Annotated in this window: 32 protein-coding genes and 1 tRNA gene; 17 read left to right on the plus strand and 16 right to left on the minus strand. The window is 72.6% G+C overall.

Annotated elements, in window-relative coordinates:
- Positions 1 to 274: 274 nt before the first annotated feature.
- The 4 genes from AB0B76_RS53590 to AB0B76_RS53605 all read right to left on the minus strand — a co-directional run bounded on the left by AB0B76_RS53590 (position 275) and on the right by AB0B76_RS53605 (position 3,823).
- On the minus strand, positions 275 to 889 hold the full coding sequence (locus tag AB0B76_RS53590; protein WP_360392438.1) for a 50S ribosomal protein L25/general stress protein Ctc: 615 nt from the start codon (positions 887 to 889) through the stop codon (positions 275 to 277).
- 329 nt (positions 890 to 1,218) lie between these two features.
- The gene (locus tag AB0B76_RS53595) at positions 1,219 to 2,199 is read right to left on the minus strand and encodes a ribose-phosphate diphosphokinase (protein WP_360392441.1); all 981 of its coding nucleotides are present in this window, start codon (positions 2,197 to 2,199) and stop codon (positions 1,219 to 1,221) included.
- Positions 2,200 to 2,232: 33 nt separating this feature from the next.
- On the minus strand, positions 2,233 to 3,738 hold the full coding sequence (glmU, locus tag AB0B76_RS53600; protein WP_360392444.1) for a bifunctional UDP-N-acetylglucosamine diphosphorylase/glucosamine-1-phosphate N-acetyltransferase GlmU: 1,506 nt from the start codon (positions 3,736 to 3,738) through the stop codon (positions 2,233 to 2,235).
- A 10-nt stretch (positions 3,739 to 3,748) separates the two neighbouring features.
- Positions 3,749 to 3,823 (minus strand) — tRNA-Gln (locus tag AB0B76_RS53605).
- A 220-nt stretch (positions 3,824 to 4,043) separates the two neighbouring features.
- Here AB0B76_RS53605 and AB0B76_RS53610 point away from each other — a divergent pair.
- Positions 4,044 to 5,021, plus strand: a complete 978-nt coding sequence (locus AB0B76_RS53610) for an acyl-CoA desaturase (protein ID WP_360392446.1) — start codon at positions 4,044 to 4,046, stop codon at positions 5,019 to 5,021.
- Between the two features lie 77 nt (positions 5,022 to 5,098).
- The gene (locus AB0B76_RS53615) at positions 5,099 to 5,701 is read left to right on the plus strand and encodes a TetR/AcrR family transcriptional regulator (protein ID WP_360392449.1); all 603 of its coding nucleotides are present in this window, start codon (positions 5,099 to 5,101) and stop codon (positions 5,699 to 5,701) included.
- On the opposite strand, the gene AB0B76_RS53620 is transcribed toward AB0B76_RS53615, so the two are convergent.
- The 6 genes from AB0B76_RS53620 to AB0B76_RS53645 all read right to left on the minus strand — a co-directional run bounded on the left by AB0B76_RS53620 (position 5,682) and on the right by AB0B76_RS53645 (position 11,932).
- On the minus strand, positions 5,682 to 6,812 hold the full coding sequence (locus AB0B76_RS53620) for a CehA/McbA family metallohydrolase (protein WP_360392452.1): 1,131 nt from the start codon (positions 6,810 to 6,812) through the stop codon (positions 5,682 to 5,684). The two genes, AB0B76_RS53615 and AB0B76_RS53620, sit on opposite strands and share 20 nt — an antisense overlap.
- A gap of 76 nt (positions 6,813 to 6,888) precedes the next feature.
- Entirely contained in the window at positions 6,889 to 7,356 is a 468-nt protein-coding gene (locus AB0B76_RS53625) for a DUF4383 domain-containing protein (RefSeq protein ID WP_360392454.1), read from the minus strand.
- Between the two features lie 20 nt (positions 7,357 to 7,376).
- Positions 7,377 to 9,173, minus strand: coding sequence for an ABC-F family ATP-binding cassette domain-containing protein (locus AB0B76_RS53630; protein WP_360392514.1), 1,797 nt, complete (start codon positions 9,171 to 9,173; stop codon positions 7,377 to 7,379).
- A gap of 10 nt (positions 9,174 to 9,183) precedes the next feature.
- Positions 9,184 to 10,131 (minus strand): 4-(cytidine 5'-diphospho)-2-C-methyl-D-erythritol kinase, encoded by a 948-nt coding sequence (locus AB0B76_RS53635; protein ID WP_360392456.1) that lies wholly within the window; start codon positions 10,129 to 10,131, stop codon positions 9,184 to 9,186.
- A 9-nt stretch (positions 10,132 to 10,140) separates the two neighbouring features.
- Positions 10,141 to 10,992, minus strand: a complete 852-nt coding sequence (rsmA, locus tag AB0B76_RS53640) for a 16S rRNA (adenine(1518)-N(6)/adenine(1519)-N(6))-dimethyltransferase RsmA (RefSeq protein ID WP_360392458.1) — start codon at positions 10,990 to 10,992, stop codon at positions 10,141 to 10,143.
- 82 nt (positions 10,993 to 11,074) lie between these two features.
- Positions 11,075 to 11,932: a TatD family hydrolase gene (locus AB0B76_RS53645; RefSeq protein WP_360392461.1), complete on the minus strand. Its 858-nt coding sequence runs from the start codon at positions 11,930 to 11,932 to the stop codon at positions 11,075 to 11,077.
- An 81-nt stretch (positions 11,933 to 12,013) separates the two neighbouring features.
- On the opposite strand from AB0B76_RS53645, the gene AB0B76_RS53650 reads away from it, so the two are divergent.
- Positions 12,014 to 13,195, plus strand: coding sequence for a hypothetical protein (locus AB0B76_RS53650; RefSeq protein WP_360392463.1), 1,182 nt, complete (start codon positions 12,014 to 12,016; stop codon positions 13,193 to 13,195).
- Here the strand turns inward: AB0B76_RS53650 and metG are convergent, their stop codons facing one another.
- Entirely contained in the window at positions 13,196 to 14,959 is a 1,764-nt protein-coding gene (gene metG, locus AB0B76_RS53655; protein ID WP_360392466.1) for a methionine--tRNA ligase, read from the minus strand.
- A 106-nt stretch (positions 14,960 to 15,065) separates the two neighbouring features.
- On the opposite strand from metG, the gene AB0B76_RS53660 reads away from it, so the two are divergent.
- On the plus strand, positions 15,066 to 15,887 hold the full coding sequence (locus tag AB0B76_RS53660) for a hypothetical protein (protein ID WP_360392469.1): 822 nt from the start codon (positions 15,066 to 15,068) through the stop codon (positions 15,885 to 15,887).
- Between the two features lie 9 nt (positions 15,888 to 15,896).
- On the opposite strand, the gene rsmI is transcribed toward AB0B76_RS53660, so the two are convergent.
- Positions 15,897 to 16,733, minus strand: coding sequence for a 16S rRNA (cytidine(1402)-2'-O)-methyltransferase (rsmI, locus tag AB0B76_RS53665; protein WP_360392517.1), 837 nt, complete (start codon positions 16,731 to 16,733; stop codon positions 15,897 to 15,899).
- A gap of 29 nt (positions 16,734 to 16,762) precedes the next feature.
- On the opposite strand from rsmI, the gene AB0B76_RS53670 reads away from it, so the two are divergent.
- From AB0B76_RS53670 to AB0B76_RS53695, 6 genes are all read left to right on the plus strand, one after another.
- Positions 16,763 to 18,337 carry a phospholipid carrier-dependent glycosyltransferase gene (locus AB0B76_RS53670; RefSeq protein WP_360392472.1) on the plus strand — a complete coding sequence of 525 codons (1,575 nt, stop codon included), beginning with the start codon at positions 16,763 to 16,765 and terminating at the stop codon, positions 18,335 to 18,337.
- Positions 18,338 to 18,425: 88 nt separating this feature from the next.
- A complete protein-coding gene (locus AB0B76_RS53675) occupies positions 18,426 to 19,613 on the plus strand; it encodes a PP2C family protein-serine/threonine phosphatase (protein ID WP_360392474.1) in 1,188 nt (395 codons plus the stop codon).
- Positions 19,614 to 19,637: 24 nt separating this feature from the next.
- Positions 19,638 to 20,129: a MarR family transcriptional regulator gene (locus tag AB0B76_RS53680; RefSeq protein WP_360392476.1), complete on the plus strand. Its 492-nt coding sequence runs from the start codon at positions 19,638 to 19,640 to the stop codon at positions 20,127 to 20,129.
- A 782-nt stretch (positions 20,130 to 20,911) separates the two neighbouring features.
- The gene (locus AB0B76_RS53685; protein WP_360392479.1) at positions 20,912 to 23,584 is read left to right on the plus strand and encodes a LuxR C-terminal-related transcriptional regulator; all 2,673 of its coding nucleotides are present in this window, start codon (positions 20,912 to 20,914) and stop codon (positions 23,582 to 23,584) included.
- Positions 23,585 to 23,641: 57 nt separating this feature from the next.
- Complete coding sequence (locus AB0B76_RS53690; RefSeq protein ID WP_360392481.1) at positions 23,642 to 24,313, plus strand: PP2C family protein-serine/threonine phosphatase; 672 nt, start codon at positions 23,642 to 23,644, stop codon at positions 24,311 to 24,313.
- 420 nt (positions 24,314 to 24,733) lie between these two features.
- Positions 24,734 to 25,663 (plus strand): hypothetical protein, encoded by a 930-nt coding sequence (locus AB0B76_RS53695; RefSeq protein WP_360392483.1) that lies wholly within the window; start codon positions 24,734 to 24,736, stop codon positions 25,661 to 25,663.
- A gap of 174 nt (positions 25,664 to 25,837) precedes the next feature.
- On the opposite strand, the gene AB0B76_RS53700 is transcribed toward AB0B76_RS53695, so the two are convergent.
- Positions 25,838 to 28,549, minus strand: a complete 2,712-nt coding sequence (locus AB0B76_RS53700; protein ID WP_360392485.1) for a LuxR C-terminal-related transcriptional regulator — start codon at positions 28,547 to 28,549, stop codon at positions 25,838 to 25,840.
- Positions 28,550 to 28,580: 31 nt separating this feature from the next.
- Entirely contained in the window at positions 28,581 to 29,456 is an 876-nt protein-coding gene (locus AB0B76_RS53705) for a formylglycine-generating enzyme family protein (RefSeq protein ID WP_360392520.1), read from the minus strand.
- Between the two features lie 273 nt (positions 29,457 to 29,729).
- Here AB0B76_RS53705 and AB0B76_RS53710 point away from each other — a divergent pair, with 273 nt between their 5' ends.
- Positions 29,730 to 30,401, plus strand: a complete 672-nt coding sequence (locus AB0B76_RS53710) for a hypothetical protein (RefSeq protein WP_360392488.1) — start codon at positions 29,730 to 29,732, stop codon at positions 30,399 to 30,401.
- 59 nt (positions 30,402 to 30,460) lie between these two features.
- Here AB0B76_RS53710 and AB0B76_RS53715 read toward each other — a convergent pair whose 3' ends face one another.
- Positions 30,461 to 31,507 carry a cation diffusion facilitator family transporter gene (locus AB0B76_RS53715; protein WP_360392491.1) on the minus strand — a complete coding sequence of 349 codons (1,047 nt, stop codon included), beginning with the start codon at positions 31,505 to 31,507 and terminating at the stop codon, positions 30,461 to 30,463.
- Positions 31,508 to 31,930: 423 nt separating this feature from the next.
- Positions 31,931 to 32,572 (minus strand): hypothetical protein, encoded by a 642-nt coding sequence (locus AB0B76_RS53720; protein WP_360392494.1) that lies wholly within the window; start codon positions 32,570 to 32,572, stop codon positions 31,931 to 31,933.
- A 363-nt stretch (positions 32,573 to 32,935) separates the two neighbouring features.
- Between AB0B76_RS53720 and AB0B76_RS53725 the strand changes: the two genes are divergently transcribed.
- The 6 genes from AB0B76_RS53725 to AB0B76_RS53750 all read left to right on the plus strand — a co-directional run bounded on the left by AB0B76_RS53725 (position 32,936) and on the right by AB0B76_RS53750 (position 42,303).
- On the plus strand, positions 32,936 to 35,482 hold the full coding sequence (locus AB0B76_RS53725) for a LuxR C-terminal-related transcriptional regulator (protein ID WP_360392498.1): 2,547 nt from the start codon (positions 32,936 to 32,938) through the stop codon (positions 35,480 to 35,482).
- Between the two features lie 82 nt (positions 35,483 to 35,564).
- Positions 35,565 to 36,071, plus strand: coding sequence for a hypothetical protein (locus tag AB0B76_RS53730; RefSeq protein WP_360392501.1), 507 nt, complete (start codon positions 35,565 to 35,567; stop codon positions 36,069 to 36,071).
- Positions 36,068 to 36,907: a hypothetical protein gene (locus AB0B76_RS53735; protein WP_360392503.1), complete on the plus strand. Its 840-nt coding sequence runs from the start codon at positions 36,068 to 36,070 to the stop codon at positions 36,905 to 36,907. Before AB0B76_RS53730 ends, AB0B76_RS53735 begins: the two co-directional genes overlap by 4 nt.
- A 17-nt stretch (positions 36,908 to 36,924) precedes the next feature.
- Entirely contained in the window at positions 36,925 to 38,472 is a 1,548-nt protein-coding gene (locus tag AB0B76_RS53740; RefSeq protein ID WP_360392506.1) for a hypothetical protein, read from the plus strand.
- A gap of 24 nt (positions 38,473 to 38,496) precedes the next feature.
- Positions 38,497 to 40,239 (plus strand): NAD-binding protein, encoded by a 1,743-nt coding sequence (locus AB0B76_RS53745; RefSeq protein ID WP_360392508.1) that lies wholly within the window; start codon positions 38,497 to 38,499, stop codon positions 40,237 to 40,239.
- Between the two features lie 54 nt (positions 40,240 to 40,293).
- Complete coding sequence (locus AB0B76_RS53750; protein WP_360392511.1) at positions 40,294 to 42,303, plus strand: PKD domain-containing protein; 2,010 nt, start codon at positions 40,294 to 40,296, stop codon at positions 42,301 to 42,303.
- The last annotated feature ends 100 nt before the right edge of the window (positions 42,304 to 42,403 follow it).

The raw sequence follows: 42,403 nt of genomic DNA on the forward strand, positions 1-42,403 counted from the left end.
GCTTGCGGACGTGTCGGCGCTTGGGGCGAAGCGAAGCGGAGGGGCCGCTCGCCATAGGCACAGGGCTGGCGCCGACACCGGAGCTTGCGGAGGTGTCGGCGCTTGGGGCGAAGCGAAGCGGAGGGGCCGCTCGCCATAGGCACAGCGCTGGCGCCGACACCGGAGCTTGCGGAGGTGTCGGCGCTTGGGGCGAAGCGAAGCGGAGGGGCCGCTCGCCATAGGCACAGGGCTGGCGCCGACACCGGAGCTTGCGGAGGTGACGGCGCTGGGGCGATCAGGCCTCGGCGGCCGCGGGCGCCGGCTCGACCGGAGCCTCCTCGGCGGTCTCGGACACGATCGACTGGTCCTGCGCGGCCGAGACGATCGCGATGACGAGGTCGGGGTCCGCGGCGAGCTCGACGCCCGCCGGGAGCTTGACGTCGGCCGCCTTGACCTGGCTGCCGGCCGGGAGGCCCTCGATCGAGGCCTCCAGGTGCTCGGGCAGCTTGGTCGCGTCGGCCAGCACCGCGAGCGTGTTGCTCTCGGTCATGACCAGCGTGTCGCGGGCCGCCTCGCCGACGAGCTGGACGGGGATCTCGACTGTCACCTTCTCGCCGCGGCGGACCACCAGCAGGTCCACGTGCTCGAAGGTGTCCTTGATCGGGTCGCGCTGGATCGCCTTGGGCAGGGCCAGGGCGGTGCTGCCGTCGGAGATCTCGATGTTGAAGATCTGGTTCTTGCCGCCGTGGCGAATGGCCGCGGCGAACTCACGGGCGGGGAGGGCGATGTGGCGGGGCGCTTCGCCGTGGCCGTACAGCACGGCTGGCACCTTGCCGGCCCGGCGCGTGCGGCGGGCACCACCCTTGCCGAACTCCGTGCGGGGCTCGGCGCTGATCTTTACCTCGGACACGACAGAACTCCTGATGCGGTTGTGCGGCGGGCACCGGCCTGCGCGACCGGTAACAGTTGTCTATGTGCGGCGCTCGGGCGAGAGGCGCTTGGGGCACGGGCCCTGAGCACCGCGTCGATCACGGAGCCCGCTTGGCCGTCGTGCCGGTCACTGTGTGGCCGTCGGGGTTAGAACACCCGGCAGTCACACGGAGACCGCAACGCCTGGCCCGTAAGGAGCACCCTCGCCGTGGCAACCGGTCTAGCTTACCCGAGGCACGAACCGTCACTCACGGGGTGCCCCGTCTGATTGCGCAGATCACGCATGCGCGTGAGCCGAACGGCCGAAACTCAGGACAAACCACCGAAGAGGGTGGTGACGGAGCCGTCGTCGAACACCTCGCGGATCGCTCGGGCGAGCAGCGGGGCGATGGAGAGCTGGGTGATCTTTTCAACCTTACGGTCCGGAGGCAGGGGCAGGGTGTTCGTCACCACAACCTCGCTGATCTTGCTCGTGTCGAGCCGGGAGCAGGCCGGGTCGGACAGCACCGGGTGGGTCGCGGCGACCACGACCTCGGCGGCGCCCTCGTCGAAGAGGATGTCCGCGGCGCTGACGATGGTGCCGCCGGTGTCGATCATGTCGTCGACGATCAGGCAGACCCGGCCCTCGACCTCGCCGACCACGCGGTTGGCCACGACCTGGTTGGGCTTGCTGGGGTCGCGGGTCTTGTGGATGAACGCGAGCGGGCACCCGCCGAGCCGGTCGGTCCACCGCTCGGCCACGCGTACCCGGCCCGAGTCGGGCGCGACGACCGTGATCGGGCGGCCGGCGTACTTGGCCTCGATGTGGTCGGCCAGCGTGTTCATCGCGAACAGATGATCGACCGGGCCGTCGAAGAAGCCCTGGATCTGCGCGGTGTGCAGGTCGACGGTGAGGATCCGGTTGGCGCCGGCGGTCTTGAGCAGGTCCGCGATCAGGCGGGCCGAGATCGGCTCGCGGCCGCGGTGCTTCTTGTCCTGCCGCGCGTACGGGTAGAACGGCAGCACGACCGTGGTGCGCTTGGCCGAGCCGCGCTTGAGCGCGTCGACCATGATCAGCGTCTCCATCAGCCAGTCGTTGATCGGCGAGACCATCGACTGCACCACGAACGCGTCGGAACCGCGGACGGATTCGCGGTACCGGATGAAAATCTCACCGCTGGCGAAGTCGTAGGCGTCCATCGGGGTCGGGTCGACCCCGAGCACGGCGCCGATCTCCTCGGCCAGCGCGGGGAAGCCCCGGCCGGAGAAGAGCATGAGGTTCTTGCGGTTCTCCGAACTGATGCTGGCCATTGGGGTCGCCCGCTCCCGATCTCGTGGTTGCGCTCATTGTTCGTCGGGAAGACCCGTTTCAGCCACCTGACCGGCCCCGGCGTGGTTTTCTTCACGTGCTCGGGCGGCGCTGGCCGCGTCGGCGGCCGCGGTGCCCGCCCGCTTGCGCTCGACCCAGCCCTCGATGTTGCGCTGCTGGGCCCGGGAGACCCCGAGTGCGCCCGGCGGGACGTCCTTGATGATCACGCTACCGGCGGCCGTGTAGGCGCCGTCACCGACGGTCACGGGCGCGACGAACATGTTGTCGGCCCCGGTGCGGGCGTGGGCGCCGATGACCGAGCGCTGCTTGCGCACGCCGTCGTAGTTGACGAAGACCGAGGCGGCGCCGATGTTCGTGTGCTCGCCGATGGTGGCGTCGCCGACGTAGGTCAGGTGCGGCACCTTCGCGCCCTCGCCCAGCGTCGCGGCCTTGGTCTCCACGAACGTGCCGACCTTCGCCTTGCGCCCGAGCTCGGAGCCGGGGCGCAGGTAGGCGAACGGCCCGACGGAGGCCTGCGGCCCGATGTGCGAGGAGAGGGCGTGGGTGCGCACGACCGTGGCGCCGGGGCCCACGACCACGTCGATGAGCGACGAGTCCGGGCCGACGACCGCACCCTCCCCGATGCTTGTCGCGCCGCGCAGGTGGGTGTTGGGCTCGACGACCGCGTCGCGCTCCAGCGTCACCGTCACGTCGATCCAGGTGGTGGCCGGGTCGACGATGGCCACCCCGGCCCGCATCCAGTCGCCGTTGATCCGGTCGCGCATCAGCGCGCGCAGGCCGGCCAGCTCCGCACGGTCGTTGGCGCCGAGGGTCTCGGTCGCGTCCGGGGCCCGGTGGGCGACGATCGGGGCGCCGTCGGCGGCCAGCAGGCCGATGACGTCGGTGAGGTACTCCTCACCCTGGTCGTTGTTCGTGGAGAGCTTGCCGAGCATCGCGCGCAGCGCGGCGGCGTCGAAGACGTAGGCGCCGGAGTTGATCTCCCGGATCGCGCGCTGGGCCGGCGTCGCGTCGCGCTCCTCGACGATCGCCGCGAACTCCCCGCCCTTGTTGCGCACGATGCGCCCGAGCCCGGTGGGGTCGGGAACCTCGGCGGTGAGCACGGTGGCGGCGGCCTTGGTGCCCTCGTGGGTGTGCACGAGGGCGGCGAGGGTGTCGGCGCGCAGCAGCGGGATGTCGCCGTTGAGCACGACCACGGTGCCGGTCAGGTCGGGGTCGGCGTCCAGCGCGATGCGGACGGCGTGCCCGGTGCCGCGGCGCTCCTCCTGGGTGACCGACCGGGCCTGCGGCGCCACCTCGGCGAGGTGCTCGCGGACCTGGTCGCCCCCGTGGCCCACGACGACCGTCACGGTGCCGCTGTCCAGGAACGGCTCCGCCGCGGCCAGCACGTGCCCGAGCAGGGTGCGCCCGAGCAGGGGGTGCAGGACCTTGGGGATCGCCGACTTCATCCGCTTGCCCTCGCCGGCGGCCAGGATGATCACGTTTCTCACGGAGCGCTCCTCGACGGTGTCGGTGCGCCTCATCGTAGTCAGGTGGCTGGGGTGCCTGGATTCGAACCAGGACTGCAAGGCTCCAAAGGCCTGCGGGCTGCCGTTACCCCACACCCCATTCCGCCGCATGGGAAGCCTAACTTGCGCGTCGATCCCTTTTGCCCCAGGGGCGCCGCGTCAAGTTCAGCCGTTCGTGCCGGTCCCCGGCCGGACGAAGATCACAATGGAGTCGCCGGTAATCGGCTTGACACGAGCTTCGTATGGCCAACCTACGCCCCCGTAAGTTACGGTGACGTAGGCGTAGCCCGCCCGCCCGCCGAGTCCCCTTGAGAGGTGCCATGTCCGTATCGGTCCTTGATTCCACGTCCACCGAAGGCCCCGATCGCGGGGCGAAGCCGCTGACCGAGGGCAAGCAGCCGACCAGCATCATCATCGCGCTGTGGGCCTTCGTGGTGCTGCCGTTCGTGGCGCTGGTCGCCGCCGTCCCGGTCGCCTGGGGCTGGGGCCTGAGCTGGCTCGACGTCGTGATCGGCGTCGTCTTCTACGTCATCGGGGGACTGGGCATCGGGACCGGTTTCCACCGGTACCTCACCCACGGATCATTCAAGGCCAACCGCGGGCTGCGCATCGCGCTGACGATCGCCGGCAGCACCGCGATCGAGGGCAACCCGACGCAGTGGGTGGCCGACCACCGCCGCCACCACGCGTTCTCCGACCGCGAGGGCGACCCGCACTCGCCCTGGCGCTTCGGCGAGAGCTTCGGCGGCCTGGTCAAGGGCCTGTTCTACGCCCACGTGGGCTGGCTGTTCTTCCGCGAGCTGGCCAACCGCGACCGCTTCGCCCCCGACCTGATGGCCGACAAGGACATCCAGCGCGTCGACAAGGCGTTCCCGCTGATCGTCACCCTCTCGGCGACCCTGCCCGCGATCATCGCCGGCCTGGTCACCTGGTCGTGGCAGGGCGCGCTGTCGGCGTTCTTCTGGGCCGGCCTGATCCGCATCGGCCTGCTGCACCACGTGACCTGGTCGATCAACTCGATCTGCCACGTCTACGGCGAGCGGCCGTTCGAGACCCGCGACGGCGACCGGGCCAGCAACTTCTGGCCGCTGGCGATCCTGTCCTTCGGCGAGAGCTGGCACAACCTGCACCACGCCGACCCGACCAGCGCCCGCCACGGCGTCGACCGGGGCCAGATCGACATCAACGCGCGGCTGATCTGGATCTTCGAGAAGCTCGGGTGGGCGACGAACGTCCGCTGGCCCAAGCCCGACCGGCTGGACGCCAAGCGCGTCGCGGCTGGCACGATGAACGGGTGACCGAGCGCCCGGATGACACCACGCAACCGCGGCCGCCGGTGCCGCCGCCCGTCGTATCAGCCAAGTCACGGGTGCGGATGTCCTCCGCACAACGCCGTGAGCAGCTGATAGCGATCGGGCGGGCACTGTTCGCCGAGCGAGGCTTCGACGCCACCTCCATCGAGGAGGTGGCGTCGCGCGCAAAGGTCTCCAAGCCGGTGGTGTACGAGCACTTCGGCGGCAAGGAGGGCCTCTACGCGGTGGTCGTGGACCGCGAGGTGCGCTCGCTGCTGGACCGGATCACCAACGCGCTCACCGCCGGCCACCCGCACGAGCTGCTCGAGCAGGCGGCGCTGGCGCTGCTGGACTACATCGAGGCCGAGACCGACGGCTTCCGGGTGCTGGTGCGCGAGGCCCCGGTGATGTCCGGGAGCGGCAACTTCATGAGCGTGCTCAACGACGTGGCCCACCAGGCCGAGCACATCCTGGGCGCGGAGTTCAAGCGGCGCGGCTTCGACCCCAAGCTCGCCGAGCTGTACTCCCAGGCCCTGGTCGGCATGGTGGCGCTCACCGGCCGCTGGTGGCTGGAGGTGCGCAAGCCCAAGAAGGAAGTGGTGGCCGCGCACCTGGTCAACCTCGCCTGGAACGGGCTGTCCAACATGGAGGGCAAGCCGACCCTCGTCACCGGCGCGGGGAAATGAAGAACGGGCTCAGGTAGGCCACGGCGAGCCCGGCCGAGCGGTAGCCCGGCAGCGGCTCGGCCCGCGGGTCCGCCGGGCGGGCCGGGTCGGTGATCCGCAGAACCACCCAGTCGCCCTCCTCGATGGGCGTGCGCAGGCGCAGCGGGCCCGCCGAGACGCGGAAGTCGTGCTCCGAGACCACGGCCGGCACCGGCTCGCCCCGCTGCAGCACCTGCAGGCGCAGCGGGTGCCCGCGCCACTCGTCCGGCGCCGCGAAGTCCAGCTCGATCTCCCCGATCCGGCGGCGGTACCCCGAGAGCCCACCCATCGCCGTGCCGTCCAGCCGTGCGTCGACGCGCAGGCCGCGTTCCCGGGTGGCGAACATGCGCCGGCCCAGCATCGCCGCCCGTACCCCGTCGCGGCTGCGGCTGGGGGCCCACAGGCCGGTACGCCCGAGGCCCTCGTGGAAACCCCAGCCCTCGCGGTGCTCGTCGGTCACGCCGGCCAGCCCGACCCGCCAGCCCGCGTCCAGGCAGGCCACCAGCGGCGAGAGCTGCCCGGCAGCGCTTCCGGCATGCGCTCGGGCGGTCACACCCTCGAAGAGGTAGTCCTCGTCCCGGTTGAACATCTCGAGCGCGACCAGGCGCCGGGCCAGGCGTGGGTCGTACCGGAACAGCCCGAAGCGACCGGGCTCGCGGCCCGGGTGGTTGAAGCCGATGAGCTCGTCCCCGGCCGCGAGCCACTCGTAGAAGGCCGGGATGGCGGCGGTGTCCGGCGGCACGGGCTCGACCCAGCGGTCGCCGCCCCAGACGTTCATGTGCCCCAGCGAGGTGCTCGACCACTCGAACCCGCGCACCGCCACGAACGCGCCGGGCTCGTCGGCGGCGTCGGCGAGCTTGCCGAGCCGGATCCAGCCCTCGTCGTCGATTGTCTTGTCGGGCTCGCTGGGGCCGTACGCGTGGTCGGTGATCGCGGCGACGTCGAGGCCGGCGGCCCGCATGGAGGCGAACGCCTCCTCGGCCCGGCCGGCCCCGTCCGACAGTCGCGTGTGGTTGTGCAGGTCGGCGTGCAGCAGGAGCTCGCCCCCGGCGGGCGGCCGGTCACCCTCGGCGATCAGCAGCGCGTCCGTCATGCCTCCACCAGAGCACCGCGAGGGTACGGGGGCATGTGGGCGGTACGAACTCCGGGAAAACCCTGCTTCGAACGGGTCAGGCGGTGGCGCGGGCGTCGGCCCGGCGCTCCTCGTGGGCCGCGGCGACGGGGCCGACGCGGTCGTAGAGGCTCGCGGTGCCGGTGATGCCGGCCAGGATGAACGTGACGATCACGTTGATCATGGAGAAGGCGAACACGTTCGCCTCGGTCTGCAGGAGGGCGAGCGACCCCATGCCGACCACGGTCAGGACCACGCCCGCCAGCTGGTTGACCTGGTGGGCGAGGTTGCGGCCGACGATGTTCCCGCCGAGCACGACCACGCCCGCGATGATCGAGAGCAGGGAGAAGGCCGGGTTCGTGCGCAGGCCCAGCACCCACTCGGCCTCGTCACGCGTGAAGAAGTCCGAGCCGGACGTCTGGATGAAGCCGACCACGCCGAAGACCAGCATGTAGAGGCCCGCCACCGCGCACAGCAGCCGGTAGAGCGGCCGGAGGTGGTGGTTGACCGGGAAGTGTGAGGCCATGCGCCAATCCTAAGATGACCTCACCCGGCGATCTCGGCCAGGGCGAGCCATTGCTCCTCGAAATCGGCTTTCTCCTGCTGTACCGCGCGCAGCTGGGCGTCCAGCTCGGTGATCTTCGAGTAGTCGGTGGCGTTCTCGGCGAGCTGGCTGTGCAGCTGCGCCTCCTTCTGGCTGAGGCGGTCGATGCTGCGCTCGATCTTGGAGAGCTCCTTCTTCGCCGCCCGCTGGTCCTTCTCGCTCGCCCGCAGGTCCGACGCCCGCTCGGTGCTCGGCGCGCGGGTGACCGGCCCGGACCCGAAGCCCTCGGAGTCGGTCACGTGGGTCAGGTACTCGTCCACCCCGCCCGGCAGGTGGCGCAGCCGCCCGTCGCCGTGCATGCCGAAGACGACGTCGGCGACGCGCTCGACCAGGTACCGGTCGTGGCTGGCCACGATCAGCGTGCCCGGCCAGGTGTCCAGCAGGTCCTCGAGCGCGGCCAGGGTGTCGATGTCGAGGTCGTTGGTGGGCTCGTCGAGCAGCAGCACGTTGGGCTCGGTGGCCAGCAGCCGCAGCAGCTGCAGCCGGCGCCGCTCGCCGCCGGAGAGGTCGCCGACCGGGGTCCACACGCGGGCCCCGGTGAAGCCGAAGACCTCGGCCAGCTGCGACGCGGAGAGCTCGCGGTCGCCGAGCTTGACCCGCTTGGCGACCTCCTCGACCGCCTCCAGCAGCCGCAGGTCGTTGGGCAGCTCGCGCAGCTCCTGGGACAGGAACGCCGGGCGGACCGTGGTGCCGCGCACCACGCGGCCGCCGTCGGGCTCGCGGAGGCCCGCCAGCACGCGCAGCAGCGTGGTCTTGCCCGCGCCGTTGGCGCCGAGCACGGCGATCCGGTCGCCGGGCCCGACGATCCAGTCGGTGGGCCCGAGCAGGGTCCGCTCCCCCGCCTCGAGCCGCACGCCCTGCAGCTCGTACACCTGCTTGCCCAGCCGGGTCACGGCGAGGCGCTGCAGCGAGACGTTGTCGCGGGCCGGCGGGACGTCGGCGATGAGCGCGTTGGCGGCGTCGATGCGGAACTTGGGCTTGCTGGTGCGGGCCGGCGGGCCGCGGCGCAGCCAGGCGATCTCCTTGCGCAGCAGGTTCTGGCGGCGCGACTCGGTCTCGGCGGCGACCCGCACCCGCTCGGCCCGGGCCAGGGTCCAGGCCGCGTACCCGCCCTCGTAGGCCCGCACGGTCGCGTCGGCGACCTCCCACGTGTTCGTGCACACCGCGTCGAGGAACCAGCGGTCGTGGGTGACGACCATGAGCGCGCCGCGGCGCTGGAGCAGGTGGCGGGCCAGCCAGGCAATGCCGGCCACGTCGAGGTGGTTGGTGGGCTCGTCGAGGATGAGCAGGTCGGCCGGGCGCACCAGCAGCGCGGCCAGCGCGACCCGGCGCCGCTCGCCGCCGGACATCGGCCCGACGGGCGCGTCGAGGCCCAGGTGCGGCATGCCCAGCCCGGCCAGCACCGTGCGCACGCCCGCGTCGCCGGCCCACTCGTGCTCGGCCGCGAACCCGGCCGGCAGCCAGGCCGTACCGAGGATGACGTCGCGCACGGTCGCCGCCGGCGGCAGGTCCAGGGCCTGCGGCAGCGCGGCCACGCGCAGGTCGCGGCGGTGGGTGACCCGGCCCTCGTCGGGCTCCTCGGCCTTGGTGAGCATCCGCAGCAGGGTCGTCTTGCCGGCGCCGTTGAGCCCGACGATGCCGATCCGGTCGCTGTCGTCGATGCCGAGGGAGACCTCGTCGAAGATGCGCCCGGCCGGGTACGTCTTGGAGACCTTGTCGAGACTGACGATGTTGGCCATCTTCACGCCCTCACAGAACTCGGGCGCCGGGAACGGGGCCGACGGCGGTCTTCACGGCCCGGCAGCACTTGCGCGACTCCAGCTCGGCGGCGAGCATGGCTGCGTGCCGGGCGTCCTCGGCCAGGAACACGCAGGTCGGGCCGGATCCGGAGACCAGGCCGGCCAGGGCCCCCGCGTCGAGCCCGGCGTCAAGCACCGCGTGCAGCTCGGGCCGCAGGTGCAGGGCGGGGGCCTGCAGGTCGTTGGCGAGCCGGCCGGCGAGCACCTCGGGGTCGCGCTGGCGCAGGGCCGCGAGCAGGTCGTCGGGCGGCCCGGCGCTGGAGTGGCCGCCGAGCTCGTCGAAGGTGCGGTACACGACCGGCGTGGAGAGCCCCTCGTCGGCCACGGCGAGCACCCAGTGCCAGGCGTGGCCGCCGGTGAGCACGGGGCTGACGAGCTCGCCCCGCCCGGTGCCCAGCGCGGTGCCGCCCAGCACCAGGAACGGGATGTCGGAGCCGAGCGTGGCGGCGATCGCGGCCAGGTCGTCGCGGGACATCCCGGTGCCCCACAGGTGGTCGCAGGCCACGAGCGCGGCGGCGGCGTCGGCGCTGCCGCCGGCGAGCCCGGCCGCGATCGGGATCTGCTTCTTCAGGTGCAGCCGCGCGTGCGCGTCGTGCCCGGTCTCGGCGGCCAGCGCCCGCACCGCGCGCAGGATCAGGTTGTCCTCGCCCAGCGACAGCTCGCCGGTCCCCTCGCCCTCCATGGTGAGCGTCAGGGTGTCGCCGCGGCGGGCGGTCAGCTCGTCGTAGAGGCCGATCGCGTGGTACACGGTGGTGAGCTCGTGGAAGCCGTCCGCACGCGCCGGCCCGACGCGCAGGTGGAGGTTGATCTTCGCGGGCACGCGGACCCGGACCGGTCCGTGCGCGGCCAGGCGCGGCCGGTCGAACTCCTCGTCCTCGGAGAAGAGCGGCTCGGTCACTGCTGCACCCTACCCGGGCGCGTCCGCGGTCCCGCGTTGGCTCGCGATCCGAGTGAAGTCCTCCACCGTGAGCTGCTCGCCCCGCAGGCGCGGGTCGACCCCGGCCGCGCGCAGGATGCGCTCGGCCTCGACCGGCCCGCCGGCCCAGCCCGCCAGCGCCGCCCGCAGCGTCTTGCGCCGCTGGGCGAACGCGGCGTCGATCACCGCGAACGTGCCGGCGCGGTCGGCCGCCCGGGGCTCGTCGAGCGCCGCGAAGCTCACCAGGCCCGACTCGACGTTCGGCACCGGCCAGAACACCGACGCGGGCACCTTGCCGGCCTGGCGCGCGGTCGCGTACCAGGCCAGCTTCACGCTCGGCACGCCGTAGGTCCGCGACCCCGGTCCGGCGGTGAGCCGGTCGGCGACCTCCTTCTGCACCATCACCAGCCCCCGCCGCAGCGACGGCACGGTCGCCAGCAGGTGCAGCACGACCGGAACGGCGACGTTGTACGGCAGGTTGGCCACCAGCGCCGTGGGCTTGACCGCGGACAGGTCGGTCCGCAGCGCGTCGCCGGCGATGACGGTCAGCCGCTCCGCCTGCTCCGGCAGGTGCCGCGCCACCGTCTCCGGCAGCGCCGCGGCCAGCGGCGGGTCGATCTCCACCGCGCAGACGGCGTTGCCGTGCTCCAGCAGCGCCAGGGTCAGCGAGCCCAGCCCCGGCCCGACCTCCAGCACCAGGTCGTCCGGGGCCAGCTCGGCGGCGCGCACGATCCGGCGCACGGTGTTGGGGTCGTGCACGAAGTTCTGCCCGAGCTGCTTGGTGGGGCGGATGCCGAGCCGCTCCGCCAGCTGCCGCACGTCGGCCGGGCCCAGGAGGGTCACGCCGCCACCTCCGCAAGCTCCGGTGCCGGCGCGACAACACCGTGCCCCTGGTGAGCGGCCCCTGCGCTCCGCTCCGGACCGCTCACGCCCAGCTCCCGAAGGCTCGCTCGCCGTTGGCGGAGATCGCGGCGCACAGGGTCTCGAGGTCGTGGCCCATGACCTCGGCCAGGGCGCGGACCGTCAGCGGGATGAGGTAGGAGGCGTTGGGGCGGCCGCGGAAGGGCGCCGGCGTCAGGAACGGCGCGTCGGTCTCGACCAGGATCGCGTCCAGCGGGGTGATCGCTGCGGCCCGGCGCAGGTGCTCGGCGTTGCCGAAGGTCACCGTGCCGGCGAAGCTCAGCAGGAAGCCGCGGTCGAGGCACTCCCGGGCGAACTCCTCGTCACCGGAGAAGCAGTGCATGACCACCTGGTCGGGCGCGCCCTCCTCGTCGATCACGGCGAGGATGTCGTCGTGCGCGTCGCGGTCGTGGATGACCAGCGCCTTGCCGTACCGCTTGGCGATGGCGATATGCGCGCGGAAGCTCTCGTGCTGGGCCTTGCGCCCCGCCTCGCCGGTGCGGAAGTAGTCCAGCCCGGTCTCGCCGATCCCCCGCACCCGCGGGCGGCCGGCGAGGCCCTCGATCTCGCGCAGCGCGGCGTCGAGGTCGGCCTGCCGGGGCGCGTCGTTGGGGTGCAGCGCCACGGTGGCGAGCACCGCCGGGTGGCGCTCGGCCGCCTCGGCGCCCCAGCGCGACGACCCGACGTCGACGCCGACCTGCACGAGCCGGTCGACGCCGGCCTCGGCGGAACGGGCGATCGCGTCCTCGACCGTTACCGGCCCGCCGGCGCCTTCACCCTCAAGGGTGATGTCGATGTGGGTATGGCTGTCGAGCACCGCGACCGGCAACGGCTCGGGTACAGGCGGAAACGCGCCCTGGCGACTGTGTTTTCTGGCACTCATCGGGGTCAAGCATGCCATCCTCGATGCGTAGTTAACGTTCCGTTCACTTCGCCACAACCACCCCGCCCTAGCGTCGCGCAAGTGACGGTAATCGGACACGCGGAAGGGTCCGCGACCCACAGCGTGACGATCGACGGGGTCAGCTACCCGGCCGAGGAGATCGCTCAGGGCGCAGCCTACGAGGTCTACGCGACGCGCGCGGCCCCTGGATTCCTGCCCAACCCGCGACCGGGCGCGAAGTGGCCGTACCGCCGCTTCATCCACGCCACGGAGGTGGCCTCCGCCCTGGACGGGCTGGAGGACGAGCCGCTGCTGATGCCCGTCACCCGGGCGCTGGACTGGACCGCGATCCACCGCCTGAGCCAGACCCCGGCCGCCGCGTCCGCGCTCGCCCCGATCCGCCGCACCGCCGCCGTCCGGCGCGGCACCCGGATGATCAAGTTCCTCTCCGGCCGGCAGTTGCAGGGTTACCTCAAGGGCTGGCCGATCAGCGGCTTCTGCTACCGCGCCTTCGACGTGGCCCACCTGCGGACGCCCGAGGACCTGGCCATCCTGTCCGGCGAGACCACCGGCGACGTGGTCTTCGCGGTGCGCTGGCGGGCCGTGGACGCCGACGACTACGACGTGCCGCTGGCGGGCAACTACGGCGGCCTGGTGACCATGCCCCCGCACGACCGCCTCGGCCCGCCCGTGATCGGCACCGGCTTCGCCCCCAGCGGCAAGCACATCGTGCCCGAGTTCGTCACCGCCGACCTGGCCGAGCTCCCCGTGCCGGCGAACACCTCCCTGGTCGCCTACACCGGCGACGGCACCGAGGTCACGCTCTACACCTACCTGCCCGAGCAGCGCGCCTGGAGCCGCATGCACGGCCCGCAGTGGCGCCACCTGCTGCCCGGCGCCTCCGACCAGGAGTACTTCCCGGTCGACCCGCCGATGACCCGCTACCTGGGCACCTACCGCGACAACCTGTTCGAGGCGATCGTCGACCCGCCTGGCGAGTTCCGCGTGGCCGCGAAGACCCGGGCCGCGCGGTACCCGCTGGAGTCCCTGGGCCGCCGCGTACCCCGCGCCACGTGGCGCGACGCCGGCTGCACGGTGATCCGCCAGGAGGGCGACTGGCTGCGGCTGCGGCTGTCCCGCCCGGACGGCGACCAGGTCGCCCGCCTGGGCGCGCACTGCGTCGAGCGGGGCCTGTACGAGGCGTGGGCGCCGGCCAACGAGGTGGTCGACGCCCACGAGAGCGATCACTGGTACCAGCTGTAGCTAGCCCTGCAGCCGGGCCAGCTCCTCCTCGACGATGGACTCGTCCAGCTTCTTGAACACCGGGGTCGGCGCGGCCAGCTTCGTGCCCGGCTCGATCGCCACGTGCTCCCACTTGGCGCCGACGGTGTAGTCGCCCGTCAGCACCGGGTAGGTGCGGCCGTTGTCCAGGTCCTCGACGTCGCGGATCTCGGGCATCGGGGCGTGTACGCCCGCGCCGCCGAGGAGCTCGTGGATGCGCTGGGCAGCGTGCGGCAGGAACGGCGTCAGCAGGGTGTTGCAGTCGCGCACGGCCTGGAGTGCCACGTGCAGGACCGTGCCCATGCGGGCCTTGTCCTCCTTGAGCTTCCACGGGGCCTGGTCGGAGAAGTACTTGTTGACCTCGCCGACGATGCGCATGGCCTCGGTGATGGCGGCCTTCTGGCGGTGCTTGCCGATGAGCGCGCCGACCGAGTCGTAGCCGGCCCGGACGGCGGCCAGCAGTGCGCTGTCCTCCGCGGTGAGCTCGAGCGCCGGCGGGATCTCGCCGAAGTTCTTCGCGGCCATCGAGATCGAGCGGTTGACCAGGTTGCCCCAGCCGGCCACGAGCTCGTCGTTGTTGCGCCGGCGGAACTCCGACCAGGTGAAGTCGGTGTCGTTGGACTCGGGGCCGGCCACGGCGATGAAGTACCGCAGGGCGTCGGCGTCGTAGCGCTCCAGGAAGTCCCGCACGTAGATGACCACGCGGCGGGAGGAGGAGAACTTCTTGCCCTCCATCGTGAGGTACTCCGAGGAGACCACCTCGGTCGGCAGGTTCAGCGCGCCCAGGGACTGCGGCTTCGGCCCGGAGTAGCCCAGCAGGATCGAGGGCCAGATCACCGAGTGGAAGACGATGTTGTCCTTGCCCATGAAGTAGTACGCCTGGGCCTCGGGGTCCTGCCACCACTGCCGCCACGCCTCGGGGTCGCCGGTGCGGCGGGCCCACTCGATCGAGGCCGACAGGTAGCCGATCACCGCGTCGAACCAGACGTAGATGCGCTTGTCGTCGCGGTTGCGCCACGCCTCCAGCGGGATCGGCACGCCCCACTCCAGGTCGCGGGTGATCGCCCGGGGCTGGAGGTCGCCGATCAGGTTGCGGGAGAACTTCAGCACGTTGGGCCGCCAGCCCTCGCGGGTGTCGAGCCAGGCGTTGAGCTGCTCGGCGAAGGCGGGCAGGTCGAGGAAGAAGTGCTCGGTCTCGACGAACTCCGGGGTCTCCCCGTTGATCTTCGAGCGCGGGTTGATCAGCTGGTCGGGGTCGAGCTGGTTGCCGCAGTTGTCGCACTGGTCACCGCGGGCGCTGTCGTACCCGCAGATGGGGCACGTCCCCTCGATGTACCGGTCGGGCAGGGTGCGCCCGGTCGACGGGGAGATCGCGCCGAGCGTGGTCTTGGCGACGATGTACCCGTTGTCGTACAGCCCGGCGAAGAGCTCCTGCACGACCTGGTAGTGGTTGCCGGTCGTCGTGCGCGTGAACAGGTCGTAGGAGAGCCCGAGGCCGTGCAGGTCCTCGACGATCACGCGGTTGTAGCGGTCGACCAGCTCGCGCGGGGTCACGCCCTCGGCGTCGGCCTGCACCTGGATCGGGGTGCCGTGCTCGTCGGTGCCCGAGACCATCAGCACGTCGTGGCCGGCCATCCGCATGTAGCGGCTGAAGACGTCGGAGGGCACCCCGAAGCCGGACACATGACCGATGTGGCGCGGTCCGTTGGCGTAAGGCCAGGCGACCGCGGCGAGAACACGACTCATGACCTGAGCGTAGTGACCCGTCCCGGTGTTCCGCGAACAGGATAAGTTCGGCCGACACGCGCCCCACGTCCGAAACGTCGGCTATCGCCCGTAGTCCAATGAAAACGTGAGCGAAGACCAAGTTCGGCGGGGATGGCGGGGGCAGGCCGCGGGGATACCCCCGGCCCGGGTCCTGGTGCCGGCCGCCGCTCGGCCCAGCGCCCCGTCCCTGGCCGCGCCCGAGGACTTCCCGCTGTGGCCGACGACGACCACGGTGGCGCTGCACGAGGTCGAGCCGGACGTTGCCGATGAGGTCGCCGCGGCACACGAGGCCGGGCGCGCTGCGGTCGCCGACCACCTGGCCGGGCGGCCCGAGCAGTGGCCGCCGCCGGCCATGCGGGTCATGCGCCGGCCCCGCGACGACCGCCGCACCGCGCCCGAGCGCCGGCCCCGCCAGCGCCGCGTGCGCCCAGCCCGCGGCCCGGTCGCCGGGCTGAGCGCGATGCTCGTCATGGCACTGCTGACCGGGTTCTTCGCCTGGACCAGCGCCGAGCCGTTCTGGCTGGACATGGGGCACCGGGTGCGGGGTACCGCGGAGATCACCTCCTGCCAGGGCTCGGGCGTGCTGCGCCGCTGCCTGGCCGAGTTCACCCGTCCGGGGGCCGAGAAGGTCGCCGGCACCCGGCTGATGGGGCTGGACGAGCCCGCCGGGTCCACGGTGGCCGCGGTGATGGTGCCGGGCGGGCGGATCGCGTACGCCGGCAACCCGTCCGGGCTGCGGGTGCGCTGGGCGGCCGGGCTCGGGCTGATGGTGCTGTGCGGCATCGTGCTGGCCTGGCTGACGGGCGCCTGGCGCCTCGGCCGGCTGCGCGACCGGCTCGTCGCCTGGACCCTGACCGCCGCCGCCCCGCTGGTGCTCGGCGCCGCGATCGTCCTCGCGGCCTACTGAGAAGGGGGCTCACTTGTGAGCGATGACCGCCGCGTAGACCTCGCGCTTGGCCAGGGCGTGGCGCTTGGCCACCTCCAGGGTCGCCTGCTTGCGGTCGGTACCGCCGGCCACCAGCGCGGCCACCTCGGCCGCCAGGGCCTCGCCGGAGGGGCGCTCGGCCGCGGTGGCGGGCGCGCCCGCGACCACGAGCGTGATCTCGCCCCGGGCGGTCTCGGCGTCCGCGGCCAGGAAGGCCAGCGTGCCGCGGCGGATCTCCTCGTACGTCTTCGTGAGCTCCCGGCACAGCGCCGCCGGGCGGTCCTCGCCGAAGGCCAGCGCCATGTCGGCCAGGGTGTCGGCGATGCGGTGCGGGGACTCGAAGAAGACCAGGGTGCGCGGCTCGGCGGCGAGCGTCGCGAAGAACGAGCGGCGCTCCCCGGGCTTGCGCGGCGGGAACCCCTCGAAGCAGAAGCGGTCGCACGGCAGCCCGGAGACGGCCAGCGCGGTCACCACGGCGCTCGGGCCGGGCGCGGCGGTGACCGGCACCCCGAGCGCGACGGCGGCGCGCACGAGCCGGAAGCCGGGGTCGGAGACGCTGGGCATGCCGCCGTCGGTCACCACGGCGACCGTGCGCCCGGCCGCCAGGTCCTCGGCCAGGTCCGGGGTGCGCCGCTCCTCGTTGCCCTCGAAGTAGCTCACCAGCCGGCCGGTGATCTCGACCCCGAGGTGCTGCGCGAGCCGGCCCAGCCGGCGCGTGTCCTCGGCCGCGATGACATCGGCGGTTGCGAGTGTTTCACGCAGGCGGGGGGACGCATCCTCGGGATTTCCCAGCGGCGCTCCGAGCAGAATCAACGGCACATGTGCGATGGTGGCATCCCGACCCCTACGATCGCTCAATGACCTCGGGTGTGCTGACCCAACAAAGCGAGCCGGAGAGCCCCGCCCCCGCCCCGGTGCCGTCCAGCGGGCCGCGTGCGGTTCCCGACATCGTCCGCCGCCGGCTGGCCCGCGCGCCGAAGGGCGGGCTCAACTTCTGGCTGGTCGCGGCGCTGATCACCGGCGTCGGGCTGGTACTGCGCCTGGTCAACCTCGCGCACCCGAAGGACGTCATCTTCGACGAGGTCTACTACGCCAACGAGGCGCAGGACCTGCTCCAGCGGGGCGTGGAGTGGAACCCCGAGGACAATACGCCGCAGTACGTCGTGCACCCGCCCCTGGGCAAGTGGATGATCGGGATCGGCGAACAGCTCTTCGGGTACAACTCCTTCGGTTGGCGCATCTCGGCCGTGACCGTCGGCGCCATCTCGATCCTGCTGATCATCATCGCGGCCCACCGCCTGTTCCGCTCCACGATCCTCGCGGGCGCCGCCGGCCTGCTGATGTCGCTGGACGGCATGCACTTCGTGCTCTCCCGCGTGGCCCTGCTCGACATCTTCCTGATGTTCTGGATCGTTGTCGCGTTCTTCTTCCTGGTGCTCGACCGCGAACAGCGCCGGGCCCGCTGGCTGAAGGTGCTCGACGACGGGTTCGATCCGGACCGGCCGCGCGCGCGGGCCCGGCTGGGCTTCCCGTGGTACCGCCTGCTCTGCGCGATCTCGCTCGGCCTCGCCTGCGGCGTCAAGTGGAGCGGCATCTACTACGTGCTGATCTTCGCGGTGGCCATGGTGCTGTTCGACATGAGCGCCCGCCGCAGCGCCGGCTTCAAGCACTGGATCCGCGACACCGTCCTGGCCGAGGGCGTCATCTGGTTCGCGGGCACGATCGCCATCGCCGCGGTCGTCTACATCAACTGCTGGTGGGGCTGGTTCCTCTCCGACGGAGGGTACTTCCGCCACTGGTACGCCGAGACCAACGGCCTGCCGCACGACCGGTTCATCGACCCGCTGGTGAACCTGTGGCACTACCACAGCGAGGCGTACAAGTTCCACACCGGCCTGAGCACCAAGCACCAGTACCAGTCGTGGCCGTGGCAGTGGCTGCTGCTGGGCCGCCCGGTGGCCTTCTACTGGGAGCAGTCCGGCCCCTGCGGCGCTCCCAGCTGCGCCTCGGAGATCCTGCTGCTCGGCACGCCGCTGCTGTGGTGGTCGTTCCTGCCGGCGCTGATCGCGCTGGGCTGGCTGGCCGTCGCCCGCCGCGACGGCCGCGCCTGGCTGATCATGGCGGGCGCCCTGACCGGCATCCTGCCCTGGTTCAACGAGATGCCCGAGCACCGCACGATGTTCTACTTCTACTGCCTTCCGGCCGAGCCGTTCCTGGTGCTGGCCGTGGTCTACGTGCTCGGCGCGATCCTCGGCCCGGCCCGCCACCTGCGGCCGAACAGCGACCAGCGGCTCATCGGCGCGATCATCGTGGGCGCGTACATGCTCCTGGTCGCCGCGTGCTTTGCGTACTTCTATCCGATTTACGCGGGAATGAACATTTCGTATACCGAATGGTTCTCACGTATGTGGCTCGGATCGCGCTGGGTGTAAATCTCGGACGGGAGTGGGTACCAGTTAGCCGACAAGCCTGCCCTATATTGTTTGCCGCACGGCAAGCAAAGGCTGGCGAAAGGCTCGCATGTCCCGCGTTGGCTCCCTCGACAAGACACTGCGCACGTCTCCACCGGATCGCCTGGTGGAGGCGCTCGACGCGTATCTGAGCGCGAACCACGGCACGAAGAGCAGCACGGTGTGGCTGGCCGACTATCGCACGACGGCGCTCTCGCCGAGCGGCACCGAGCCCGACGAGTTCCTCGGCGAGCAGCTCGGCCCGGCGATGCGCGCGTTCGCGAGCCAGACCCCGGTGCTGGAGGCCCGCGACGGGCAGGCCATCGCCCGGCTGCACCTGCCGGTGACCGCCTGGGGCGAACGGGTCGGCGTGCTCAGCGTCGGGCTGGACGCCGACCGGGTGCCGACCGAGCGGCCGGGGCTGGAGGAGCTCGCGGAGAGCTTCGCGGTGGCCCTGGCGGCCGCGTACCGGCGCACCGACCGCTACTACATGGACCGGCGGCGCAGCGGGCGGCTGACCATGGCCGCGGAGATGCAGTGGGACCTGCTGCCGGCGCGGGCGTACGAGCAACCCGGCATGAAGTTCGCCGGCCAGCTCGAGCCGGCCTACGCCGTCGGCGGGGACCACTTCGACTGGTCGATAAACGGCGACTGGCTCACCGTGACCGCGCTCAACGGGATGGGCAGCGGCCTGGACGCGGCCCTGCTCACCACGCTCGCGGTCAACGCGATGCGCAACGCCCGCCGCTCGATCCCCTCGGGGCAGGGCCACCCCGGCGACCTGACCGACCAGGCGGTGCTCGCGGCGGATGCGATCTTCTCGCAGTACGGCGGGGCCCGGCACGTGGCCACGCTCCTGCTCGCGCTCAACACCGTCACCGGCGAGCTGCACATGATCGACGCCGGGTCGCCGCGCATGATCATGGTCCGCAACGGGCAGGTGAGCGAGATGGTCCTGGACGCACAGCTGCCGCTGGGCATGTTCGGCGACACCCGGTACGTGGAGGAGCACACCAGGTTGAACCCTGGCGATCGTCTCTTCGTAGTGAGTGACGGGGTGCATGCCGCCACTAGGCCGAACGAGGCGACGTTCGGTGAGCGGGAGTTGAGCCGTGCCATACGATCGACCCGGTTGCAACCACCGGCCGAGGCGATCAGCAGTGTCATGCGGAGCCTTCGTGACTATCACGCGGGCGCCGAGCTTGCCGACGACGCCCTGATCATCTGCCTGGACTGGTCGCCCCGAGCCGACCCGTGACCGCCGCGACACACGGAGGACAAAGTGCGGAGCCGACCCTCACCGCACCCGTCGAGCCACGATGACCTGGCGCACGCGGCGACCCTGGCGGACGCCGCGAGCCAGGCCCTCGTCCTCGCGACGAGCGCGGCCAACGACAACTCCGGCGTGTCCGCCGCCCAGCTGCGCGTGCTGGGCGTCGTCGACCAGGCCGGATCGGTCAACCTGACCCAGCTCGCCGTCGCCCTCCACACCGCGCCGTCCTCGGCCAGCCGGCTGTGCGACCGCCTGGAGGCCGCCGACCTCCTGCGCCGCACCGCCGACGAGCGCGACCGCCGCGAGGTGTGGCTGGTCCTCACCCCGACGGCGCGCCGGCTGCTCGACGGCCTGAGGCGCCAGCGGCAGGAGACGATCGCGACGGTTCTGCGGCGGATGGCGCCGGACGACCGCGTGGCGCTGCTGCAGGGGCTGTCGGCCTTCTCGCGGGCGTCGGGAGTCCCGGTCGCCGAGGACGACGCGGCCGCCCAGGCCAGCTGACCCGCGTTTGCCCAGTTCAGGCGGGAAATGCAAGGTTCGCTGACCAGATTTTGCGGATTTATCCCCCGACGGGGAATATGCAGGATAGGCCGCTATCCGATCGACGTTCGTCACCGCCATACCCGACTGACCGAATTCGCCGGAATCGTCCGAAGTTCACGAGTGCAAATTGCAGATTGGCACCTGATTGAGTAAGCCGATCTAAATCTCAGAGCAATTTCACTGATGACAAGCTTGTAATTATGAGAAAGATCGTCATTTCTCCGGCCCCGCCGTTGAGTAAGATCAGAAATGAAACTCCGCAGTTGGGCGTGCGACACGCCGCTGCTCTCCGCAAGAGCCGGGGGCCAGGCCGTGCCAGGGGGTCGTTCACCCGCGGCACCACCCCCGGCCAACACCGGGCTACCCAAGCGTAAACAGTGGTGGCTCACACTCCGTAATCGGTGCATGGCTTGTACCAAGACACGCCGACAGCAAAATTGGGCAAAAGCCCCCATTCGCCCACGCAATTGCATACTCGCGGTTGGCTGCACCCCTGCAATAAATCGATGTGCGTCTATTGCAGTCGGGCTCAAAATGAGAAAACGGGGGATCCTCCACGCCTGTGCACATCGACGAAATTCAATGAAACCCTCCACGAAACGGGCTCCGGGTTCTATGGTGTTCGACGTCGAACACGGCCAATCAGCACGGGAAAGGTGCCAATCCGGGCACGTCGTAGACCCGCATCTTCGGGAGTGACGGTGCATAGCAGCCACCACGGCGAAACCACGCTTGACAGATTGGCGCACAACGACGCCGCCGACCGGTTCCTGGGCTCGGCGGGGTGGGCCGGCACCGCGCGGTCCCTGGAGGTACGGCCGGAACCCGCCGAAATCGTGCCCGATCGGGAAGTACCGGGCCTGCCCGCGGTACACCTGGAGCGCCAACGACTGCTCGACCAGCTCGACACGGCGATGCAGCAGCCGGTCACCCTGGTCTGCGCGCCGACGGGCTGGGGCAAGACCGTGCTCGCGGCGTCGTGGATCCGCGCCGGACGGCCGCCCGGGCGCACCGCCTACGTGCGGTTCGAGCCGAACTGCGGGGCCGCGGCCTGGCGCCAGCTCACATCCGCGCTGAACGCCGCGGGCATCGCGCTGGACCCCGCCACCTACGCGTGGAACAACGGCCGGCTGCCCGAGCGCCCGGTGGTGGTCCTCGACGACCTGCACAACGTCACCAACCGCACGGTGCTGCGCCGGGTCGAGCGGCTGATGACCCGCCTCGGCGAGCGCATCGGCTTCCTGCTGCTGGCCCGCAGCGAGCCGCCGCTGTCGCTGTACCGCTGGCGGGTGCGCGGCCAGCTCACCGAGCTGCGCGCCGACCACCTCGCCTTCGCCCAGACCGAGGTCACCGGGCTCGCCCAGCGGCTCGAGGTGCGGCTGGCCCAGCACTTCCGGCACGCGCTCTGGCATGTCACCGAGGGCTGGCCGGCCGCCGTGGCGGTGGCCCTCTCGGCGATGGTCGGCCGGCACGAGCCCGAGCGGGTGGTCACCGACCTGCTCGCCGGCGAGGCCGGGCTGAACGAGCAGGTCGGGCTGACCGAGTACGTGCAACGGGAGATCCTGGCCCACCTCGACCCGGACGTCTACGAGGTCATCCTGCGCACCTCGATCGTGGAGACGGTCTGCCCGGGCCTGGTCGAGGCGCTGTCCGGCAGCCGCAACGGGGCCCGCCAGCTGGCCCAGGCGAGCCGCGCCAACGCCCTGGCCACGTTCTACGGCGGCTCCCACTCGTGGTACCGCTACCGCCGCCTGCTGCGCTCGGTGCTGCGCGCCGAGGTGCGCACCGTGCTGGCCGCCGAGGAGGGCGCCCTGCACCGTGCGGCGGCCGGCTGGTACGCCGCGAACGGGCTGCCCGGCGACGCCGTCGTGCACGCCGTGCTCGGCGCCGACTGGGTGAGCGCCGAACGATTATTTCTTCAGTACTGGCCGGAGCTCTGCGGGTCGGGGCCGCGCGCGATGGCGCTGCGGACCGGCCCGCAGCCTCCCCGCGACATCGCCGAGCGCCCCATGCTCGCCTTCGCGCTGGCCGTCTGCTGCCGCGACACCGGCGACACGGCCGGCATGTCGGCGTTCATCCGCCTCGGCGAGCGCGCGCTGGGCGAGGCGCCGACCCCGCTGGACGCCGAGATCCTGGCCGCGGTGCGGCTGGCCGAGGCGATCACGGCCGAGGACCCCGGCCGCTCCGCGGACGCGGCCGCGCGCCTGCTGCAGCGCACCGACGAGGCGGCCGGCGAGCACCTCTACGCCGACGCGGCCGACGGCGCCCGCGCGGCCGCCCACCTCACGATCGCGGGGTCCTCGATCGCCGGCGGCGCGATCGAGGACGCCGACGCCGCCCTGGAGCGCGGCGCCGCGCTGGCCCGCAAGTCCGGCTTCAACCTGCTCATCGTGCAGGCGAACCGGCAGCAGGCGCTCGTGCACCTGCACCGTGGACGGCTGTCGGCGGCCGCGGCGTGCGCGCGCCGCGTGCTCGACGGCAGCCGCGACGCGGGCATCGCGGAGTCGCGCAACATCAGCTACGCCCGGCTGGTGCTCGCCGCCGTGTGCCGGTTGCGCGGGCAGCTCGACGAGGCGCGGTACCACCTCGACGAGAGCATCACCGCCGAGATGCCACCCGACCCGCACGGCTGGCTCAGCGGCATCCTCAGCCTGGCCCTGCTGCAGTTCGACTGCGGCGACCTGGCCGGCGCGGCGGAGGTCGTGGAGCCGCTGCTGGGCGGCCGGATCGGCGCCCTGCCGCCGACGGCCGAGATCGCCGCACGGGTCCTGCAGGCCGACCTGTACCTGGCCGAGAGACAGCCGGACAAGGCCCTCGCGGTGCTCGAGGAGCTCGACCGGCACGTGCCCGGCTCCCCCGCCGTGGCGCTGGCCCGTGCCCGGACGGCGCTGGCCCGCGACCGCCCGGAGACGGCCGCCCGGGAGCTGGAGGAGCTGCTCGCCGAGCCGTCGCCCGCGCTGACGGTGGCGGTCGTGGCGGGGGTCCTGCTGGCCCAGGCGCTGCACCGCCTCGGCGACACCGCGGGCGCGCTCGAGCAGATGGAGCTCGCGCTGCGGGTGGCCGCGCCCGAGGGCATCCGGGCCCCGTTCCTCGGCCAGGGCGCGTGGATCGCCGGGCTGCTGAAGGGGCCGGCGGAGACCGGGCGGGACGAGGAGCCCGAGCCCGAGCCTGAGCCCGAGCCGGCCGAGGACGTGTTCGACGTGGCCGCCGAGCACATGACCGACCCGCTGACCGAGCGCGAGACGCTGGTGCTGCAGTACCTGCGCAGCATGCTGTCCATCGCCGAGATCGCCACGGTGCTCAGTGTCTCGGCGAACACCGTCAAGACCCATGTCCGGCACGTGTACCGCAAGCTAGGTGTCAGCCGCCGCCGTGACGCTGTGCGACGCGGCCGCGAGCTGAGCCTCATCTAGGCCCTCACCCGCCGCAGGCGAGTCGCCCGGGGCCGGGGCGGGGACACGATATGGCCCATGACTGGTTTACGGGAGCAGGTCAACGGCGTGCGGGTGGGCGTGCGGTACGCCGTCGCGAGGCACGCCGGACCCGTCGGCGGGGACTGGTACCTCAGCACGCCCCTGCCCGGCGGGGATGTCATGCTCGCCGTCGGCGACGTGATGGGCCACGGCCGCCCCGCCGCCGCCACCATGCTGCGCCTGCGGGCCGCGATGACCCGGCTGGCGCTGGCGGGGGACGAGCCGGGCGCGATCCTGGCCGCCCTCAACCGGATGCTCTGCCGGCGCCCGTCGACCGTGCTGGCCACCGCCGTGTGCGGCCGCTTCCGCCCGGCCGACCACTCGCTGACCTGGGCCCGGGCCGGGCACCTGCCGATCCTGCGGGCCACCACGGCCGGGGTGAGCGCGCTGGCCCAGCCGTTCGGCATGGCGCTCGGCGTCGACCCGGCCGCGCGCTACGCCACCGCGTCCATCGTCGTCGACGCGGGTGACCTGCTGCTGATGTACACCGACGGCGTCGTCGAGCGCCGCGACCGCGCGATCGACCAGGGCGTGCAGGGCCTCGCCGACGAGGTGGGGGTGGCCGTGCGCGCCTCGGCGCCGGGCGAGCGGCTGCGCACGGCGCTGGACTGCGCCCACCGCGGCAACCCCGACGACGACGCCTGCCTGCTCGCCGCCGAGCCCGTGTAGCACCGGCCCTCCGGCGTGTGCCCGCACGCCACCCGGCCGTTCACCCATCGAGGGTGATCCCCATTCACCCGGCTCGCTCGAATCATGTTCTCAGGCACGACACGTTGCCGACTTGGGCAGGCGCCGAAGTCCGGGAACGGGGAGGCCGGGAGACCCACCCACGTCCGCGGGAGGGGCCAGCCGGCGCCCCCGCGACCGGCGTGGAGGGGTCTGCGCCGGTGTCCGGTGCCGCGGGCGGCGGGACCGGACACCACGGGTCGGGCCTGTTCCGGGGGGAACAAAAGTGCGGGTCCGGTCCGAGAGGGCCGGGTTCGCGTTTACGGGGGATATAAGGCCGTGCCGGTCCTTGGTTTCGACCGGGGACCGGCACGGCCTCACGTTTGTTTGCCGTCATTTTTAGAACGAGGAGAAGTCGGGCGGATGCGGGTCAAGGAATTTCGGACGTTCGGTACCACGATGCTCACGCTGGTGGGCACCCTGAACGTCTCGCAGGGACTGCTGGTGGCATTTGCCGGCGACAAGGTCGGATTCGACCGCAACGATGTGGCGTTCACCAGCGCCGGCACCTGGGCCGCGGCCACGGCGACGCTCGGCGCGCTGCTGGCCGTGGCGGGCCTCGTGCTGCGCGCCGGCCGCCCGAGCGCGAAGGCGGTGGCGGCGAGCATCGTGGCGCTGCATGCGATCTCGCAGCTGGCCATGCTGCGCGCCTATCCGGCGTGGTCGCTGCTGATGGTCACGCTGGACGTGATCATCCTGTTCATCCTGACGGTGCCGCGCGGCAGCGTGGTGGCCGCCGAGGACGACGAGGCCATCCGGCCCGTCCGGCCCCTGCGCCCGGTCCCGGTGGCGAAGCTGACCCTGCGGCGCAACAGCCGCTCGGACGCGTACCACGGGCGCCACAAGGCCGGCCGTCCGCCCGTGCGCCACAGCGTCTCCCGCGACGACATCATCACCATCGACCTGCTACCGCCGGAGGTCATCGAGGACCCGACGACCCGTGCGCTGTCGGAGCACCTGCGGACGGTCGGCGTCGGGTCGCAGGACGACACCGTGATCGTGACCGCGTCCGTCGGCGCGCCGATGGCCTCGGCGCCCGTCGAGGAGACCGTCGAGGCTGAGCTCGTCGGCGACACCCCGTCGGTCTGGGTGCGCGCCGTGGGCCAGGCCACCGTGCCGCCGGCCGACGCGCACGTGCCGGTCCAGCGCGCCTCCCTCGACTCCCTCGACCCGCTGATCGACCCGCTGCCGCTGGTGCTGGCCGGCGAGGCGGCGATCGCGGCGGAGAGCGTGGACGGCGGCGAGCCCGAGGAGCTGGCCGCGATCGGCGCGCGGCCGTACGTCAACCGCTGAGCCGTCTCACCCCGCCGGAAAAGCGGCGGCGGTCCTCCCCACCGGGAGGCCGCCGCCGCTTTTTCATGCCCGCACACCCGCACACCCGCACCGAACACAACACCAAACACCAAACACCAAACACAAAGGAGCGCGAACCCGGCTGTGGGTTCGCGCTCCTAAAGGCGGCTGGTGCTACAGGAGATTGAGTTCACGAGCGCGCTCGATCACCTCCCGCCGGCGGCCGACGCCCAGCTTGCGGTAGATGTTCTTCATGTGCGTCTTCACGGTGTTGACCGAGACGTACAGCATCGAGGCGATCTCCCCCGCCGACAGCGTCCCCTGCAGGTACCGCAGCACCGCCAGCTCCCGCTCGGTCAGCGGCTCGGCGAGCTCCCCCGCCGCGGCCGGCGGCCGGCCGAAGCCGTTGAGCTCCTGCGCGATGTCCTCGGCCAGGCCGCGGTAGCCGCTGCCGGCCGGCAGGTACGTCACGAGCAGCTCCCGCACCGGCTGGCCGCCGGCGACGAAGGGCCAGCGGATCGACTCGTCGTCAGCGTGGCGCAGGGCCTGCTCCAGGGCCCGTCCGGCCTTGGAGCGGTCGCCCAGGGCACGCAGGGCCCGGGCGCTGGTGAGGTTCGCGTCGACCGTCCACACGAGCGAGCCGACCGTGTGCTCCAGGTACGGCTGAACCGCCCCCAGCGCCGCGGCCGGCCGGCGCTCGGCCAGGTGGGCCTTGGCGCGCACGACACCGAGCCAGGGCGCCAGCATCTCGACCGGCTCCAGGGTCAGCAGCCGCTTGGCCGCCTCGGTGTCGCCCGCCGCGAGCCGGAGCTCGGCCTCGGCCAGCGTGACGCAGTGCTGCATCCTCGGCGTGTACCGCCAGTCGGCCAGCTGCCGCCGGATCGCGGCCAGCTCCGTGCACGCCGCGCGCGCATCCCCGGCCGCGGCCCGGATGTGGGCGCGGGTCATGGTCGCCACCGCCACGAGCGCCGGGTCGGCCAGGCCGCCGCCGTCGAGGGCCCGGTCGAGGTAGTGCTCGGCCGCCCGGACGCGGGCCTGCAGGTAGCAGACCTCGGCCACGGTGAGCTGGGCCCACACCACGTCGTTGCCCTGGGTGCGGCCCTCGCGGTCGGCCAGCGCGAGCGTCTCCTTGCCGTAGCGCATCGCCGCGGTGAGCCGGCCCCGGGCCGCGTTGAGCTGCGCGAGCTGGCGCAGCGCGGCGAGCTGGGACTGCACGCCGCCGCAGCGGCGGGCCAGGCTCAGCGACTCCTGCAGCGCCAGCTCGGCGGCGACGAGATCGCCCTGGATGAGCCGGGCGCCGCCGACCGCGACGAGGGCCAGCGCCCGCATCCGGGCCGTGTCCTGGTCGTCGAGGCCGGTGTCCTCGCGCAGCAGCAGCGGCGCGGTCGCCAGCACCTGTTCGGGCTTCTGGCTCTGGTGCGCCTCGGCCACGCGGAAGCTGTCGACGATCGGGCGCAGCTCGGCCCGCGCCGACTCGACAAGCGTGTGCTGCGAGCGGTCGACCAGGTGCAGGAACGTCTCCGTGCCCTGCGGGTCGCTCGCGTCGAGCCGCTCGGCCGCGAAGGCCAGGGCCAGCTTCGGATCGTTGCGCACCTCCTGCGGAGGCGGCGGCACCAGCTCCTTGATGGTCCGCACCCGGGCGCCCGGTACCAGCTCCTGCCAGCTCGCGGCGAGCAGGTCCGAGGCCTGGCTCCAGTTGCGCGCGGCCAGGGCATGGCGAAGAGCGTCCGCCGGCTGGTCGTGCGCGGAGAACCAGTCGGCGGCCCGCCGGTGCAGCTGGCGTACCTGCTCGGGCCGGCGGTGCCGCAGCTCGTCGTAGAGCATCAGGCCGAAGAGCGGGTGACAGCGGTACATCCCCGCATTGCTGCTGCCCTGGACCACGAAGAGGTTCGAGTGCTCGAGCTGGCCCAGGATGCGGGCCCCGTCCACGCGGCCGGTCAACGCCTCCACGAGCTCGGCGCTGACCTGGTCGAGCACCGAGGTGCACAGCACGACCTCGCGGACGTCCTCCGGCAGCGTGTCGAAGACCTCGCCCACGAGGTACTCCCCCAGCGCCCGGTCCTGCAGGGCGAACCGCGGTACCAGACTGTCCGGCTCCGGGTGACCCTGCACCGCGAGCGCGGCGAGGCGCAGGCCGGCGGCCCACCCCTTCATCACCGCGTGCAGCTCGACGAGGGCCGACTCGGCCAGCCGGACGCCGTGCGCGTTCAGCATCTGCGCGGTCTCGTCCAGGGTGAAGCCGAGCGGGCCGGTCCGCAGTTCGCTCAGGGCGCCGCGGATCCGGAAACGGTACAGCGTGAGCGCCGGATCGGTCCGGCAGGAGATCACGAGACGCAGGCGGTCACCCGCCTGGGAAAGCAGCGTCTCGAGCTCACCCCACACCCGCGGGACCGACAGCTCCTGGAGGTCGTCCAGGACCAGCACCACCGGCGGTCCGGCCCGGCGCAGCAGGGTGACGAGCGCCTCCAGGGCCTCACCCGGCCCGTCCGCGCCGCTCTCGGCCGGCTCCTCGCCGGTGGCCTGGGCGACCGCATCGAGCACGTGCTCCCAAAAGCGTGGGCCGTGGTGCGCCTCGACGGTCAGCCACGCCAGCGGCCAGGGTGCTCGCCCGGCCGCCACCCACTCGGCCAGCAGGGTGGTCTTGCCCCACCCCGCTGGAGCGGAAATCAATGTCAAAGGCCCCGCAACGGCGCGATCCAAGGCGTCCAGCAGACGCGGTCGCGGCACGTGATAGCGGGGCGGCTCAGGCACTGCGAAGTGCAGTGCGGGACGGGTGATGGTGTCAACGAGCGTTTTCTGCCCCAACGTATTTCGCCCCCTCCCACCCACCGCAGCACGGCGGATGACCACGGGATTGTGAGGCGACAAAAGGTGATGTCGCCTCACCCGTAGGGGGTGAACAAAATACTATCCGTGGTCACCCGGCTGTTGTCGCAGCTACGGGGGCCTGTCGCCGTACGCATCGGAAGCCGACATGGCAACTACCGTTATCGATGGCTTCCGGCTGGCGCGCGGCGGGCCGGAAGCGGTGGTCGTACCCCGTCGAGCAGAGGTAGGAACCACCCTTCAGCACTCGGCTGCTGAAGACGGTAGCCCCGGGTGGTGAGTCGACGCGCGGGTTCTGCGGGATCTCACCCTCGACCTCGCCGAAGCGCGCGTTGCCCGAGCGATAGTAGTCGGAGGTCCATTCCCACACGTTGCCGACCACGTCGAACAGGCCGTAGGCGTTGGCCGCGAACGCGCCGACCGGGCTGGTGCCGTGCCCGTCGTCGGTGCGGTCCAGCCATGGGAAGATCCCCTGCCAGATGTTGGCGCGGCCCGGCTCCGGGTCGTCGCCCCACGGGTACGGCGCCCCGTCGAGCCCGCCGCGCGCCGCGAACTCCCACTCGGCCTCGGTCGGCAGGTCCTTGCCGGCCCAGCGCGCGTAGGCGGCGGCGTCCTCGTAGGCGATGTGCACCACGGGGTGAGCCGAACGCTTGCGTATGTCGGTGCCCGGGCCGAAGGGCTGCCGCCAGGACGCACCCGGCCGCAGCTCCCACCACACCCGCCAGTCGCGCAGCGGCACGGGGCCGGGCGGCTGCACGAACACCATCGAGCCCGGCGGGCCTTGCTCGTCGATCCGTTCCGCGATCGTCTCGTACCCGGTTTCCTGCACGAACAGCGCATACTCCGCGTTCGTCACCGGGTGCGAGTCGATCCAGAACCCATCGACGGCGACCTTGCGTACGGGCGCCTCTTCCGGATAGAAGCCCTCGGCACCCATGGCGAAGGTGCCACCGGGGATCCAGGCCATCTCCACGACCGCATTGTGCGGACGGCCGCGGGTGACTGGGCCTCACCCACTCCGGGTGAGGCCCGGCGGACGCCCCGGCGCCGGAGCCCTTCACACGCACCGGGTGATGCCCCATCATCCGGGCAAGCCGAACGATCACAGGCAAAAGCACCGGTAACCGCATGTCCAAGGGAGGGAGGTCGCCACACGAGTTTCGCCGGATCCGGCCGCGGCGCCTCCTCTCTTGTCCGCCGCGGCCCATCCCGGGGCGACCTCATTCGAGAAGGAGAAGCAATGGCTGACACCAGTACCCGCCGAGCCGGCGTCTGGTCCGGCTGGATCACGTTCGCGGGCGTCCTGCTCGCGGTGCTCGGGGTCCTCAACATTCTCGAGGGGCTCGTGGCGCTGCTGGAGAACCAGGTCACGTTCATCGATGGCGACAGCCTGGTCGTGGTGGACCTCACCGGCGTGGGCGTGGTGATGATCGTCTTCGGCGCGCTCCTGACCCTGTGCGGCATCGGCCTGCTCCTGCGCAGCGCAGCGGCCCGCGTCGCCGCAATCGTGATCGTTTCCCTGCACGCGTTGTCGCAGATCGCCTGGCTGGGCGCGTACCCGGTCTGGTCGCTGCTCATGATCACCCTGGACGTGATCGTGCTCTTCGCGCTGACGGTGCACTGGGCGCCCCGCGAGGAGCTCCCGCCGGCCGCGCCGGTGGGCGGCGTCCACCGTGCGGACCACCAGCAGGCCCGCGACACGGGCTTCCCGATGAACCAGCCCCGGCCGGTCCCGGAGGATCAGCAGACCGACGCGCCCCACCCGTACACGGGCGGCGCACCGCAGGTCGGCCCGGACCGCACGGCCCCGCCGCCGTACGCGGGCGAGACACCGCACACGTCCGCGTCCCACCGCGCCGAGGACCCGTCGTCCACGACGCCGACGTCGGGCCCGGGCACGCGCCCGCGCTGACACCATCGCAGCCCACCGAAAAGTCCGGCTTCCCGCGGGGTCGCCGGACTTTTCGCGTGTCAGTGTCTGTGTGAGTGTCCGTGCTCCGGCGCGTCCAGGTCCGGGTGGTCCGGGGCCGGCCCGGCCGACGGGTCCCGGTGGTGGTCCAGCGGGTCGTGGGCGTGGGCCGTCGCCGGGTCCGGGTGCACCGTCGCCGCGGTCAGGCGCGGGACCGCGTGCAGCAGCCGGTGCTCCGCGTCCACCGCGATCTCGTGGGCCCGCGTCAGGGACAGGTCCGCGCCGACCACCAGGTCCGTCTCCGCGTGCAGGCGGTGGCCGATCCAGCGCATGCGCAGCGCCGCCACGCGTACAACTCCCGGCGTCGCCGCCAGGGCCGCCTCCGCGTCAGCGATGAGGGCCGGGTCCACCGCGTCCATGAGGCGGCGGTACACCTCCCGCGCCGCATCCTTGAGCACGAACAGGATCGCCAGCGTGATGAGCAGGCCGATCAGGGGGTCGGCCCAGGCCCAGCCGAGGGCGACGCCGCCGGCGCCGAGCAGGACGGCCAGGGACGTGTAGCCGTCGGTGCGGGCGTGCAGGCCGTCGGCGACCAGGGCGGCCGAGCCGATGCGGCGGCCGACGCGCATGCGGTACCGCGCGACGAGCTCGTTGCCCGCGAAGCCGACGAGGCCGGCGGCCGCGACGAAGGGCAGCCGGCTCACGGGCTGCGGGTGCAGGAGCCGCTCCCCCGCCGCGTAGGCGGCCAGCGCGGCCGACGCGGCGATGGTCAGCACGATGGCGATGCCGGCCAGGTCCTCGGCACGGCCGTAGCCGTAGGTGTACCGCCGGTTCGCCGGGCGGCGGCCGACGAGGAAGGCGATGCCCAGCGGCACCGCCGTCAGCGCGTCGGCCACGTTGTGCAGGGTGTCGCCGAGGAGGGCGACCGAGCCGGACCAGGCCGCGACCAGCCCCTGGAGCGCGGCGGTGGCCCCCAGGCCGACCAGCGAGACCCACAGCGCCCGGAGTCCCTCGCGGGAGCCCTCCATCGCCGGGTCGAACTTGTCCGCCGCGTCATGGGAGTGCGGGGTGAGCATGTGCCGCAGCCGATGGATCAGCGAGGACGCCATGCCCTCACGATGGCAGAAAAAAAGGACGGCGCGGGCCTGGGAGCGCGCCGCCCCGGTTCATGGTGTGACTTGCGATGGGTGGGCGGCCTCCTCCGGATCAGCCGCCCACCCATCGGCTCCCGCCGCCCTCGCTGAAGGCCGACCGGTGCTCAGGACGTGGGCCATCTTCACCACTGACTCCTGGGACCGTTGAGTACCCCCTGCTCAACGGTTTTCACCGAGCGGCCCAGCTGGGTTCGTCGCGTCGGGGACCACCGACGACGCGACGCCCGCGGCTGGCGGGACCGGACAGACCACAGTGGACGATGCAGCAGTCATCGGCCCCGGTCCGTCCGTCGTTTGCCTTGTCACATAAGAGATCCTGCCCGGTACCGGAGTGATCCGTCCTCACCCGGCCGGGGTGAAGCACCTGCCCGATCGCCATCACGCGGACGAGAGGTTGGCCATCTCCTTCTCGGCGGTCTCCACGTCGGCCAGCAGCTTGCTGTGCTCGGCGATGAGCGCGTCGAGCAGCCGCCGGGTCACCTGCACCGTGTCGTTGCCGACCGAGCGCGTGGTGGCCAGGAGGTTCTCGGCCGCCTCGCGCTGGCGCTGGCGGCGGGCGTCCCACTGGGCCCGCCGGTTCGCCTCGACACGGGCCTCCTCGGCGCGGCGCTGGGAGAGGGCCGCCTGGAAGTCGCGCATGGCGTCCTCGGCGTGCTTGCGGGCGTCGGCGAGCAGCGCCTCGCCGGCCGTGCGGGCGCCGTCGAGGTCCTCCCGGGCCTGGGTGCGCAGGGCGCCGGCCTCCTCCTCGGCGAGCTCGATGATCCGCTGGATGCGGCCGCCGACGGCCTTGGAGGACTCGTCGGCGCCCCGGCACTCCTCCAGCTCGGCCCCGAGGCGCTCCACCCGGCCGCTGAGCTGCTGCTCGCGGTACCGGGCCGCGGCCAGCTCCGTCTCGGCGGTGGTGAGCCGCATCTGCAAGGTGGCGATGTACCGGTCGACCTGCGGGCGGTGGTAGCCCCTCAGGCTCAGCTCGAATCCGTTCGCGGGGCTCAGCTCGATCTCGCCCACAACCGCGCTCATGCTCGCTGGTCCTCCTCCCCAAGCCCGTTGCGAATGACGGGCGGCAGCGCTCAACGCTGCCGACGACCGTGGTGAGCGCGCGTCATCCGAATCGGGTGAGCCTCCGGCACCCCGCGCGGCGGTGCAATGGTGTCAATGGAACCGTTGGCACGTAAGGGAAATCGCTGGGCTTGAGGCGGGTGGACCACCCGGGCCGGGTGAGGCGCCGCAGCGTGCGCCGATGCTTTGCTCGTGACGTTTGGCCCGGATGAAAGACGAGTGGAAAAACTGCGAGCCATCCGCGTCGAAACAGGGCCGGGAAAGCGATATCGGGGGGCACGGGTGTCACAAGCGTTGGTACAGCAGGATCGCCGAAATTTCGCGGTGTCGTCGTCGGTGGCGGTGCCGGATCTTCCGCCGGGGTACGTGCTGCGGGAGCGGGTGGTCGCGCAGTTGGACGCCGCGGTGCGCGCGCCGCTGACGCTGGTCACCGCGCCGGCCGGCTGGGGCAAGACGGCGGCGCTGGTCGCCTGGGCGCGCACCGTGCGCATCGGCGACGCCGGCGAGCTGCCGGTGGTGCGCTGGGTGACCTCGCACGTCGAGGGGGGCGCGGACGTGCCCGGCCAGCTGCTCGGCGCGCTGTCCGAGTCGACGGACACGCCCGGGGGCAAGAGCGACGGCGACAACCTGCTGCGGGTGGTCGACTCGCTGCAGCGGCCGCACGTGGTGGTCGTCGACGACGTGCGCGAGATCAGCGACCCGGACGCGCTGGCGGAGCTCGAGGCGCTGGTCCGCCACGGTATGGGCAAGCTGCGCCTGGTGCTGTCCTGCCGGCGGGACCCCTCCCTGCCGCTGTACCGCTGGCGGGTCGACGGCTCCCTGACCGAGATGCGCACGGGCGACCTGTCGCTCACCATCGCCGAGACCGCCCAGCTGCTCGCGGCCCATGACGTGGTGCTGCCGAGCGCGACGCTGTACTCGCTGCACTCGATCACCGAGGGCTGGCCGGCCGGCGTGCGCCTCGCCGCGATGGCGATGCGCGGGCACCCGGAGCCGGAGCGGGTGCTCGACGACGGCGGCGCGTTCAGCAGCGCGGTCGGCGACTTCCTCACCGGCGAGGTGATCGAACCGCTGCCGATCGAGACGCGGCGGCTGCTGCTGGAGACGGCGATCGCCCCGCGGCTCAACGCCGGGCTGGTCGAGGCGATCACCGGCCGCGACGACGGCGCGCGGGTGCTGGCCGAGCTCAAGGGCTCCAACGCGTTCCTGACCCGCAACGCCGGGCCGGGCGGCTGGTACCGCTTCCACCCCCTCTTCGCCCGCACCCTGCACGCCGAGCTGCTGCGTCGCAGCCCGGAACGGGTCGCCGACCTGCACCGGCGGGCGGCCGCCTGGCACGGCACCTACGGCATCCCGGCCGAGGCGCTGCGCCACGCGCTGCTGGCCGAGGACTGGACCGGGGCGGTCGAGACGCTCGAGCGCTCCTGGCCGGACATCGTGGGCGGGGTCCGGTACGACCGCCCGCACGAGGCCGCCCCGCACGCCCCGGCGGCCGAGGAGTCGACCGACCCCCGGCTCGCGCTGGCATTCGCGGCCGAGCGGCTGCGCGTCGGCGACCTGGAGGGCACCCGCGACTTCCTGCGCCGCTGCGGCGAGGACCGCACCACGCCGATGTTCCGCGCGTTCGTCGCGGCCGAGGCGTGGCTGGGCGGCGACCCGCGCCGGATGCTCGCCGAGGTGTCCGAAATATCGCCAAATAACGATGAAACCCGGGCCTTGACGCTCCTCGATGAGGGCGAGGCCCGCCTGCGCCTCGGCGAGCTCGGCGCGGCCGGGGCCCCACTGCACGGCGCGCTCGTGCTGGCCCAGCGCGCCGGCCTGGCCCAGGCTCAGGTCTGCGCGGCCTCCCAGCTCGCGGTGCTCGAGTCGATGCGCGGCCGGCTGCGGGCCAGCGCCCGGCTGGGCCGGCAGGCGCTGGTGACCGCCGACCGTTTCGGCATCACCGACGCCACCGACCTGGGCTGGGTGCGCATGGCCCTCGCCGGCGTCTACGGCGAGTGGGACCGCATCGCGGAGGCCGACCGCCTGCTGGACGAGGCACTGGACCTGGCGGCCGGGGACCCCGACCTGCTGGTGTCGATCGCAACGGTACGCGCGAAGCTGCGCCACGGCTCCGGGCGGCTCGCCGCGGCGCTGGAGGTGCTGCACACGGCCCGCCGCGAGCTGGGCGGGGCGGCGCTGGCCCCGGCGGTCGAGCGCGGGCTCGCGCTGACCGAGGCGGAGCTGCGCATCAGCGGCGGCGACCTCGGCGCGGCCCGGCGGCTCGTGGCCACCGGCGGCGACCCGGAGGTGTTCGCCGGCTGGGCCGCGTGCGTGGACGCGTCCGCGGCGCTCATCGAGGGCAAGGCGGCGGCCGCGGCGACGACGGCCGCGCAGTACGCCACCCCGTCGGTCGACACCGCGCTGACCTGGACCGTGCAGGCGGCCATCCTGACCAGCCTGGCGGGGCGGACGCTGGGCGACCGCAACCGGGTCCTGCGCGGCCTGGAGGTGGCGCTGGACATCGCCGAGGAGGAGAGCTTCCGCCGCCCGTTCCTGGTCGGCGGGCACCCGGTGCGCGACCTGCTGGCCAACTTCGCGCCGCTGCTGCCGGTCTACCACCCGCTCGCGGCCGAGCTGGCGGCCGGCTCGTCGCCGCTGGCCGGGGGCTCACGCAACGGCGGGGACGCCAACCTGGTCGAGCCGCTGACCGAGCGGGAGCTCACGGTGCTGCGCTACCTGCAGGGCACCATGTCGAACCTGGAGATCGCCTCCACGCTGTACGTCTCGGTCAACACCGTGAAGACGCACGTCAAGAACATCTACCGCAAGCTGCACGCCGGCCGCCGGCGGGAGGCCGTCGAGCGCGCGCGGGAACTCAGGCTTCTGTGAGCGGTCCGGAGCGGAGCGGAGGGGCCGTCCACCACAGGCACAGCTCTTTCGCGCCGCCGCCGGAGCTTGCGGAGGTGGCGGCGTGAGAGCGGGTGCGGTTGTCCGGGTCGTCGAGCCGATGCCGGAGCCGGTGCTGATCCTGCGCTCGGGCTCGCGGCCGGCCCGGGTCGCCGGGACCGCCACCGCCGCCACCCATCGATGCCTGTGGGGCGCGCTGGCGGCGGCGGTGGCCTGGCCGGTCCTGTCCGCGTGCGGGGTCGGCCACCCGCAGGCCGCGGCGGTCGCCGTCGGCCTGCTGACCGTGCTGCCGTGGCTCGGTCCGCTGCTCGGGGTGCTGCTGACGGCCGTGCTCGCGGCCCTGGTCCCGCAGCCGTACGCCCCGCTGCTGGGCCTGGCCGCCGCCGCGCTCGTCACGCTCGCCGCCGCGCCCGCGCAGCACCTGCCCGGGCGGCTCGGCCCGCTGTCCATCCCGGCCGCGTCGGCCGCCGCGGTGCTCGGCGGGGTCGCCTGGGGGGTGCTCGGGGCCCTGATCGCGCTCGTGGTCGCGAGCCTGGCCGCCCGCACCCGGCAGCGGCGGGCCGCGCGGTGATCGACTACCTGCGCGGGTTCCGCGTCGGGGTGCTGCAGCGCGGCGGGAACGCGGTGGAGCGCAGCCTCGCCGCGATCGGGGACGAGACCGGGCCCCGGCCGGGCTCGACGGGTACACCCGCGGGCCCTTTCTGGCCGGTCGACAAGTGGGTCCACGCGCTCTATGCGGCCGCGCTCACGGCGGCGGCCGCGGTGGCGCTGGCCATCCACTGGTTCGCCCCGCCCGCGGCCCTGCGCGGGGTGCTCGCGATCGTCGCGGCGACCGTGTTCCTGCTGGCCGGCTACGCGCTCGTGCGCGCGCCGACACGGCGCGGGGCGGCGTTGCGGCGGTACCTGACCGACCCGCGCGACCGCACCGAGTTCGAGGCGGCCGCGGCCAACGCCGACCGCATCCGGCTGACCTGGCCGGCCCTGGAGCGGCTGGCCGAGCCGGACGACCCGACCCGGACGCTGGAGCGGGCGCTGTGGGACCTGGCCCAGGCCCTCGCCGAGCGGGGCGAGCTGCGCACGGCCGACCGCGACCTGCGCGCCTCGGTCGGCGAGCCGATCGGGGCCGGCAGCCTGTTCAGCACGGTCACCGACCGGCAGGCCGAGATCGGGCAGCGGCTCACCGACGTCGACGCCGAGGTGCGCCGCCGGGCCGGGCAGCTGCGCCGGCTGGCCGGGCTCTGCCAGGACTTTCTCGACCAGCGGGCCGCCCAGACCCGGGCGCGGCTGCGGGTGACGGCGGCCGAGGCGCTGCTGGGCTCGCTGCGCTCGCGGCCCGAGCCCGACCTGGTGTCGCGGACCGAGGTGGTGCTCGCCGCATACCGGGAGCTGGCCGACGAATACGAGTAATCGGATACCCTGCCCGGGTGCGTCAGAGGGTGTTGATCGGGGCCGGAAGCGTCGTCGTGGCCGTCGGGCTGGTCCTGGCGTACCTGCGGATGGCCCGCGCGTTCCCGATCAACGGCGACGGCGCCAGCAACGCGCTGCAGGCCTGGGACATATTCCACGGCAACCCGCTGCTCAAGGGCTGGGCCCTCTCCGACGTGTCGTTCTACCCGACGGAGCTGGTGCAGTACGGCATCGTGCAGTGGTTCACCGGGGTCACGGCCGACCAGGTGCACGTGACGGCGGCCATCACCTACACGATGATCTTGTTCCTCGCCGCGGCGCTGGCCAAGGGCCGGGCCACGGGCCGCGAGGCGTGGCTGCGCGTGGGGGTCGCGGTCGCGATCCTCCTCCTGCCCGTTCCCGGCACCGGGTACCAGACGCTGCTCTCCTCGCCGAACCACACGGGCTCGGGGGTGCCGCTGGTCCTGGCCTGGCTCGTGCTCGACCGGCTCCGGCACCGCGTGTGGACCCCGGTGCTGGTCGCGCTGCTGCTGGGCTGGGGCGCGATGGGCGACCCGCTCATCACGTTCGTGGGTGCGGTACCGCTGGCCGTCGTCTGCGCCTACCGAGCCCTGCGCGCGGGCTCCGGCGAACGCGTCTACGAGCTGTCCCTGGTCGCCGCGGCCGTGGTCTCGGTGGTCGTCTCCCGCGGCTTCCGCCACCTGCTCGACGCGCTCGGCGCCTTCCAGTCGCCCCACCCGCCGATCGAGCTGGCGCCGCTGGCGGACTGGCCGCACCGGGCCTGGATGACGGCCCGCATGGCCGGGGTGATCTTCGGCACCCACCGGCCCGGCTGGCACCCGGCCGCGTTCGAGATCCTTCTCTCGCTGCTGCACCTGATCGGCTTCGCGGTGGCGCTCGCCGCCTTCGTCGTCACCCTGGTGCGCGCGGTGCGCGGCACGGCCGACCGGGTGGACTCGGTCATGATCGCGGCGATCACCTGCAACCTGGGCGCCGAGATCGTCTCCACCATCTCCGTCGACCTGATGGCGGCCCGGGAGATCGCGCCGATCCTGCCGATGGCCGCGGCCCTGGCGGGGCGCTTCGCCGGTCCCTGGCTGGCGTCCTCCGCGCGCGGGGTCAGGCTCGGCCGCGGCGCCCTCGCCGCCGTGCTGGCGGTCTTCGCGCTCACCGTGGTCGTCTACTCGCCGCCGCGGGCCGAGCCGTCCGAGGCCCAGGAGGCCGCGGACTTCCTGCGGCAGCGGGGCCTGTCCTACGGCCTGGGCGCGTACTGGGCCTCGAACAACATCACCGTGACCACCGAGAACCGGGTCGTCGTGGCGCCCGTCGTCGGCGGCGGGGACCGGCTCGTGCCCTTCTGCTGGCAGTCGAGGAACACGATGTACGACGCGGCCGCACACGACGCCCGATTCGTCGTGTTCGAGAAGGACCGCCCGTTCTACGGAACCCCCGAGCAGGCCGAGCACATGTGGGGCGCCCCGGCCGAGCGCCACGATGTCGGGAAGTACGCCATCCTGCTGTACAACGTCAATCTGCTGCAGGGTTTTCCGCCTCCCTGCGGGTAGCACTTCGTCGTTACGATCGGCGCCGTGCGCAAGTTCGTCGTGTGGGGTGACAACGCGCTCGCCCGCCGGCTGGTCGGTGAGCTGATCAACACGTACTCGGCCCAGGTGACGGTCATCGTGCCCGACCTCGCGGCCGGCCAGGCCCGCGAGATCGCCGACATCCGGGCCGACGACGACCCGCTGAGCCGCCCGGTGCTCATCGCCGCCCACAAGGTCACCCGGGCCGTGTTCGAGACGGCCGACCTGACCGACGCCGACGCCATCGCGTTCGTGGACACCGACGACGTGGCAAACGTCGACGCCGCGCTCATCGCCCGCGAGGTCGACCCGACCATCCGGGTCGTGCTGCGGATGTTCAACACCCGCCTCGGCGCCGGCGTCGTCGAGCGGCTGTCCAACTGCGCGGTGCTGTCGGCCTCGGAGATCGCCGCGCCGGCCTTCGTCGCCGCCGCGCTGGGCGACAGCAACCCCACGACCATCCGCCTCTCCGACGGCCAGCAGCTCATGGCCGTCGACCGGGCCCTGGCCAACCCCGGCGACATCCGCTGCGGCCTGGCGATCACCGCGCTCGGGGAGAGCCTGCCGGCCGACGAGGGGCTCGCCGACCTGGTGCTCACCAGCGTGTACGGCCGGCGCGACCTCGAGCCGCGCCGCAGGCGCCGCCGCCACCCGATGCGCCTGTCCCGGCTGCTCATCGGCGGCGGCCTGCGCCGGATCCTGGCGAGCATCGTCGCCGTGCTGGCCCTGGGCACGGTCGCGGTGGCCACCGTGCGCCACGTCGGCGTGTGGAAGGCGATGTACCTCGCGGTGCTCACCGCGCTCGGCGGCGCCAACCCCCAGGACGACGCCTCGGTCCCGTCGCAGGCGGTCGACCTGGTCCTGGTCGTCGTCGGCGTGGCCGTCATCCCGGCGATCACCGCCGCCGTCGTCGGCATCGTGATCAAGGCCCGCCTGGCGATCGCGGCCGGCGGCCTGACCGAGCCCGTCGCCGATCACGTGGTGGTGGTCGGCCTCGGCAACGTCGGCACCCGGGTGCTCCAGGAGCTGCACGACCTCGGCATCGACGTCGTCGCCGTCGACCGCGACGAGCGCGCCCGCGGCGTGCAGGTCGGCCGCGACCTCGGCCTGCCGGTCATCATCGGCGACGTCACCAACCCCGACACGCTCACCTCCGCGTCCGTGGCGACCGCCCGCTGCCTGGTCGTGGTCACCACGGCGGACGTCACGAACCTCGAGGCCGCCCTGCTGGGCCGCGACCTGTGCCGCCGCGCCGACCCCGAGGCCAAGCTGCGGGTCGTGCTGCGGCTCTTCGAGGAGGAGTTCGCGCAGCGCATCAAGACCGCGTTCGACATCGATCTTTCACGCAGCATGTCGTACCTGGCCGCGCCCGCCTTCGCCGCGTCGATGGTCGGCAGCGAGGTCATCGACACCATCCCGGTCGGCCGCCGCGTGCTGCTCGTGGCCGAGGTCCCGGTCGGGGCGGGCTCCCAGCTGGAGGGGCACTACTTCCGCGGGGTCAGCGAGCCGGGCCTGGTCCGCCTGGTGGCCGTGCAGACCGGCCGCGCGGGCCTGGGCGTGGGCGTCCAGACCTTCTGGGCGCCGGAGCAGAACACCTGGCGGACCCTGGACCGCACCCACACGATGGTCGTGGTCGCGACGCGGGCCGGCCTGGTCGCCCTCCTGGAGCGCGCCGCGGGCGTCGAGAACCCGCCGCCGTTCCATCCGCCGTCGGCGCCCCCGTTACTCACCCCGCAGCCCCGCGGCTGACCGCTCGACTGGACAATGTGGACCGTCCCGCTCCTCTTCTTTCACGGGGTACACATGCGAAATCCCCTGCTCGCAAGCCTTTTGGCCGCCGTGACGGCCGGGACCGCCCTCGCCGCGATCCCGGCGCACGCCGCCACCACCCTCCCGGCGACTCCCCGCCCCGTCGTCTACCTCGGCAACGACCAGTACGAGGGCCTGTTCGTCGCCGACCGCGACACCGGCGACGTCCTCTACGAGATCGACGGCCTCGACCACCCCCGCGCGGTCGTGACCGCCCCGGACGGCCGCACCGCCTACGCCGCCAACCACAACGGCACCACGGTTTCGGTGCTCGACCCGCGCACGAACGCGGTCGCCGGCACCGTCACCGGCCTGAACAAGCCGTACGCGCTGGCGGTGGCCCCGGACGGGCGGCGGCTGTTCGTCGCCGACGACGGCGACCACGTCCTGGCCGCGGTGGACACCGCGACCCGCCAGGTCACCGCCCGGGTGACGCTCCCCGGCCCGGCGCGCGGCCTCGCCCTGAGCTCGGACGGCGCCCGGATCTACGCACCCATCGCCGACACCGACCAGCTCGCGGTCGTCGACGCGGCCGGCCTCGGGCTGCTCGGCCTCGTGGCGACCGGCGACGAGCCGGCCGCCGTCGCGGTGAGCCCGGACGGCCGCCGGGCCTACGTGCCGAACCGGCTCGACGCCACCCTCTCGGTCATCGACACCGCGACGAACACGGTCACCGCGACCGTGCCCGTCGGCGCGCGCCCGGCCGGCGCGGCGGTCACGCCGGACGGCCGGGCCGTCTACGTGACGAACAACGCGGCGAAGTCGGTGTCGGTCGTGGACACCGCGACCGCCGCGGTGACGCGCACGATCGCCGTCCCCGACAGCCCGGCGGAGATCTCGATCACGCCGGACGGCCGGCTCGCGCAGGTCGCCTCCGACCAGTCCCACCTCGCCTGGATCGACCTGCCGACCGGCACGGTCACCTCCCGGCCGGCGCCCTACCCGGTGACGGGCCTGGCCTACGCCACGGCAGCCCCCTACGCCCCGACCGCCGTCCTGGACGTCGGGGTCCAGGACATGACGGTCACGGCGGGCGGTGGCTGGTCGACCCCGGGCTGGTTCTCGACGCTGTCCTACGTCTTCGACTTCGGCGACGGCACCGCCCCGGTGAGCGAGCCCGACGGGTACCTCCAGCACATCTACGCCGCCACCGGCACGTACACCGTCACGCTGACCGTCACCGACAAGTACGGCCTGAGCGCGACCGGCGTCCAGACCGCCACCGTCAACCGGGTGCTGGACAGCGAGGTGCTGATGACGAACGGCAACAACAAGTTCGTCGTCCTGAACGGCCTCGACAACGTCCTGCAGGGCACCGGCACCACGAACGGCGACGTGGTCGACGTGGTGGAGGTCGACGGCACGACGATCGCGCTGCGCTACTACGGCCGGTACGTCGTCCCCGGGGCCGACGGCACGCTGCGGGCGACCAGCCTCCAGCTCACCCCGGCGGCGTACTTCCGCTCGTCGAACAACGCCGACGGCTCGTTCAGCCTGCTGTCGGTGGCCACCGGCAAGTACCTGTCGAGCAACTACGGCGTGCAGCCCATGGCCGCCGACCGGGCCACGATCGGCGCGTGGGAGAAGTTCCACCGCATCGCGAAGTACAACGCGCGCGCCTCCGTACGCGCGAACGCCAACGGCCGGTACGTGACCGCGGACAACGGCGGCAACTCGCCCCTGATCGCCAACCGCACCCAGGCCGGCGTCTGGGAGCAGTTCGACATCGTCGACGCCGGGGGCGGGTACGTCGCCCTGTTCTCGCACGCGAACAACCGCTTCGTGACGGCCGAGAACGGCGGCGGCTCCCCGCTGATCGCCAACCGCACCGACATCGGCCCGTGGGAGAAGTTCACCCTGACCGTAGGGCCGGGCGGCGGCGTGACGCTGCGCGCCCTGGCCAACGGCAACTACGTGACCGCGGAGAACGGCGGGAACGCGGCGCTCATCGCGAACCGCACGGCGGCCGGCATCTGGGAGACCTTCTACACCGCGCCCTACTGATCCGCGTGGCACGTTTCCGGGATTCGGTGTTCCGGCCCGGCTCCTAGTGTTCTTGTCGACAGCGGCTTTCCAGGGGGGAACGATATGAGCGACGTGGATT

The sequence above is a fragment of the Dactylosporangium sp. NPDC049140 genome, from assembly GCF_040648435.1.

What these genes read in the sequence shown, in the direction of transcription:
- AB0B76_RS53595 (WP_360392441.1), bottom strand. Translation starts at nt 2,199, where the DNA reads ATGGCCAGCATCAGTTCGGAGAACCGCAAGAACCTCATGCTCTTCTCC.
- glmU (WP_360392444.1), bottom strand. Translation starts at nt 3,738, where the DNA reads ATGAGGCGCACCGACACCGTCGAGGAGCGCTCCGTGAGAAACGTGATC.
- AB0B76_RS53610 (WP_360392446.1), top strand. Translation starts at nt 4,044, where the DNA reads ATGTCCGTATCGGTCCTTGATTCCACGTCCACCGAAGGCCCCGATCGC.
- AB0B76_RS53615 (WP_360392449.1), top strand. Translation starts at nt 5,099, where the DNA reads ATGTCCTCCGCACAACGCCGTGAGCAGCTGATAGCGATCGGGCGGGCA.
- AB0B76_RS53620 (WP_360392452.1), bottom strand. Translation starts at nt 6,812, where the DNA reads ATGACGGACGCGCTGCTGATCGCCGAGGGTGACCGGCCGCCCGCCGGG.
- AB0B76_RS53625 (WP_360392454.1), bottom strand. Translation starts at nt 7,356, where the DNA reads ATGGCCTCACACTTCCCGGTCAACCACCACCTCCGGCCGCTCTACCGG.
- AB0B76_RS53630 (WP_360392514.1), bottom strand. Translation starts at nt 9,173, where the DNA reads ATGGCCAACATCGTCAGTCTCGACAAGGTCTCCAAGACGTACCCGGCC.
- AB0B76_RS53645 (WP_360392461.1), bottom strand. Translation starts at nt 11,932, where the DNA reads ATGAGTGCCAGAAAACACAGTCGCCAGGGCGCGTTTCCGCCTGTACCC.
- metG (WP_360392466.1), bottom strand. Translation starts at nt 14,959, where the DNA reads ATGAGTCGTGTTCTCGCCGCGGTCGCCTGGCCTTACGCCAACGGACCG.
- AB0B76_RS53670 (WP_360392472.1), top strand. Translation starts at nt 16,763, where the DNA reads ATGACCTCGGGTGTGCTGACCCAACAAAGCGAGCCGGAGAGCCCCGCC.
- AB0B76_RS53675 (WP_360392474.1), top strand. Translation starts at nt 18,426, where the DNA reads ATGTCCCGCGTTGGCTCCCTCGACAAGACACTGCGCACGTCTCCACCG.
- AB0B76_RS53690 (WP_360392481.1), top strand. Translation starts at nt 23,642, where the DNA reads ATGACTGGTTTACGGGAGCAGGTCAACGGCGTGCGGGTGGGCGTGCGG.
- AB0B76_RS53695 (WP_360392483.1), top strand. Translation starts at nt 24,734, where the DNA reads ATGCGGGTCAAGGAATTTCGGACGTTCGGTACCACGATGCTCACGCTG.
- AB0B76_RS53705 (WP_360392520.1), bottom strand. Translation starts at nt 29,456, where the DNA reads ATGGCCTGGATCCCCGGTGGCACCTTCGCCATGGGTGCCGAGGGCTTC.
- AB0B76_RS53710 (WP_360392488.1), top strand. Translation starts at nt 29,730, where the DNA reads ATGGCTGACACCAGTACCCGCCGAGCCGGCGTCTGGTCCGGCTGGATC.
- AB0B76_RS53715 (WP_360392491.1), bottom strand. Translation starts at nt 31,507, where the DNA reads ATGGCGTCCTCGCTGATCCATCGGCTGCGGCACATGCTCACCCCGCAC.
- AB0B76_RS53720 (WP_360392494.1), bottom strand. Translation starts at nt 32,572, where the DNA reads ATGAGCGCGGTTGTGGGCGAGATCGAGCTGAGCCCCGCGAACGGATTC.
- AB0B76_RS53750 (WP_360392511.1), top strand. Translation starts at nt 40,294, where the DNA reads ATGCGAAATCCCCTGCTCGCAAGCCTTTTGGCCGCCGTGACGGCCGGG.